The organism is Pseudomonas sp. PNPG3, assembly GCF_023093815.1.
Classification (GTDB): Bacteria; Pseudomonadota; Gammaproteobacteria; order Pseudomonadales; family Pseudomonadaceae; genus Aquipseudomonas; species Aquipseudomonas asiatica.
On sequence record NZ_JALLKV010000018.1, the window covers coordinates 55,323 to 110,021 of the forward strand.

49 protein-coding genes (1 of these 49 cut by a window edge) are annotated in these 54,699 nt (G+C 63.1%); 21 read left to right on the forward strand and 28 right to left on the reverse strand.

Features of this window, described 5'->3' with window-relative positions; genetic code table 11:
• Window positions 1–141, reverse strand: partial view of an ATP-binding protein gene (locus MJ643_RS14185; protein ID WP_003257889.1) — the start only. Its footprint begins 1,116 nt before the window's first position; the window shows 141 of its 1,257 coding nt (coding positions 1–141); its start codon is at window positions 139–141; its stop codon lies off the left edge, out of view.
• 202 nt (window positions 142–343) lie between these two features.
• Between MJ643_RS14185 and MJ643_RS14190 the strand changes: the two genes are divergently transcribed.
• From MJ643_RS14190 to MJ643_RS14250, 13 genes are all read left to right on the forward strand, one after another.
• Window positions 344–1,060, forward strand: a complete 717-nt coding sequence (locus MJ643_RS14190) for an SIMPL domain-containing protein (RefSeq protein ID WP_024086326.1) — start codon at window positions 344–346, stop codon at window positions 1,058–1,060.
• A gap of 469 nt (window positions 1,061–1,529) precedes the next feature.
• On the forward strand, window positions 1,530–3,155 hold the full coding sequence (locus MJ643_RS14195) for an ABC transporter substrate-binding protein (protein ID WP_024086325.1): 1,626 nt from the start codon (window positions 1,530–1,532) through the stop codon (window positions 3,153–3,155).
• Between the two features lie 146 nt (window positions 3,156–3,301).
• Window positions 3,302–4,894, forward strand: a complete 1,593-nt coding sequence (locus MJ643_RS14200; RefSeq protein ID WP_024086324.1) for an ABC transporter substrate-binding protein — start codon at window positions 3,302–3,304, stop codon at window positions 4,892–4,894.
• 233 nt (window positions 4,895–5,127) lie between these two features.
• On the forward strand, window positions 5,128–6,507 hold the full coding sequence (locus tag MJ643_RS14205) for an OprD family porin (RefSeq protein ID WP_024086323.1): 1,380 nt from the start codon (window positions 5,128–5,130) through the stop codon (window positions 6,505–6,507).
• Window positions 6,508–6,584: 77 nt separating this feature from the next.
• Window positions 6,585–8,195 (forward strand): ABC transporter substrate-binding protein, encoded by a 1,611-nt coding sequence (locus MJ643_RS14210; protein WP_208209340.1) that lies wholly within the window; start codon window positions 6,585–6,587, stop codon window positions 8,193–8,195.
• 91 nt (window positions 8,196–8,286) lie between these two features.
• Complete coding sequence (locus MJ643_RS14215) at window positions 8,287–9,297, forward strand: ABC transporter permease subunit (protein WP_012316108.1); 1,011 nt, start codon at window positions 8,287–8,289, stop codon at window positions 9,295–9,297.
• 10 nt (window positions 9,298–9,307) lie between these two features.
• Window positions 9,308–10,234: an ABC transporter permease subunit gene (locus MJ643_RS14220; protein ID WP_015269040.1), complete on the forward strand. Its 927-nt coding sequence runs from the start codon at window positions 9,308–9,310 to the stop codon at window positions 10,232–10,234.
• A 10-nt stretch (window positions 10,235–10,244) separates the two neighbouring features.
• Complete coding sequence (locus MJ643_RS14225; protein WP_003257886.1) at window positions 10,245–11,213, forward strand: ABC transporter ATP-binding protein; 969 nt, start codon at window positions 10,245–10,247, stop codon at window positions 11,211–11,213.
• Window positions 11,213–12,181 carry a peptide ABC transporter ATP-binding protein gene (locus MJ643_RS14230; protein ID WP_024086321.1) on the forward strand — a complete coding sequence of 323 codons (969 nt, stop codon included), beginning with the start codon at window positions 11,213–11,215 and terminating at the stop codon, window positions 12,179–12,181. Before MJ643_RS14225 ends, MJ643_RS14230 begins: the two co-directional genes overlap by 1 nt.
• Window positions 12,182–12,552: 371 nt before the next feature.
• Window positions 12,553–13,362: a nuclear transport factor 2 family protein gene (locus tag MJ643_RS14235; protein WP_024086320.1), complete on the forward strand. Its 810-nt coding sequence runs from the start codon at window positions 12,553–12,555 to the stop codon at window positions 13,360–13,362.
• A gap of 64 nt (window positions 13,363–13,426) precedes the next feature.
• Complete coding sequence (locus MJ643_RS14240) at window positions 13,427–14,833, forward strand: FAD-dependent oxidoreductase (RefSeq protein WP_208209341.1); 1,407 nt, start codon at window positions 13,427–13,429, stop codon at window positions 14,831–14,833.
• 34 nt (window positions 14,834–14,867) lie between these two features.
• Complete coding sequence (locus tag MJ643_RS14245) at window positions 14,868–15,209, forward strand: cupin domain-containing protein (protein WP_024086318.1); 342 nt, start codon at window positions 14,868–14,870, stop codon at window positions 15,207–15,209.
• Between the two features lie 52 nt (window positions 15,210–15,261).
• The gene (locus MJ643_RS14250; RefSeq protein WP_024086317.1) at window positions 15,262–16,341 is read left to right on the forward strand and encodes a polyamine ABC transporter substrate-binding protein; all 1,080 of its coding nucleotides are present in this window, start codon (window positions 15,262–15,264) and stop codon (window positions 16,339–16,341) included.
• Between the two features lie 137 nt (window positions 16,342–16,478).
• Here MJ643_RS14250 and MJ643_RS14255 read toward each other — a convergent pair whose 3' ends face one another.
• Complete coding sequence (locus MJ643_RS14255) at window positions 16,479–18,062, reverse strand: peptide chain release factor 3 (RefSeq protein WP_003257876.1); 1,584 nt, start codon at window positions 18,060–18,062, stop codon at window positions 16,479–16,481.
• 558 nt (window positions 18,063–18,620) lie between these two features.
• Here MJ643_RS14255 and MJ643_RS14260 point away from each other — a divergent pair.
• Genes MJ643_RS14260 through MJ643_RS14275 form a run of 4 tightly spaced genes read left to right on the forward strand, consistent with a single transcriptional unit; the run spans window position 18,621 to window position 22,066 of the window.
• Window positions 18,621–19,334, forward strand: coding sequence for an ABC transporter permease (locus MJ643_RS14260; RefSeq protein ID WP_024086316.1), 714 nt, complete (start codon window positions 18,621–18,623; stop codon window positions 19,332–19,334).
• Between the two features lie 13 nt (window positions 19,335–19,347).
• A complete protein-coding gene (locus tag MJ643_RS14265; protein WP_024086315.1) occupies window positions 19,348–20,262 on the forward strand; it encodes a glycine betaine ABC transporter substrate-binding protein in 915 nt (304 codons plus the stop codon).
• Window positions 20,259–20,912 (forward strand): ABC transporter permease, encoded by a 654-nt coding sequence (locus MJ643_RS14270; RefSeq protein ID WP_013971042.1) that lies wholly within the window; start codon window positions 20,259–20,261, stop codon window positions 20,910–20,912. Before MJ643_RS14265 ends, MJ643_RS14270 begins: the two co-directional genes overlap by 4 nt.
• Entirely contained in the window at window positions 20,909–22,066 is a 1,158-nt protein-coding gene (locus MJ643_RS14275; protein WP_024086314.1) for an ABC transporter ATP-binding protein, read from the forward strand. The genes MJ643_RS14270 and MJ643_RS14275 overlap by 4 nt, the downstream gene beginning before the upstream one ends.
• Before the next feature lie 171 nt (window positions 22,067–22,237).
• Here MJ643_RS14275 and MJ643_RS14280 read toward each other — a convergent pair whose 3' ends face one another.
• The 3 genes from MJ643_RS14280 to MJ643_RS14290 form a co-directional block, all read right to left on the reverse strand.
• Window positions 22,238–24,661, reverse strand: coding sequence for a TonB-dependent siderophore receptor (locus MJ643_RS14280; RefSeq protein WP_024086313.1), 2,424 nt, complete (start codon window positions 24,659–24,661; stop codon window positions 22,238–22,240).
• Window positions 24,662–24,769: 108 nt separating this feature from the next.
• Entirely contained in the window at window positions 24,770–25,732 is a 963-nt protein-coding gene (locus tag MJ643_RS14285; protein ID WP_024086312.1) for a FecR family protein, read from the reverse strand.
• A gap of 20 nt (window positions 25,733–25,752) precedes the next feature.
• On the reverse strand, window positions 25,753–26,184 hold the full coding sequence (locus MJ643_RS14290) for a sigma-70 family RNA polymerase sigma factor (RefSeq protein ID WP_024086311.1): 432 nt from the start codon (window positions 26,182–26,184) through the stop codon (window positions 25,753–25,755).
• Between the two features lie 494 nt (window positions 26,185–26,678).
• Between MJ643_RS14290 and MJ643_RS14295 the strand changes: the two genes are divergently transcribed.
• Window positions 26,679–27,842 (forward strand): type III PLP-dependent enzyme, encoded by a 1,164-nt coding sequence (locus tag MJ643_RS14295; protein ID WP_015269027.1) that lies wholly within the window; start codon window positions 26,679–26,681, stop codon window positions 27,840–27,842.
• Window positions 27,843–27,998: 156 nt separating this feature from the next.
• On the opposite strand, the gene MJ643_RS14300 is transcribed toward MJ643_RS14295, so the two are convergent.
• Window positions 27,999–28,748 carry a tetratricopeptide repeat protein gene (locus MJ643_RS14300; protein WP_024086310.1) on the reverse strand — a complete coding sequence of 250 codons (750 nt, stop codon included), beginning with the start codon at window positions 28,746–28,748 and terminating at the stop codon, window positions 27,999–28,001.
• A 3-nt stretch (window positions 28,749–28,751) separates the two neighbouring features.
• Complete coding sequence (locus MJ643_RS14305; protein WP_024086309.1) at window positions 28,752–29,432, reverse strand: Fe2+-dependent dioxygenase; 681 nt, start codon at window positions 29,430–29,432, stop codon at window positions 28,752–28,754.
• A gap of 221 nt (window positions 29,433–29,653) precedes the next feature.
• On the opposite strand from MJ643_RS14305, the gene MJ643_RS14310 reads away from it, so the two are divergent.
• Together MJ643_RS14310 and MJ643_RS14315 are read left to right on the forward strand one after the other, a co-directional pair.
• The gene (locus tag MJ643_RS14310; protein WP_024086308.1) at window positions 29,654–31,966 is read left to right on the forward strand and encodes a TonB-dependent siderophore receptor; all 2,313 of its coding nucleotides are present in this window, start codon (window positions 29,654–29,656) and stop codon (window positions 31,964–31,966) included.
• A gap of 262 nt (window positions 31,967–32,228) precedes the next feature.
• A complete protein-coding gene (locus MJ643_RS14315; protein WP_024086307.1) occupies window positions 32,229–34,784 on the forward strand; it encodes a sulfite reductase flavoprotein subunit alpha in 2,556 nt (851 codons plus the stop codon).
• A gap of 129 nt (window positions 34,785–34,913) precedes the next feature.
• On the opposite strand, the gene MJ643_RS14320 is transcribed toward MJ643_RS14315, so the two are convergent.
• The 21 genes from MJ643_RS14320 to trmJ form a co-directional block, all read right to left on the reverse strand.
• Window positions 34,914–35,705, reverse strand: coding sequence for an amidohydrolase (locus MJ643_RS14320; protein ID WP_024086306.1), 792 nt, complete (start codon window positions 35,703–35,705; stop codon window positions 34,914–34,916).
• Window positions 35,693–36,841 carry a pyridoxal phosphate-dependent aminotransferase gene (locus MJ643_RS14325; protein WP_024086305.1) on the reverse strand — a complete coding sequence of 383 codons (1,149 nt, stop codon included), beginning with the start codon at window positions 36,839–36,841 and terminating at the stop codon, window positions 35,693–35,695. Before MJ643_RS14325 ends, MJ643_RS14320 begins: the two co-directional genes overlap by 13 nt.
• A gap of 210 nt (window positions 36,842–37,051) precedes the next feature.
• Window positions 37,052–38,515, reverse strand: coding sequence for a ribosome biogenesis GTPase Der (gene der, locus MJ643_RS14330; protein ID WP_013971029.1), 1,464 nt, complete (start codon window positions 38,513–38,515; stop codon window positions 37,052–37,054).
• Between the two features lie 117 nt (window positions 38,516–38,632).
• Window positions 38,633–39,775, reverse strand: a complete 1,143-nt coding sequence (gene bamB, locus MJ643_RS14335; RefSeq protein ID WP_013971028.1) for an outer membrane protein assembly factor BamB — start codon at window positions 39,773–39,775, stop codon at window positions 38,633–38,635.
• Entirely contained in the window at window positions 39,776–40,414 is a 639-nt protein-coding gene (locus MJ643_RS14340; RefSeq protein WP_013971027.1) for a tetratricopeptide repeat protein, read from the reverse strand. It abuts the gene before it with no gap.
• 39 nt (window positions 40,415–40,453) lie between these two features.
• Entirely contained in the window at window positions 40,454–41,743 is a 1,290-nt protein-coding gene (hisS, locus tag MJ643_RS14345; RefSeq protein WP_024086304.1) for a histidine--tRNA ligase, read from the reverse strand.
• A gap of 25 nt (window positions 41,744–41,768) precedes the next feature.
• Entirely contained in the window at window positions 41,769–42,878 is a 1,110-nt protein-coding gene (gene ispG, locus MJ643_RS14350) for a flavodoxin-dependent (E)-4-hydroxy-3-methylbut-2-enyl-diphosphate synthase (protein ID WP_208209342.1), read from the reverse strand.
• A 2-nt stretch (window positions 42,879–42,880) separates the two neighbouring features.
• Window positions 42,881–43,921 (reverse strand): RodZ family helix-turn-helix domain-containing protein, encoded by a 1,041-nt coding sequence (locus MJ643_RS14355; protein ID WP_013971024.1) that lies wholly within the window; start codon window positions 43,919–43,921, stop codon window positions 42,881–42,883.
• Entirely contained in the window at window positions 43,918–44,679 is a 762-nt protein-coding gene (gene pilW, locus MJ643_RS14360; RefSeq protein ID WP_038408725.1) for a type IV pilus biogenesis/stability protein PilW, read from the reverse strand. Before pilW ends, MJ643_RS14355 begins: the two co-directional genes overlap by 4 nt.
• Before the next feature lie 14 nt (window positions 44,680–44,693).
• The gene (gene rlmN, locus MJ643_RS14365; protein ID WP_038408723.1) at window positions 44,694–45,839 is read right to left on the reverse strand and encodes a 23S rRNA (adenine(2503)-C(2))-methyltransferase RlmN; all 1,146 of its coding nucleotides are present in this window, start codon (window positions 45,837–45,839) and stop codon (window positions 44,694–44,696) included.
• A 24-nt stretch (window positions 45,840–45,863) separates the two neighbouring features.
• Entirely contained in the window at window positions 45,864–46,295 is a 432-nt protein-coding gene (gene ndk, locus MJ643_RS14370; protein WP_013971021.1) for a nucleoside-diphosphate kinase, read from the reverse strand.
• 89 nt (window positions 46,296–46,384) lie between these two features.
• Window positions 46,385–46,585 carry a Fe-S cluster assembly protein IscX gene (iscX, locus tag MJ643_RS14375; RefSeq protein ID WP_003257859.1) on the reverse strand — a complete coding sequence of 67 codons (201 nt, stop codon included), beginning with the start codon at window positions 46,583–46,585 and terminating at the stop codon, window positions 46,385–46,387.
• Between the two features lie 9 nt (window positions 46,586–46,594).
• Entirely contained in the window at window positions 46,595–46,936 is a 342-nt protein-coding gene (gene fdx, locus MJ643_RS14380) for an ISC system 2Fe-2S type ferredoxin (RefSeq protein WP_013971020.1), read from the reverse strand.
• A 3-nt stretch (window positions 46,937–46,939) separates the two neighbouring features.
• Window positions 46,940–48,802, reverse strand: coding sequence for a Fe-S protein assembly chaperone HscA (gene hscA, locus MJ643_RS14385; protein ID WP_208209343.1), 1,863 nt, complete (start codon window positions 48,800–48,802; stop codon window positions 46,940–46,942).
• Window positions 48,803–48,844: 42 nt separating this feature from the next.
• Window positions 48,845–49,366, reverse strand: a complete 522-nt coding sequence (gene hscB / locus MJ643_RS14390) for a co-chaperone HscB (RefSeq protein WP_015269012.1) — start codon at window positions 49,364–49,366, stop codon at window positions 48,845–48,847.
• Between the two features lie 8 nt (window positions 49,367–49,374).
• Window positions 49,375–49,698, reverse strand: coding sequence for an iron-sulfur cluster assembly protein IscA (gene iscA, locus MJ643_RS14395; RefSeq protein WP_003257854.1), 324 nt, complete (start codon window positions 49,696–49,698; stop codon window positions 49,375–49,377).
• A 28-nt stretch (window positions 49,699–49,726) separates the two neighbouring features.
• The gene (iscU, locus tag MJ643_RS14400) at window positions 49,727–50,113 is read right to left on the reverse strand and encodes a Fe-S cluster assembly scaffold IscU (protein ID WP_003248539.1); all 387 of its coding nucleotides are present in this window, start codon (window positions 50,111–50,113) and stop codon (window positions 49,727–49,729) included.
• 46 nt (window positions 50,114–50,159) lie between these two features.
• Window positions 50,160–51,374: an IscS subfamily cysteine desulfurase gene (locus MJ643_RS14405; protein WP_013971017.1), complete on the reverse strand. Its 1,215-nt coding sequence runs from the start codon at window positions 51,372–51,374 to the stop codon at window positions 50,160–50,162.
• 46 nt (window positions 51,375–51,420) lie between these two features.
• Window positions 51,421–51,912 (reverse strand): Fe-S cluster assembly transcriptional regulator IscR, encoded by a 492-nt coding sequence (gene iscR / locus MJ643_RS14410; protein ID WP_008092572.1) that lies wholly within the window; start codon window positions 51,910–51,912, stop codon window positions 51,421–51,423.
• Between the two features lie 179 nt (window positions 51,913–52,091).
• Window positions 52,092–52,877: a serine O-acetyltransferase gene (gene cysE, locus MJ643_RS14415; RefSeq protein ID WP_013971015.1), complete on the reverse strand. Its 786-nt coding sequence runs from the start codon at window positions 52,875–52,877 to the stop codon at window positions 52,092–52,094.
• A 3-nt stretch (window positions 52,878–52,880) separates the two neighbouring features.
• A complete protein-coding gene (gene trmJ / locus MJ643_RS14420) occupies window positions 52,881–53,636 on the reverse strand; it encodes a tRNA (cytosine(32)/uridine(32)-2'-O)-methyltransferase TrmJ (RefSeq protein WP_031325634.1) in 756 nt (251 codons plus the stop codon).
• A gap of 151 nt (window positions 53,637–53,787) precedes the next feature.
• Between trmJ and suhB the strand changes: the two genes are divergently transcribed.
• Entirely contained in the window at window positions 53,788–54,606 is an 819-nt protein-coding gene (gene suhB / locus MJ643_RS14425) for an inositol-phosphate phosphatase (protein ID WP_003257850.1), read from the forward strand.
• The last annotated feature ends 93 nt before the right edge of the window (window positions 54,607–54,699 follow it).

The window sequence follows — 54,699 nt, forward strand, 5'->3', positions numbered from 1 at the left end:
CAGCCAGGGCAAAGGCAGCAGTTCGGTCCAGTAGGCGACGCCCACGGAGCCGGCCTGGGCAGCCAGGACCAGGACCCGAATGACGGTCAGGCGCCAGAGGTTCTGGCGAGTAGCGGACAGCGGTTGTACGGCGGCGAGCATGAGCTCTCCTGATGAGTGCTCCAGAAAAATCGGCTGGAGTATACCGAAGCCAGGCGCCTCGCTGCAGCGATGCGGCAAAGCGCCACACTTTGTCACAGGTTCATGATGGCACTTTTGAACCCACTACACTGTTGCCGGTCTGATGGGCCATGCGTGGAATGGATGGCCACAACCCACGCCTTATATTGCCAAGGAGTACCACATGCAAATCCCACGTCGCGGCACCGCCCTGATCCTGTCCTGCGGCCTGCTCGCCAGCCTGCCGGCGCTGGCTGCCGATGAGCCGCGCTACAATCAGGTCTCGCTGCGTGCCGAGGTCAGCAAGGAAGTGGCGCGCGACCTGATGGTCGTTACCCTGTACAGCGAAGCGCAGAACACCGACCCGGGCAAGCTCGCCAAGCAGATCACCGAGACCATGAACAAGGCCGTACAGCAGTCGCGCCAGGTCAAGGACGTGAAGATCAGCCAGGGTAGCCGCAACAGCTACCCGGTATATGACAGCAAGGGCCAGAAGATCACCGGCTGGCGCGAGCGCGCCGAGTTGCGCCTGGAAAGCGCCAACTTCCCTGCCCTGTCGCAGCTGACCGCCGACCTACTGCAAGAGCTGAAGATGGGGGGCATGGACTTCTCCATCGCCCCGACCACGCGCAAGGCCAGCGAGGATGCACTGCTCAAGGATGCGGTGGATGCCTTCAAGGCACGCGCGCAACTGGCTACCGAGGCACTGGGTGGCAAGGGCTACAAGGTGGTCAGCCTGAACCTCAACAGCAGCGGTTACCCGCGCCCTTACCTGCGCAGTGCGCCGATGGCGATGAAGGCCATGGGGGCTGATGAGTCGGCACCGGCGCCGGATATCGAGGCAGGGACCAGTGAAGTGAGCATGAATGCCGATGGCCTGATCGAAGTGCAGATGCCTTAAATTCACGAAACACCTGTGGGAGCGGGCTTGCCCGCTCTCATGGAACTGCACATGACTCATTGAATTAGCAGGGACCTTGTGGGAGCGGCTTTAGCCGCGAACACCGGCGCAGCCGGTGCCATGCACCGCGTTGGATTCTTCGCGGCTAAAGCCGCTCCCACAGGGTACACGGATCGCTTGCGAATCCAGTTCTCTGCCAAATCAGCATTTTCAGACATTTCCTACGCACCAATAAGGTGCTTCCTACGCCAATCCCGCCTCGAAATATCCCGCAAAAAGCCATCATTTTGCCTACGCAAACGTTTAACTTCTTCGAAAGTTATATCAATGCGACATCCATGTACGCCCGTACCACTTTTCTGGCGCCAACTATCCCTCCGCATATTGCATTGGGAACACCCCTGCATAAGTATCCGCAGGTCGGCTCACGAGGCCACCTCAATCGAAAAATGACAACAATGAGGCCACCATGCTCAAACACGCAGTCATTCCGTTCCTGCTAGGCGCAGGCTTGCTCTCCGGCGCACCGTCGGCCCTCGCAGCGTCCAACCTGGTGTTCTGCTCCGAAGGCAGCCCGGCCGGCTTCGACCCGGGCCAATACACCACAGGGACTGACTTTGACGCCTCGGCCGAGACCGTGTTCAACCGCTTGACCCAGTTCGAACGTGGCGGCACGGCAGTCATCCCGGGTCTGGCAACCAAGTGGGAAGTCTCCGACGACGGAAAGACCTACACCTTCCACCTGCGCGAAGGGGTCAAGTTCCACACCACCGACTACTTCAAGCCCACCCGCAACTTCAACGCCGACGACGTGCTGTTCACCTTCAACCGCATGCTCGACAAGGACCACCCGTTCCGCAAGGCCTACCCCACCGAGTTCCCATACTTCACCGACATGGGCATGGACAAGAACATCGCCAAGCTGGAGAAGCTCGACGAACATACCGTCAGGTTCACCCTCAACGAAGTCGACGCCGCATTCATTCAGAACCTGGCCATGAGCTTCGCCTCGATCCAGTCCGCCGAATACGCCGACCAGTTGCTCAAGGACGGCAAGGCCGCTGACATCAACCAGAAGCCGATCGGCACTGGCCCGTTCGTGTTCAGCAAGTACCAGAAGGACGCGCAGATCCGCTTCAAGGGCAACAAGGACTACTGGCAACCTGATGACGTGAAGATCGACAACCTGATCTTCGCCATCACCACCGACGCCTCTGTGCGCATGCAGAAGCTGAAGAAGAACGAGTGCCAGGTCACCCTGTTCCCGCGCCCTGCCGACATCCAGCCGCTGAAACAGGACCCCAAGCTGCAGATGCCGCAGCAAGCCGGTTTCAACCTCGGCTACATCGCCTACAACGTGATGGACAAGGTCAAGGGCAGCAACGAGCCCAACCCGCTGGCCCAGCTGAAGGTCCGCGAGGCGCTGGACATGGCCGTGGACAAGAAAAAGATCATCGAGTCGGTCTACCAGGGCGCCGGCCAACTGGCGGTCAACGCCATGCCCCCGACCCAGTGGTCCTATGACGACAGCATCAAGGACGTGCCATTCGACCCTGAAAAAGCCAAGCAACTGCTCAAGGAAGCCGGCATCAAGGAAGGCACCGAAATCACCCTGTGGGCGATGCCCGTGCAACGCCCGTACAACCCCAATGCCAAGCTGATGGCCGAGATGCTGCAATCCGACTGGGCCAAGGTCGGCATCAAGGCCAAGATCGTCAGCTATGAATGGGGCGAGTACATCAAGCGCTCCAAAGGCGGCGAACAGGGCGCCATGCTGATCGGCTGGAGCGGTGACAACGGTGACCCGGACAACTGGCTGGGCACCCTGTACGGCTGCGACGCCATGAACGGCAACAACTTCTCCAAATGGTGCTACAAGCCCTACGACGACCTGATCAAGCAGGCCAAGGCCACTTCCGACCAGGCCAAGCGCACCGAGTTGTATCAGCAGGCACAGCACATCCTCAAGGAGCAGGTGCCGATCACCCCGATCGCCCACTCCACCGTGTACCAGCCCATGAGCGCCAAGGTGAAGGACTTCAAGATCAGCCCGTTCGCGCTGAACTCCTTCTACGGCGTCAGCGTGGACAAATAGGCTAGCCAAGGCACCCGCCGAGCGGCGGGTGCCCCGCCAACCTCGTCCCCCTCCATGTCGTCCCGCCGCCATCCGCAGCGGGGTCGGCGACCTGTTGCCGCCATTCGTACCCCGAGGCGGCGCAAACAGACGTAAAAGGACTTGCCATGCGCCATACCACCCGAGTTTCCGCCCTGCTGGCCCTGGGCCTGATCAGCCAATCGCCGGCGCTGCTGGCCAACAACCTGGTGTTCTGTTCCGAAGGCAGCCCCGCCGGCTTCGACACTGCCCAGTACACCAGCGCCACCGACAACGACGCCGCCGAACCGATCTACAACCGCCTGGTCGAGTTCGAACGCGGCGGCACTGCCGTGCACCCTGCCCTGGCGACCCGCTGGGAGGTGTCCGAAGATGGCCTGCGCTACACCTTCCACCTGCGCGAAGGGGTGAAGTTCCACAGCAACAAGGCCTTTGCACCGAGCCGCAACTTCAACGCCGACGACGTGCTGTTCACCTTCAACCGCATGCTCGACAAGAACCACCCGTTCCGCCAGGCCTACCCGACCGAGTTCCCCTATTTCATCAGCATGGGCCTGGACAAGAACATCGCCCGTGTCGAAAAGACCGGTCCACTGACCGTGGTGTTCACCCTGAACAAGGTCGATGCCGCGTTCATCCAGAACCTGGCCATGAGCTTCGCCTCGATCCTCTCTGCCGAATACGCCGAACAGTTGATGACCAGCGGGCGCCCCAGCGACATCAACCAGCAACCGATCGGCACCGGCCCGTTCGTGTTCCAGCGTTATCAGAAGGATTCGCAGATCCGCTACAAAGGCAACAAGGCCTATTGGTCACCGCAGGACGTGAAGATCGACAACCTGGTGTTCTCGATCAACATCGACCCTTCGGTGCGCATCCAGAAGCTGCGCCGCAACGAATGCCAGGTCACCCTCCACCCGCGCCCCGCAGATCTCCCGGCGCTCAAGGCCGACAGCAAACTGCAGGTGCTGCAACAGCCTGGCTTCAACCTCGGCTATATCGCCTACAACACTCAACACCCACCGTTCGACCGGTTGGAAGTGCGCCAGGCAATGGACATGGCAGTGAACAAGCAGGCGATCATCCAGGCTGTGTATCAGGATTCCGGCCAGCTGGCAGTCAACGCCATGCCGCCAACCCAGTGGTCCTATGACGACAGCATCAAGGACGCCCCCTTCGATCCGGAAAAGGCCAAACAGCTACTGCAGCAGGCCGGAGTCAAGCCGGGCACCGAGATCACCCTGTGGGCCATGCCGGTGCAGCGCCCGTACAACCCAAACGCCAAGCTGATGGCGGAAATGCTCCAGGCCGACTGGAGCAAGCTCGGCTTCAAGGTGCGCATTGTCAGCTATGAATGGGGCGAGTACCTCAAGCGCATGAAAAGCGGCGAGCACGATATCGCCCTGATCGGCTGGACCGGGGACAACGGCGACCCGGACAACTGGCTGGGCACCCTCTACAACTGCGATGCCATCGGCAGCAACAACTACTCGCTGTGGTGCGATCCGCAGTACGACAGCCTGGTCAAGCAGGCCAAGCAGGTCACCGACCGCGCGCAGCGCACCGCCCTGTACCAGCAGGCCCAGCAGCGGCTCAAGCAGCAGGTGCCGATTACCCCGGTGGCACATTCAACGGTCAACCAACCGCTGAGCATCAAGGTTTCCGAATTTAAGGTCAGCCCTTTCGGGCGCAACGACTTTTCCGGTGTGAGTGTTGATTGATCTTTGACCCTCAAGGGCCTCTTCGCGGGTAAACCCGCTCCCACAGATACGGCGCACATGCCGAAACCTGTGGTGCCCCTGTGGGAGCGGGTTTACCCGCGAAAGGGCCGGCACAGCCAACACAACGCCCCGATTCTGCCCGGTGACCCCGGGCAACCCTGGCAACACCGCAGCAAGAAGCCCGGCCCACAAGGCCAGGCAATAACTAGAAGAACAGAAAGGGAGCTTTAACCTTGAGACTATTCACCTTGACCGCACTGGCGTTATCCATCAGTGCCTTATCCACCGTGACCCAGGCCGACCCGCAAAGCCAGGAATACGTGCCCATCACACTAAAAGGCAGCAGCGAGCAGGAGCAGGCCAGCGGCTTCGTCGACGGCCAGAGCCTGTCCGGCAGCACCCGCAACTGGTATGCCCGCGAGCGCGCCGCACGCGCCCCGCTGTGGAAGTACTACAAGAGCGACGGCACCCGCCACGACACCCACAGCCGCGAGAACTGGGTGCAGGGCACCATCCTCAACTACAGCTCCGGCTTCACCCAGGGCACCGTCGGCTTCGCCGTCGAAGCCGCCGGTTACAATGCCATCGCCCTGCTGCAGAACCGCGAGGACGTCGCCGGCCCCAACAACCGCACCCTGACCCACAGCGACGGCGACCCGGTCGGCCAGTGGAGCAAGATGGGCCTGGCCAACGTCAAGGCGCGGGTGTCCAACACCACGCTCACCGTCGGCCGCCAATCGGTGGACACGCCGATGATCGCCTACATCGGCAACCGCGCCCTGCCCTCGAGCTTCCAGGGCGCGTTCCTGCACAGCGCCGAATTCGACAACCTGAGCTTCGACCTGGGCACCTTCGACCGCGTCTCGCCACGTACCGAACAGAGCCTCAGCAAGTTCCGCACCGAGTACAGCGCCACTGGCGTGGAGACCGACCGCGCCAGCACCGCCGGCATCAACTACCAGCCGCTCAAGAGCCTGAGCACCAGCCTGTACGCCACCAAGGTCGACGACTTCTGGAACCAGTACTACTTCGGCGCCAACCACGTGCTCGGCGACAGCGCAGTGCTAAGCCTGAGCACCGGCCTGAACTACTACAAGACCGTCGACGCCGGCAGCAAGAAGATGGGCGAGATCGACAACGACACCTACAGCCTGTCGTTCGGCCTGACCCACCAGGCCCACACCCTCAGCGCCTCCTGGCAGCAGGTCAACGGCAACGAGTACTTCGACTACCTGCACGAAACCAACGGCATCTACCTGGCCAACTCGCTGCTGTCGGACTTCAACGGCCCCAACGAGAAATCGCTGCAGATTTCCTACGTGCTGAACATGGCGCCGTACGGCGTGCCGGGCCTGAAGTTCAACCTGTACAACGCCCGCGGCTGGGGCATCGATGGTACTCATTACCGCGGTACCGCCTACGACGTGAACGGCCTGGATGGCGAAACCCACTACGAGTGGGGCTTCGGCACCAGCTACGCGGTACAGAGCGGGCCATTGAAAGACACCAGCATCCGTGCCACCTACACCGCGCACCGCGCCAGCAAGGCCCAGGGCGATGGCAGCCTGGATGAGTTCCGGGTGGTTACCACCATTCCATTCAACATTCTCTGACCGCCGGCGCCACGGCCTGCTTCGCTGCGGGCCGTGGCGGCTACGCTGGAATCAATGCAAGCAGGGAGTTTCAACCCATGCAGAGAGCTTTCATGAAATCGCGGCCACTGCGCCTGGCCCTGGCCGCACTGCTTCTGGGCGGTGCCACGCAACTGGCGGCCAAACCATTGGTGGTGTGCACCGAAGCCAGCCCGGAAGGGTTCGACATCGTCCAGTACACCACTGCGGTCACCGCCGATGCCTCGGCCGAGACGGTGTTCAATCGCCTGGTCGACTTCAAGCCCGGTACCACCGAAGTCCAGCCGGCCCTGGCCGAGCGTTGGGACATTTCAGCCGATGGCCTGACCTACACCTTCCATCTGCGCCAGGGCGTGAAGTTCCACACTACCGACTACTTCAAGCCCACCCGCGACTTCAACGCCGATGACGTCCTGTGGAGCCTCAATCGCCAGCTCGATCCGAACCATCCATGGCATGACAAGACCAGCGTCGGATACCCGTACTTCGAGAGCATGGGCTTCAAGGACCTGCTCAAGTCGGTCAGCAAGGCCGACGAGCACACCGTGGTAATTACCCTTACCCGACCGGAAGCGCCGTTCCTGCGCGACATGGCCATGGGCTTCACCTCGATCTACTCCGCCGAATACGGCGACCAGTTGCTCAAGGCTGGCAAGGCTGCCGAGTTGAACAGCAAGCCGATCGGCACCGGCCCGTTCATCTTCCAGCGTTACAACAAGGATGCCCAGGTTCGCTTCAAGCCCAACCCGGACTATTTCCGCGGCAAGCCGCCGGCCGATGCGCTGGTCTTCGCCATCGCTACCGACAGCAATGTGCGCCTGCAGAAACTGCGCGCCAACGAGTGCCAGGTAGCGCTCTATCCCAAGCCCGATGACGTGCCGTCGATCAAGCAGGACCCGAAACTCAAGGTCGAGGAGATCGAGGCCTTGGTCACCGGTTACATCTCGATGAACACCGAACACAAATACCTGAGCGACGTTCGCGTGCGCAAAGCCATCAACATGGCCTTCGACCGCCAGACCCAAGTCGACCAGTTGTTCGGCAAAGGCAACGCATTGGTCGGCGTGAACCCGTACCCGCCGACCATGATCGGCTACAACAACGAGAACAGAAACCCACCCCGCGACCTGGCCAAGGCGCGCGATCTGCTCAAGCAGGCGGGCGTGCCCGAAGGTACGGTAATCACCCTGTTCACGCGCAACGGCGGCGGCCCGACCAACCCCAACCCGCGCTTGTCTGCCGAGATGCTGCAGGCCGACCTCAAGCAGATCGGACTGAAGCTGGACATCCGTGTGATGGAGTGGGCCGAAATGCTGCGCCGGGCCAAGAAGGGCGAGGCCGACCTGGTGTCCACCGGCTGGGCCGGCGACAACGGCGACCCGGACAATTTCCTCAGCCCGCTGCTCAGTTGCGATGCCGCCAAAAGCGGCGAGAACTATGCACGCTGGTGCAACCCCAAGTTCCAGGAGCTGATCAGCCGCGCCCGCGAAGTGATCGACAACGACGAGCGTGCAAGGCTCTATAACGAGGCATTGAAAGTGTACGATGACGAACAACCCTGGATCAGCATGGCCCATCCGAAGATGTTCACCGCCATGCGTGACAACGTGGAGGGCTACGTGATCAACCCTCTGACCAACAACAACTTCGCCACCACCAAGGTGAAGTAGAACAACAACGACCGCCGGCAACCCACACGGGAACCGGCGGCACCACCGTAGCGGGCTGATCGCCCCACGGCCTGATGAGGTAACCCCGACAATGTTGAGCTTTATTGCCCGGCGCCTTGGCCTGCTGATACCGACCTTTTTCGGTATCACCTTGCTGACCTTCGCGCTCATACGCCTGATCCCCGGCGACCCGGTGGAAGTGATGATGGGCGAGCGCAGGGTCGACCCCGAAATGCATGCCCAGGCCATGGAGCGCCTGGGCCTGAACAAGCCGCTGCCGGTCCAGTACCTGGACTACGTCGGCAAGCTGGCCCAGGGTGACCTCGGTGAATCGCTGCGCACCCGCGAGAGCGTGTGGAGCGAGTTCCTCACCCTGTTCCCGGCCACACTCGAACTGGCCTTCGCCGCCCTGCTGTTCGCTGGCATCGTCGGCCTGCTGGCCGGGGTGATCGCCGCGCTCAAACGTGGTTCGCTGTTCGACCACGGGGTGATGGGCATTTCGCTGGCGGGTTATTCGATGCCGATCTTCTGGTGGGGCCTGATCCTGATCATGTTCTTCTCGGTAAGCCTGGGCTGGACCCCGGTGTCCGGGCGCATCGACCTGCTCTACGACATCGAGCCGAAGACCGGCTTCATGCTCATCGACACCCTGCTCAGCGACGAGGAAGGTGCGTTCAAGGACGCGGTGATGCACCTGATCCTGCCGGCCATCGTGCTCGGCACCATCCCGCTGGCGGTGATTGCCCGCATGACCCGCTCGTCGATGCTCGAAGTGCTGCGCGAGGACTACATCCGCACCGCCCGCGCCAAAGGCCTGTCGCCGGCACGCGTGGTGTTCGTGCACGGCCTGCGCAACGCGCTGATCCCGGTACTGACCGTATTCGGCCTGCAGGTCGGCACGTTGCTGGCCGGTGCGGTGCTGACCGAAACCATCTTTTCCTGGCCGGGCATCGGCAAGTGGCTGATCGAAGCCATCGGTGCCCGTGACTACCCCGTGGTCCAGAACGGCATCCTGTTGATCGCCTGCCTGGTGATCCTGGTCAACTTCGTCGTGGATATCCTCTACGGCCTGGCCAACCCACGCATCCGTCATCAGCGCTGAGGCCTTCGCCATGACTAGCCCGATTCCGAAATCCGTCACGCCGGCCAGCCCGGTGGACCAGAGCCTGCTCTACCCCTCGCCATACAAAGAATTCTGGCAAGCCTTCGCCCGCAACAAAGGCGCGGTGATGGGCCTGGCCTTCATGTGCCTGGTAGTGTTCTGCGCGCTGTTCGCGCCGTGGGTTGCCCCGCACGACCCGAGCGAGCAGTACCGCGAATTCCTGCTGACCCCACCGGTGTGGCTCGAAGGTGGCAGCTGGCAGTTCATCCTCGGCACAGACGAGCTGGGCCGCGACCTGCTTTCGCGGCTGATCCAGGGCGCGCGGCTGTCGCTGCTGATCGGCCTGTCGTCGGTGGTGATGTCGCTGATCCCTGGCATCCTGCTGGGCCTGCTGGCCGGTTTCTTCCCGCAACTGCTAGGCCCGTCGATCATGCGCCTGATGGACGTGATGCTGGCCCTGCCCTCGCTGCTGCTGGCAGTGGCCATCGTCGCCATCCTCGGCCCAGGCCTGATCAACACCGTGATCGCCATCGCCATCGTGTCGTTGCCATCCTACGTGCGCCTGACCCGCGCCGCCGTGATGGGTGAGCTGAACCGCGACTACGTCACCGCCGCGCGCCTGGCCGGTGCCGGGCTGCCACGGCTGATGTTCGTCACCGTGCTACCCAACTGCATGGCACCGCTGATCGTGCAGGCCACCCTCAGCTTCTCCTCGGCCATCCTCGACGCCGCCGCCCTGGGCTTCCTCGGCCTTGGCGTGCAGCCGCCGACACCGGAGTGGGGCACCATGCTGGCTTCGGCCCGCGACTACATCGAGCGCGCCTGGTGGGTGGTGAGCCTGCCCGGCCTGACCATTCTGCTCAGTGTGCTGGCAATCAACCTGATGGGCGACGGCCTGCGCGATGCGCTGGACCCGAAACTCAAGAACGCCGCCTGAGGAGAACGCCATGTCACTGTTGCAGATCAACAACCTGAACGTGCGCTTCGGCGACGCCAATGCGGTACCGGTGGTCGATGGCCTGGACCTGACGGTGGAGGCCGGCGAGATCCTGGCCATCGTCGGCGAATCCGGCTCGGGCAAGTCCGTGACCATGATGGCCCTGATGGGCCTGATCGACGCCCCCGGGCGCATCACCGCCGACTCGCTCACCTTCGACGGCACCGACATGCTCAAGCTCAGCGGTCGCCAGCGACGCAAGGTAGTGGGCAAGGACATCGCCATGGTTTTCCAGGACCCGATGACCGCGCTCAACCCCAGCTACACCGTGGGCTACCAGATCGAGGAAGTGCTGCGCCAGCACCTGGGCCTGAAGGGCAAGGCCGCGCGCCAGCGTGCCCTGGAGCTGCTGAAGAAGGTCGAGATCCCGGCTGCGGAAAGCCGCCTGGACGCCTACCCGCACCAGCTGTCCGGCGGCATGAGCCAGCGCGTGGCGATTGCCATGGCGATTGCCGGCGAGCCCAAGCTGCTGATTGCCGACGAACCCACCACTGCGCTGGACGTGACCATCCAGGCGCAGATCATGGAGCTGCTGGTCAACCTGCAGAAGGAGCGCAACATGGCGCTCATCCTGATCACCCACGACCTCGCCGTGGTCGCCGAAACGGCCAGGCGGGTGTGCGTGATGTACGCCGGCCAGGCCGTGGAAGTGGGCCAGGTGCCGGAGCTGTTCGACGTGCCCGCCCACCCCTACAGCGAAGCGTTGCTGGCGGCGATCCCCGAGCACAGCATCGGTGCCGAACGCCTGGCCACCCTGCCCGGCATCGTCCCAGGCCGCTACGACCGCCCCGTGGGTTGCCTGCTGTCACCGCGCTGCCCGTACGTGCAGGACAACTGCCGGCGCCAGCGCCCGCCCCTCGATCCCCAGGCCCATGGCCTGGTGCGTTGCTTCTACCCGCTGAACCAGGAGGTGGCGTGATGGCCGTCGTTCTATCCGCCCGGGAGCTGACCCGGCATTACGAAGTCTCCCGCGGGCTGTTCAAGGGCCACGCCCTGGTCCGCGCGCTGAATGGCGTGTCGTTCGAACTGGAGGCCGGCAAGACCCTGGCCGTGGTCGGCGAGTCCGGCTGCGGCAAGTCGACCCTGGCCCGCGCCCTGACCCTGATCGAAGAGCCGTCGTCCGGCTCGCTGCAAATTGCCGGCACCGAAGTGAAAGGCGCCAGCAAGAGCGAGCGCAAGCAACTGCGCCGCGATGTGCAGATGGTGTTCCAGAGCCCCTACGCCTCGCTCAACCCACGGCAGAAGATTGGTGACCAGCTGGCCGAGCCGCTGCTGATCAACACCTCGCTGAGCAAGGCCGAGCGGCGAGAAAAGGTGCAGAAGATGATGGAACAGGTCGGCCTGCGCCCCGAGCATTACCAGCGTTACCCGCACATGTTCTCCGGTGGCCAGCGCCAACGTATTGCCCTGGCCCGGGCAATGATGCTGCAGCCCAAGGTGCTGGTGGCGGACGAGCCGACCTCGGCGCTGGACGTGTCGATCCAGGCCCAGGTGCTGAACCTGTTCATGGATTTGCAGAAGGAGTTCAACACTGCCTACGTGTTCATCTCGCACAACCTGGCGGTGGTGCGGCATGTGGCCGATCAGGTGCTGGTGATGTACCTCGGCCGGCCGGCGGAGATGGGGCCGAAAGAAGATATCTACGAAAGGCCGTTGCACCCGTATACCCAGGCGCTGCTGTCGGCGACGCCGGCGATTCACCCGGACCCTTTGAAGCCGAAGATCCGCATTGCCGGGGAGTTGCCCAACCCGCTGAACCCGCCGGATGGGTGTGCGTTTCACAAGCGCTGCCCGTATGCGACCGAGCGTTGTGCCAAGGAGGTGCCGGCGCTCAGGCAGGTGAGTACCCGGCAGGTGGCTTGTCACTATGCCGAGCAGTTTCTCTAGCCTTTAGATAGCCGGGGCTGCTTTGCAGCCCTTTCTCGACACAAGGCCGCTCCTACAAGGGACCGCGATCTCCTGTAGGAGCGGCCTGGTGTCGCGATGGGCCGCAAAGCGGCCCCACAATTTCAATGCATGAAGAACCAGATCAGAATAATCACCGGAATCGGCACCCCAATCATCCAGAGCAGTATCGAGCGCATGGCCTTTCTCCTTGTTCGATGTTGAACAGACCGGTGCACTCGCCATGCCATCCCTGTCAAAAAATCAGTCTCAACCAAATCAACGGCTTACGCCCCATACCGCTTGGCAGAACCGTGCAATATGCCGGATCCACACCCTTGCAGCTGGGTGTTCTGCAATGCACTATCAGGCTCATGATCGCCCACACCCTCCCCGACGGCCCCGAGCAGACCCCGCTCACCGCCGACACCGTGCTGCGCTACCACCTGTGCTGGAAGCGCCGCGACCTCGACGGCGTCATGGAGCTCTACCACCCCGACATTCAGTACCACGACTTCTTCCAGAACCGCGTGCTCGGCTACCAGGAACTGCGCGACTACGTGCGCGCCTGCCTGCCCCATGAAGCCGGCGAAGATATCGTGCACAGCGACCGCATCCGCGTCGACGGCTGTACCGCGTTCATCCAGTACCAGGTCACGGTCCAGGGCGGCGATGGCCTGGTGGCGTTCCAGTCCAGCGAGGCGATTACCGTCAAGGACGGCCTGATCTGGCAGGTCAACGAATATGCCACGCTGGTACACCGCAACGGCAGCGGCCACGCCAGCAGTGGCCCACGCCCGGCCACCAGCCGCCTGGGCCTGTCGCCGAGGCAGTTGTCGACCATGGCCCAGGACCTGGAACACTACTTCCAGCGCCAGCGCCCCTACCTGGACCCGGAACTGGACCTGCAGCAGGTGGCCGACGCCAGCGGCTACAGCCGCAACCAGATCTCCTACCTGCTCAACCAGGTGCTCGGGCAAAGCTTCTACTGCTACGTCAACCAGGCCCGCCTGCAGCACCTGATGGCCAGCCTTGATAACGACAGCATCGAGGCCACGATCGACGAGCTGGCGTTCAATGCCGGTTTCAACTCGTTGTCGGCGTTCTACAAGTGTTTCCGCGAACACACCGGGCTTACGCCCAATGCGTACCTGAAGCAAATTTCCCTGCGTGCACGCACGTAGGACAGCCGCCCGCCGACACCACTAGGATCGCCCACAGACCTTGACGGATGTGGAGCCGAACCCGATGCAACCCCTGCGCACGCTCAGCCTGTGGATGGACCAGCTCGACGAGCCGTTGTGCGCCCGCCCGGCCCTGCGCGAGGACCTGGACGCGGATGTATGCATCATCGGCGCTGGCTACACCGGCCTGTGGACCGCCTACTACCTCAAGCGCCAGGCGCCACAGTTGAACATCGCGGTAATCGACGCCAACATCGCCGGCTTCGGCGCTTCGGGGCGCAACGGCGGCTGGCTGATGGGCAACCTGCTCGGCGAAGACCGCCTGCTGGCCACCCTGTCACCGCAACAGCGCCGCGCCAGCATCGACCTGCTGCATGGCATTCCCTATGAAGTACACCGCGTACTGCATCGCGAGAGCATCGACTGCGACTACCGCAAAGGCGGCGTGCTGTACTGCGCCGCGCGCTACCCGGAACAGGAGCGCAGCCTGCGCGCCTACCTAGACGACCTTTATCGCCAAGGCATGACCGAGGACGACTACCGCTGGCTGCGCCCCGAACAGCTTGACGCTCAGTTGCGGGTCAGCAACGCCTATGGCGCCATCTACAGCCCGCACACCGCAACCATCCAACCCGCCAAGCTGGCGCGTGGCCTGGCCCGGGCGGTAGAAGCGCTGGGCGTACCCATCTACGAAAACACCCCAGCCATCGACTGGCAGCCGGGTGAGGTGCGCACCCCGTTGGCGCGCATCCGTTGCCAATGGACGGTACCCGCCGTGGAGGGCTATGCCGTCAGCCTGCCGCCACTGGGCAAACATCAGCTGCCGGTACAGAGCCTGTTGGTGGCCACCGAACCACTGCCGGAGGCCACCTGGCAACAGATCGGCCTGAACCAGGGCGAGGCGTTCAGCGAAAGCAGCCGCCAGGTCACCTACGGCCAGCGCACCGCCGACGACCGCCTGGTATTCGGCGCCCGTGGCGGCTACCGCTTCGGTGGCCGCCTGCGCGAAAACTTCAACCTCGACGAACAGGAAATCGAGCTGCGCCGCTACCTGTTCAGCGAGTTGTTCCCACAGTTGAAGCACGCACGCATCACCCATTCCTGGGGCGGCAACCTGGGCATGGCGCGGCGCTTCCGCCCGCACATGCTCTGCGACCGTCAACGCGGCATCGCCCTGGCGGGCGGCTACGGCGGCGAAGGCGTCGGCGCCACCAACCTGGGCGGGCGCACCCTGGCGGCGCTGATCCTCAACCAGCACAACGAACTGACCGCGCAACCCTGGGTACTCGACAACCGCCCGCTTTCAAGCCTGGCCAGCTGGCCACCCGAGCCCTGCCGCTGGCTGGGCTACAACGCGATCATCCAGAGCTTCGTCCACGAGGACCGGACCCTCGCCAACCCCGCCAGTGCGCCCTGGAGGCGGCGCCTTGCCAGCAATCTTGCGGACTTCATGGAAGGCTTCATGCGCTGATTTTTCCCCCTCACTGACACAGGATTTACCGGTCATGAGCATCACCCATTTCAAGAACACCGACAGCGCCGTGCTCGACAGCTCCAACCCGGTCGCGGTGCCGCTTGGCGACCCCGTTGCATTGACTTCGGTCACCTGCGTGGAACGCAGCGACGGCGTCGAAACCGGCATCTGGGAGTGCACCCCCGGGCGCTGGCGTCGGCAGATCGTGCAGCAGGAGTTCTGCCATTTCATCAAGGGCCGCTGCACCTTCACCCCCGACGGTGGCGAGCCCCTGCTCATAGAAGCCGGAGACGCACTGATGCTACCGGCCAACAGCACTGGCACCTGGGACATCCAGGAGACCGTGCGCAAAACCTACGTTCTTGTCTTCTGATCCGCTGATCGCCTGCCTTCGATAACAACACACAAAGCAAGGTAACCCCGACATGCGCACGCTCCTTCTCGCCCCCCTGATGCTGGCCGCCAGCGTGGCCGGCGCCGCCGAAACGGTGAAGATCTACAACTGGTCCAGCTACGTTGCCCCCGACACACTGAAGAACTTCCAGCAAGCCAGCGGTATCGTGCCCACCTACGACGTTTACGACAGCAACGAAACCCTCGACGGCAAGCTGATGACCGGCAACTCCGGCTACAACGTGGTGTTTCCGTCCAACCATTTCATGGCCCGGCAAATCCAGGGCAAGGCCCTCAAGCGCCTGGACAAGTCGCAATTGCCCAACTGGCACAACCTCAACCCGGTGCTGCTCAAGGCGCTCGAAGTGAACGACCCGGGTAACCAGTACGGTTTCCCATATCTGTGGGGCAGCACCGGCATCGGCTACAACATCGACAAGGTCAAGGCAGTGCTGGGCGACGATGCCCCGGTGGACTCCTGGGACCTGATCTTCAAGCCCGAGTACATGAGCAAGCTGAAAAGCTGCGGCGTCGCGGTATTGGACAACGGCCCTGAACTGTTACCGATCGCCCTGCACTACCTGGGCCTGCCACACCACAGCCAGGACCCGGCGGACTACGACAAGGCCAAGGCGCTGCTGATGCAGGTGCGACCGTACATCAGCTACTTCCACTCCTCGAAGTACACCGGCGACCTGGCCAATGGCGATATCTGCGTGGTGGTGGGCTTCTCGGGGGATGTACTGCAAGCGAAGAACCGCGCCGAGGAGGCGAAGAACGGGGTGAAGGTGGGCTACTCGATCCCCAGGGAAGGCGCGCCGATGTGGTTCGACATGGTTGCCATGCCGGCCGATGCACCGGATGAGAAGGCCGGGTATGCCTACATGGACTACCTGCTACAGCCGGAGGTGATGGCCAACATCAGCAACCATGTGCAGTACGCCAACGGCAACCTCAAGGCGGACGGGCTGGTGGATCCGGCGATGAAGGGTAATACGATGATTTACCCGAGCGAGGAAGTAATGGGCAAGCTGTATGCGCTGGAGGCGATGCCGGCCAAGATCGACCGTATTCGCACGCGGATCTGGACCAGTATCAAGGCCGGGAATTGATTTCGGCCTTAACACGGTCCCTGTGGGAGCGGGTTCACCCGCGAATGCGATGTTGAGTTTACCGACGCATTCGCGGGTAAACTCGCTCCCACAAGGGTCAGGAGCAGGCCCTGAAAATCAGTAGCAAGCTCTCGAAATCAGTGGTGCTCGCGGGTAGCGCGGAACTTGATGTCCGGCCAGCGTTCTTCCATCAGCGACAGGTTGACCCGGGTCGGCGCCAGGTAGGTCAGGTGCCCGCCACCGTCGATGGCCAGGTTCTCCATGGCCTTGTTCTGGAATTCCTCGAGCTTCTTCTTGTCGTCACAGCCGATCCAGCGGGCCGACCACACGGTGATCGGCTCGTAGGCGCACTCGACCTTGTACTCTTCCTTCAGGCGGCTGGCGACCACGTCGAACTGCAGCACACCGACTGCACCGAGGATGATGTCGTTGCTGCGCTCAGGGAAGAACACCTGGGTAGCACCTTCTTCGGCCAGCTGTTGCAGGCCCTGGCGCAGCTGCTTGGATTTCAGCGGATCCTTCAGGCGCACGCGGCGGAACAACTCCGGTGCGAAGTGCGGGATACCGGTGAAGCCCAGTGCCTCGCCTTCGGTGAAGGTGTCGCCGATCTGGATGGTGCCGTGGTTGTGCAGGCCGATGATGTCGCCGGCATAGGCCTCTTCCAGCTGCTCACGCTCGGAGGAGAAGAAGGTCAGCGCGTCGCCGATGCGCAGGTCCTTGTTGATGCGCACGTGGCGCATCTTCATGCCCTTCTCGTACTTGCCCGAGCAGATGCGCATGAAGGCGATGCGGTCGCGGTGTTTCGGGTCCATGTTCGCCTGGATTTTGAACACGAAACCGGTGAACTTCTCTTCCACAGGCTCCACGGTGCGCTCGTGAGCCACACGGCCCAGCGGGCGCGGCGCCCAGTCGACGACGGCGTCAAGCACATGGTCGACACCGAAGTTGCCCAGCGCGGTACCGAAGAACACCGGGGTCAGCTGGCCGTTGATGAACTCTTCCTGGTTGAACTCGTGGCAGGCGCCCTGCACCAGCTCCAGCTGTTCGACGAACGAATCGTACTGGTCGCCCAGGTGGGCACGGGCTTCGTCCGAGTCCAGCTTCTGGATGATCTTGGCTTCGGTGCGCTCATGGCCGTGGCCCGGGGTGTACACCACGATGTAGTCACCGGTCAGGTGGTACACGCCCTTGAAGTCGCGGTAGCAACCGATCGGCCAGGTGATCGGCGCGGCCTTGATCTTCAGCACGGCTTCGATCTCGTCCAGCAGCTCGATCGGGTCGCGGATGTCACGGTCGAGTTTGTTGATGAAGCTGACGATCGGCGTGTCGCGCAGGCGGCACACGTCCATCAGGGCGATGGTACGTGGCTCTACACCTTTACCGCCGTCGAGCACCATCAGCGCCGAGTCCACCGCGGTCAGGGTGCGGTAGGTGTCTTCCGAGAAGTCTTCGTGGCCGGGGGTGTCGAGCAGGTTGATCATGTGCTCGCGGTACGGGAACTGCATCACCGAGGTGGTGATGGAGATGCCGCGCTGCTTCTCCATTTCCATCCAGTCGGAGGTGGCGTGGCGGTCGGACTTGCGCGACTTCACGGTACCGGCGACGGCAATGGCCTTGCCCATCAGCAGCAGCTTCTCGGTGATGGTGGTCTTACCGGCGTCGGGGTGGGAAATGATTGCGAAAGTGCGGCGCTTCGCGACTTCGGCGGCCTGGTTGGTCATGGGAAATCGCCTGACTGGGGGATTAAAAAGGGGCGATATCATACCTGAAGTTGGGCCGGGACCAAAATTTGCTGAACCGGCGGTGCCTGTTCCGGCCTCTTCGCGGGTAAACCCGCTCCCACAGGTATCACACCGCCTTTGAAACCTGTGCAGGACTTGTGGGAGCGGGTTTACCCGCGAAAGCGCCCGCCCAGAGGCCACAAATTCGCCAGGCAATCGCTTTATCACGACAAATGGCCCAAGAGCAGTTATTTCAACGCCTACAGAGCACTAACCCGCTGCTTTTTCTCGTCAATTTTCCAACCAACCAGTGATTAACGCTGGCCAAATGCCGCCCCAGGTGGGAACCTTTACGCCCACGGAGACGTCCACTCCCCTGCAACCCGCTTCGGTTGGGGAGCTGGTTTCATCAGCATTTTCGGGCCCGACGGGGTTCGGCTCATGGCCTGATCGCAGCCTTCGGCGTGCGTCACGCTGCTACTCGCGAACACACCACCCGCCGCCAGGACTGGCCGGCAACCAAGAAGTGTGCTCGCCGACTACACAAGGAGTCCGCCTGTGGCAAAACGCTACGGAAAAGGGCTGTTGGGATGGGCCTCCGTGCTCGTCATCCTGGCCCTGCTGGTCCACTGGATCGGCATCGACACGATCGCGCGATATCGCGACGATCTTGGGTTCTACCTGCAAGCGCACCTGCTACTGGTGCTGGCTTCGATGGCGGCGGCGCTGGCCGTGGGCATCCCCGCCGGCATTGCGTTAAGTCGACCGCACCGGGTCGACAAAGCCGAACGCTTCATGCAGTTCTTCAACGTTGGTAACACCATCCCTCCCCTGGCCGTTCTGGCCATCGCCCTGAGTATCCTGGGCATCGGCGCCGGGCCCGCGATCTTCGCGCTGTTCCTCGCCTCCCTCCTGCCCATCGTGCGCAATACCTACGAGGGCCTGAAAAACGTCCCCGCCTCGCTCAAGGAAGCCGCCACCGGCATCGGCATGACTCCGCGCCAGCAACTCTGGCAGGTGGAGCTGCCCAACGCCGTGCCGATCATCGTTGGTGGCGTGCGTGTGGCCCTGGCGCTGAACGTCGGCACCGCACCGCTGGCGTTCCTGATTGGCGCCAACAGCCTGGGCAGCCTGATCTTCCCCGGCATCGCCCTGAACAACCAGCCACAACTGCTGCTGGGGGCTGCCTGCACCGCACTGCTGGCGCTGGCGCTGGACGCAGCGGTGAGTTTCTCCAGCAAGCGCTGGCTGGAACGTGGCCTGGCTGGATAACGAGAGGGAACGTATGAACAAGAGAATCGCCTTGTTGTTGGGCGCGACCCTGCTGTTCGCAGGATTTGCCCAGGCAGCGGAAAAACCACTTGTCCGTATCGGCGCGCGGGTGTTCACCGAACAGACCGTACTTGCCGAAATCACCGCGCAATACCTGCGCGCCAACGGTTTTGATGTGCGCGTCACCAGCGGCCTTGGCAGCAACATCGCACGCCAGGCCCAGGAAACCGGCCAGCTCGACCTGATGTGGGAATACACCGGCGTGTCACTGGTGTCGTACAACCATATCGACGAGCGCATGCCCAGTGCCGAGGCCACCTACGCCAAGGTCAAGGCACTGGACGCGAAGAAGGACCTGATCTGGCTGACCCCGTCGAAGTTCAGCAACACCTATGCGCTGGGCCTGCCCAAGCAGGTCGCCGAGGCTTATCCGCAGATCAACTCCATCAGCGACCTCAACCAGGTACTGCGTGACGAAAGCCACCGCAACCACCTGGTGGCGCTGGACACCGAGTTCGCCAACCGCCCGGACGGCCTGGTAGGCCTGAAAGCGATGTACGACCTGCAAGTGGGCCGCGCCAACATCCGCCAGATGGATGCCGGCCTGGTCTACACCGCCATGCACAACAACCAGGTGTTCGCCGGCCTTGTGTACACCACCGATGGTCGCCTGAACGCGTTCAACCTCAAGCTGCTGGAAGACGACAAGCACTACTTCCCCGACTACACCGCCGCCCCGGTGGTGCGCAAACAGGTGCTCGACGCCAACCCACAACTGGCCGGCCTGCTCAAGCCTCTGGCCGAGCAACTGGATGACGAAACCATGCGCCAGCTCAATGCCAAGGTCGACGTCGAACACCAGAACCCGACCACGGTGGCCGCCGCCTTCCTGCGTGACCACGCAATGCCTGCCGAGGTACAACCATGAGCCTGCTCGACACGTTCGCCCACCTCGACTGGGCCCAGGTACTGCAGCTGACCTGGCAACACATCATGCTGGTCGGCGTCGCCGTGGGCCTGGCGATCATCGTCGGCGTACCGCTGGGCATCCTGATGACCCGCTTCCCGGCCGTCGCCGGCCCATTGCAGGCCAGCGCCACGGTGCTGCTGACCATCCCCTCGATCGCCCTGTTCGGCCTGCTGCTGCCGTTCTACTCCAGGTTCGGCCAGGGCCTGGGGCCGCTGCCGGCGATCACTGCGGTGTTCCTCTACTCACTGCTGCCGATCATGCGCAACACCTACCTGGCTTTGACCAACGTCGAACCCGGCATCCGTGAAGCCGCGCGTGGCATCGGCATGACCTTCGGCCAGCGCCTGCGCATGGTCGAACTGCCCATCGCCGTGCCGGTGATCCTCGCCGGCGTGCGCACCGCCGTGGTGATGAACATCGGCGTGATGACCATCGCCGCCACCATCGGCGCCGGCGGCCTTGGTGTACTCATCCTTACCTCCATCAGCCGCAGCGACATGTCGATGCTGCTGGTCGGCGCCGTGCTGGTCAGCCTGCTGGCGATCATCGCCGACCTGCTGCTGCAAACCCTGCAACGTGCCCTGACTCCAGAAGGACTGCGCTCATGATCGAACTGAAGAACCTCAGCAAAACCTTCAACGTCAACGGCAAGGACGTCAAAGCCGTCGACTCGGTAAGCCTCACCGTCAACGAAGGGGAAATCTGCGTGTTCCTCGGCCCCTCGGGCTGCGGCAAGAGCACTACCCTGAAAATGATCAACCGCCTGATCACGCCCACTTCCGGCCAGGTGTTCATCAATGGCGAAGACACCACCGGGCTGGACGAGGTCACCCTGCGCCGGCACATCGGCTATGTCATCCAGCAGATCGGCCTGTTCCCCAACATGACCATCGAAGAAAACATCACCGTGGTGCCGCGCCTGCTCGGCTGGGGCAAACAGAAGTGCCATGAACGCGCCCGCGAGCTGATGCACATGATCAAGCTGGAGCCCAAGCAGTACCTGCAGCGCTACCCGCGCGAGCTGTCCGGCGGCCAGCAGCAGCGTATCGGCGTGATCCGCGCCTTGGCGGCGGAAGCGCCAGTGCTGCTGATGGACGAGCCGTTCGGCGCGGTCGACCCGATCAACCGCGAGATGATCCAGAACGAGTTCTTCGAGATGCAGCGGGCGTTGAACAAGACCGTGATCATGGTCAGCCACGACATCGACGAAGCGATCAAGCTGGGCGACAAGATCGCCATCTTCCGCGCCGGCAAGCTGTTGCAGCTGGACCACCCGGACACCCTGCTGGCGCACCCGGCGGATGATTTCGTCAGCAACTTCGTCGGCCAGGACAGCACCCTCAAGCGCCTGCTGCTGGTACGTGCGGAGGATGCGGCGGACAACGCGCCATCGGTGAGCCCGCAGACGCCGGTGAGCGATGCGCTGGAGCTGCTGGACGAGCACGACCGCCGCTACGTGGTGGTGACCGATGCGCAGAACAAGGCACTGGGCTACGTGCGCCGGCGTGACATGCATCGCCAGCAAGGGACTTGTGGCGACTTCCTGCGGCCGTTCAATGCCACGGCGTCGCATGATGAGCATTTGCGCATCCTGTTGTCGCGGATGTACGAGTTCAACCGGGCGTGGCTGCCGGTGCTGGATGCCGAGCAGGTGTTCTTGGGCGAGGTGACGCAGGAGTCGATTGCGGCGTACCTGAGTTCGGGGCGCTCGCGGGGGGCCAAGACCAGCATTGTCTCGCCGGCTGAGGCGGTGGTTTCGTAATAGCCGGGGGGCCGCAAAGCGGCCCCGGCAATCTCGGCTCAAAACCCAAGTAATGGATTGCCTGTGCCGGCCTCTTCGCGGGTAAACCCGCTCCCACAGGGTCGGTGCAAGGCTAAAGACCTGCGCGGTACCTGTGGGAGCGGGTTCACCCGCGAAGCAGGCGACGCGATGTCAGAACCCTACACTGGCCTGCACGTAAAAGGTCCGCGGCTCACCCACATAGATGCCGGCATTGTTGTCGCTGGAGCGAGTGAAGTACTGCTTGTCGAACAAGTTCTTCACCCCCGCCGCCAGCTTCAGGTTGGACATCTGGGGCCCGAACTCATACCCGCCACGGGCATGCCAGGTCACATAACCCGGAATATCGCCAAACTGCCCGTCCGCACTCGGCTCGGTGATGTAGTCGCCGTTGAAGCTGCCATCGGCATTGATCCCGGTACCCGGCGCGCGCTGCTTGGATTGGGCGTAGGCATCCAGGTTCCAGGTCCAGTGATTGACCGCGTAACGCACGCCGGCAGTGGCCACCTGGCGTGAATAGAACGGCAGGTCACGGCCCTCGAAGCCAGGAATGTCCCCTTCATAAGTAGCGCGGGTATAGGTATAGCCACCGCTCACCGACAGGCCTTCCAGGCGCGGGTCCAGCCCGTCCAGGTCATAGCGCACCGAGGCCTCGATACCCTGGTGCTTGGTCGCACCGAGGTTGGTCCAGCCCACATCGTTGCTGATGTACTGCAGTTCGTCATCGAAGTCGATGTAGAACGCCGTCAGCTCACCGGCAAAGCCGCCATTGTCATAGCGGGTACCGATTTCGTAGGTCTTGGCCTTTTCCGGCTCCAGGCCATTGGCCGTGCTGTTGCCAGTACCACCCTGGCCCAGCTGGAAGTACTGCAGGCTACCGAACGAGGTCTCGTAGTTGGCGAACACCTTCCACGCATCGGAGATGTGGTACATCACGCTCAGCGCCGGCAGCGGCTCGTTGCTGGTGATGCTGCGTTTCTTCTCCGGCACCGGCTGGCCGTTGGCACCGAGCACCGGGCGATCGCGCCAGTCGGTGTTGATATGCTCGAAGCGGATACCTGGGGTGATGGTCCAGTTACCCACGTCGATCTTGTCGTCGATGTAGTAGGCACTGGCCTCGGTACCACCGCTGCGGTCCTGGAACACATGGCCGTCGGAGCCCGGGGCGGGCGTCGGCACGTTGTCGATCAGCGCCAGGCGGGTCGACTGCTCACGCATCGCTTCCTTCAGGTAGCGGTAGCCCACGCTGACTTCCTGGGTGGTCGGGCCGGCGAAGAAGATCCGCGACAGCCGTGGTTCGATGGCAAAGGTGTGGTAGTTGCGCGGGTACGACGACAGGGTCTTCATGTCGCGCGAGGCAATGGAGCTGCCGCGGAAGCTGTCGGTGTAGTAGGTCAGCACTTCGAACTGGGTGGCGTCGTCGAGCTGCCGCTGCCACTTGAACGACACGTCCTTGCGCCGGCCGGCGAAGTAGTCGTAGTCGCGCAGCGACTGGTACGGGTTGCTGTCGTACTGCGCCTGGGTCAGGCCACCAGGCATGTCGGCACGGCCGTCGTAGTAGTGGAAGTTGAGCCAGAACTCGTCAACGTCGGTCGGTGCCCAGTGGGTCTTGAGGATGACATCGTCGATGTCGTTGCCATTGTTGCTTTCACGGTAGCCGTTGCCATTCACCCCGGTGTACAGCAGCGCCACGCCCATGCCGTTGTCCGCCGTACCGCCGACGAAGGCCGACTCGGTGTGCTTCCAGCCGCCATGCTGGGAGGTTTCCAGGGTGGTGGACAGCTCGGCCGAGGGCTTCTCGGGGATTGCCCGGGTAACGAAGTTGATCACCCCACCGACGTTCTGCGGGCCATAACGCACGGAACCGGCGCCACGCACCACGTCGATGCTGTCGAGGTTGCCCGAGGAAATCGGCGCCATCGACAGTTGCGGCTGGCCATAGGGGGCGAAGGCCGCCGGAATGCCGTCGATCAGCACCGTGGAGCGTGGCGACAGGCGCGAAGTCAGGCCGCGAACGCCCACGTTCAGCGACAGGTCGCTGCCGCCGGTACCGTTGGAGTCCTGCACCTGAACGCCCGGAATGCCGCGCAGCACGTCACGCACGTTCATTGCGCCCTTTTCCAGCATCGCCTCGCGGCGTACCACGGTACGCGCGCCGGGGTGGTTCTGCACCACGCTCTGCTGGGCATCGCCCAGCCAGTCACCCACCACCTTGACGTCGGTGGGTGCCAGCTCCAGGCTACCGGTGGTGAGGGTGCCATCGGCCTGGGCCGGCTTGACCACCACGGTGCCCTGGGACATCTCGTAGGTCAGGCCGCTGCCTTGCAACAACTGCTGCAGCGCCTGCTCGGGCGCCAGCTGGCCGGACACCGCCGGGGCCTGCTTGCCGGCCACCAGTTCGGGGTTGAAGAACAGCTGCAGGTTGGTCTGCTGGCCCAGTTGGTTCAGCGCCGATGCCAAGGATTGGGCCTGAATCTGAATAGTGGCGTCTGCGGCCTGGCTGTTGACGGCCACGGCGCTGACCGCAAGGGCCAGCGCCAGGGCGCGGAAGCGTGGGAAGGGATTGTTGTTGTTCACGTCGTCGAAACTTCCTGGAATACGGAATAAACGCCAACCGCATGCAAATGGAAATGCTTGGCAGTTGCAGCTGGCGGGGAAGACGAACGAGCGGAAAAAAACCTGAATCTATTTCGCGATTATTTCGCGCGAGCCATCTTCATGGGCCTTGATGGCCACTGGCAGGATGCTCGGCAAGGCACGCAGCAGTGCGTCGGTGTCATCGGTGCTGAAGGTGCTGGACAGCCGCAGCTGCGCGACTTTGCCGGGGGCGACCCGCAGCGGCTGGCTGCGGTAACGCGAGGCTTCGGCCACCACCTCGGCCAGGGTGGCGTTATCGAACACCAGCCTGCCTTGGCGCCAGGCAGTCAGGGCGCCGGTATTCACCGCATAGGGCGCGGCCACCTGGCCTTGTGCATCTATATGCGAGCCCTGGCCCGCCGTGAGCTGCGCCAGCGAGGCGCCTTTGCCCTGCACACGCACCGAGCCCTGCTCCACCGCCACGCGGGTGCTGGCCGGGTCCAGGCGGACGTCGAAACGGGTACCGGTGACAGTCACGCTGCCCTGGGCGGTGTCGACCACGAACGGCCTGCCACTGTCGTGGGCGACGGTGAACATCACCTCACCCGCCATCAGCCGGACATGCCGCTGGCCGGCGCTGAAAGCGACCTGCACTTGCGTGCTGCCGTTGAGCTCAAGGTGCGATCCATCCGGCAGTTCGACCTGGCGGCGTTCGTTGAAGGCGGTCTGCAAGCTGCCCTGGTGATTCAGTTGCTGGTAGTGCCAGCCGCCCCAGCCCAAGCCCAACGCCAGTGCGGCCACGCTGGCGGCCAAGGCCTGGCGCACGAAGCGCCGACGTGGCAACTGGCGTACCGGTGCCGGCTGGCACAGCGCTTCCAGGCGCTGGCGCGGGATGAACTCGGCGGCCTGCCACAGGCGGGCGAGCTGCTGGTACTCTTCACGGTGTCGCGCATCGCCTTCCAGCCAGGCGTGCAGCTGCGCCTGCAGCCCGGCATCGCGAGGTGCATCCTGCACCCGGGCGAACCACGCGGCCGCCTGCTCGCGGACGGTATCGGTACCGTGCTGTTTCATCGAAAAGGTCTCCTGACTCATCATGCCGACACATCCAGGTGCTCGCGCAGATGCCGGAGCGTGCGGATCATATACTTTTCGACCATGTTCTTGCTCAAACCCATGCGCTCGGCGATCTCGGCCTGGGTCAGGCCTTCGAGCTTCTGCCAGATGAACACCTGCCGGCAATTGAGCGGCAGTTCGGCCAACGCCCGCTCGACACTGTCGGCCAGCTCCAGTGCATGGCGGCGGTCCTCGCGACGGAAGCCATCCACGGCAATATTGCGTGCGGTCTGGTGCAGGTAGGCGCGTGGCTGCTCGACCTGCTCGCGCGGGTTTTCCAGTACCCGGACAAAGGCATCGTGGGTGAGGTCCTCGGCCTGCTGTCGACTGCGCAACTTGCGCGTCCAGGTGCCGATCAGCTCATGGTAGTGGTCGAGGAAGCCTTTGGGTCCGGACACGGTCGGGGTCATCAGGGAGGCAGACAAGGGTGCGAATAGTAATGTTTCTCATCAAGGACGGCAATTCCGCCAGTCGGTAACAAAAAATTTATCGTCTTTTTCATGCACGGCAGTGCCAGGGAAATGTGGCCATAAATATGAACACCTGAGGCCCCTTCACGGGCACGCCCGCTCCCATAGGAACCGCGAGATGCCTGTGGGAGCGGGCGTGCCCGCGAAGGAGCCAACGCGTTCCATTCCACTATTTTTTACGCTTGAAACACTCCGGGGAACATCAGCCGGTCACATGGGTCGGTTATTCAAATGGCAGGTCGTCGATCCGCGTCGATCACGCCCGGATTGCCTGTTGATTCTGCATTCTTCACGCCCTAAAGTGCGCGCCGAACGTCCATGCTGGAAACGATCCATCCGGCTCAAGTACTGAGTAGGCGAACCAAAGTGGGGATACGGAGGACGTTCAGTTTGCAGCCACTTAAATTTTCAGTTTGCCCATGGAGTCCCTGAGCATGTCGATCCAGGTCGAAGACTATTTCGCGCGTGACACCTTCCAGAAAATGAAGGCGTTTGCCGACAAGCAGGAAACCCCTTTCGTACTCATCGATACCCAGATGATCAGCCAGGCCTACGACGACCTGCGCGCTGGTTTCGAATTCGCCAAGGTGTACTACGCGGTCAAGGCCAACCCAGCCGTGGAAATCATCGACCTGCTCAAAGAGAAAGGTTCGAGCTTCGACATCGCCTCGATCTACGAGCTGGACAAGGTGCTGGGCCGCGGCGTCAGCGCCGACCGTATCAGCTACGGCAACACCATCAAGAAGTCCAAGGACATCCGCTACTTCTACGAGAAGGGCGTGCGCCTGTATGCCACCGACTCGGAAGCCGACCTGCGCAACATCGCCAAGGCCGCACCGGGTTCGAAGGTGTACGTGCGTATTCTCACCGAAGGCTCGACCACTGCCGACTGGCCGCTGTCGCGTAAATTCGGCTGCCAGACCGACATGGCCATGGACCTGCTGATTCTCGCCCGCGACCTGGGTCTGGTGCCTTACGGCATTTCCTTCCATGTCGGCTCGCAACAGCGCGACATCAGCGTGTGGGACGCCGCCATCGCCAAGGTCAAGGTGATCTTCGAGCGCCTGAAGGAAGAAGACGGCATCGAGCTGAAGCTGATCAACATGGGTGGCGGCTTCCCGGCCAACTACATCACCCGGACCAACAGCCTGGAAACCTACGCCGAAGAGATCATCCGCTTCCTGAAGGAAGACTTCGGTGACGACCTGCCGGAAATCATCCTCGAGCCGGGCCGTTCGCTGATTGCCAACGCCGGTATCCTGGTCAGCGAAGTGGTACTGGTTGCACGCAAGTCGCGCACTGCCGTCGAGCGCTGGATCTACACCGACGTGGGCAAGTTCTCCGGCCTGATCGAAACCATGGACGAGTCCATCAAGTTCCCGATCTGGACCGAGAAGAAAGGCGAGACCGAAGAAGTGGTCATCGCCGGCCCGACCTGCGACAGCGCCGACATCATGTACGAGCACTACAAGTACGGCCTGCCGCTGAACCTGGCCATCGGTGACCGCCTGTACTGGCTGTCGACCGGCGCCTACACCACCAGCTACAGCGCAGTGGAATTCAACGGCTTCCCGCCGCTGAAGGCTTACTACCTGTAATGCGAAACGGGGCCGAAAGGCCCCGTTTTCATTTGTGTACTCCTGTGCTGGCCTCTTCGCGGGCAAGCCCGCTCCTACAGGGACGGCGCTACATTGAAAACTGGCGCTGTACCTGTGGGGGCGGGCTTGCCCGCGAAGGGGCCGGCCCAGTCAACATCAGGCTTCGCGCCGCTCAAGCTCCTGGGCATAGCTCCCGGCAAAGGCCATCAACGCCGGCCCCGCCCCCTGCAGGGTCACCAAGGCACTGCGCAGGAAATTCATGTTCCCCTCGACCCGCGCCCGCTCCAGCCAGGGCCCGGCTTCCGCCACCTGTCCCCGCTCGACAAGCACCAGCGCCAGGCTGAACATGCCACGAAAGTCCCCCGCCTCGGCCGAGCGCCGATACCAGCGCACCGCCCGTGTCGGATTGGGCGCCGTGGCGATGCCTTGTTCCAGGTAACGCCCGTACAGGTTCATCGACTTGGCATGCCCCATGTGCGCGGCCTTCTCGTAGCACATCAGCGCCTGTGCCTGGTTGGCCGGTATGCCGCGCCCGGTGGCCAGCAAGTTGCCCAGGTTGTACAGCCCCCAGTCCAGCCCGGCATCGGCCGCACGCGCATAGTGAATGGCCGCCTGCGTCTGGCTTGGCTCACCGCCCCAGCCATGCTCCAGGCAACGGCCCAGCATGTTGTGCGCCATGGCACTGCCACCCTGCGCGGCGATGCCGAACCAGCGCCTGGCGACGGCTGCATCCGCCTGAATGCCGCGCCCGTCGAGCAGGATCTGCCCTAGCAGCAACTGTGCCTCGACCGCGCCCTGCCCTGCCGCCGCCAGGATCGCCTGGGCGGCCTTGCCAGGGCTTTCTTCCAGCATGGCCCGCAAACCGGCCACATCCACCACTTCCTCACGCCGCAACTGATAGGACACGGCTCAGACCTCGGCCCAGCGGCGCAGCAGATTGTGGTAGGTGCCGGTCAACTGCAGCAGTGACGGATGGTCCGGCACATCGGCAGTCAGTTGCTGGATGGCATTGTCCATCTCGAAGAGCAACGCCCGCTGGCTGTCCTCGCGCACCAGGCTCTGGGTCCAGAAGAACGCGGCATAACGCTGGCCACGGGTAACCGGGTTGACCTTGTGCAGGCTGGTGCCGGGGTACAGCACCAGGTCACCGGCGGGCAGCTTGACCTGCTGCACGCCATAGGTGTCCTGAATCACCAGCTCGCCGCCGCCGTAGCTGTCCGGATCGCTGAGGAACAGCGTGGAAGACAGGTCGGTACGCACCCGCTCCGGGTTGCCCTTGGGCTGGCGCAGGGCGTTGTCGATGTGGAAGCCGAAACTGCCGCCTTCGCGATAGCAGTTGATCAGCGGCGGGAACACCTTGTGCGGCAAGGCTGCAGACATGAAGCGCGGGTTCTGCCACAGGCGGTCGATCAGCGCGCTGCCAATTTCCTTGGCCAGCGGGTGGCCTTCCGGCAGTTGCAGGTTGTGCTTGGCCTTGGCCGACTGGTAGCCGGCCGTGATCTTGCCGTCGGCCCAGTCGGCCTGCTCCAGCGCCTCGCGGATACGGGCCAGTTCATCGGCGTGAAACAGGCCAGGGATGTGAAGCAGCATGGCGACAGCACCGTCGGAAAATGTAATGCGCCAATGATATTGATTCCCTTTTGCGCTTCACAAGCCCCAATTGCCGCTTAAGACGTTTCAGCTTGATGAAACCGTAAAGGCAAATTGTAAAGATTGTAAATTATTCACGAATGGTAACGAATCTCAATTGTGAGTCACAATTGCTTACATTAAGATCCGCGGCCTTACCACCTTGGGGAAGGTCCTTAGCAATGCGCCAGTACGTACCATCTGCAGTGAGTTCACCACGCCTGATCGTGTCTGCCATCGGCGTAGCCCTCAGCGCTTCGTCGGCCTACGCCGCCGACCCGGTCGCCAGCAGTGCTATCACCCTCGACGCCACCAGCGTCAACGGCAAGGCTGAACAGGCCAGCACCGATTACAAGGTCGACCAGGCATCCTCGCAGAAGTACACCGCGCCGCTGGTGGATACCCCCCGCTCGATAACCGTGATCCCGCAGCAAGTGATCAAGGACACCAACGCCCTGACGCTGCAGGATGCACTGCGCACTGTACCGGGCATCACCTTTGGTGCCGGCGAAGGCGGCAACCCGCAAGGCGACCGCCCGTTCATCCGCGGCTTCGACGCCCAGGGCGACACCTACCTGGACGGCGTGCGCGACACTGGTGCGCAAACCCGCGAAATCTTCGCCATCGAATCGGTAGAGGTAGCCAAGGGCCCGAACTCGGCCATCGGCGGCCGAGGCGCCGCCGGCGGCAGCATCAACCTGGTGAGCAAGCGCGCCCACCTGGGCAACTCGCTTGACGGCGCCTGGACCTGGGGCAGCGACCAGACCCAGCGCTATACCTTCGATGGTAACTACCAGTTCAGCGACTCCGTTGCCGGGCGCCTGAACCTGATGACCCACGAAAGCAACGTCGCCGGCCGCGACAAGGTCAACTACGACCGTTGGGGCATCGCCCCATCGCTGGCTTTCGGCCTGGGTACTCCGACCCGCGTGAACCTCGACTACTACCATCTGGAAAGCGACGACCTGCCGGATTCGGGCATTCCGTACACCATCCCGACCGCTGGTAGTACTGCCCGCACCTCGGCACACCCGAGCAAGCCGTACGACGGCGGCGACAGCGACAACTTCTATGGCCTGACCGGTCGTGACTTCCGCAAAAGCCGCGTGGATATTGCCACCTTTGCCATCGAGCACGACTTGACCGACTCGCTGACCATCAAGAACACCCTGCGCCATGGCAACAGCATGCAGGACTACATCCTGACCCAGCCTGACGACAGCAAGGGTAACGTCAACAACGGCAGCGTCTGGCGCCGCGCCAATACCCGTGTGGGCAACACTGCCACCACCACCAACCAGACCGACCTGTTCGGTGAGTTCTACCTGGGTGGCATGAAGAACAGTTTCTCGACCGGTATCGAGCTGAGCCGAGAAGAGAGCAAGCGCTCGAGCTATACCGTCGATACTGACACCGTCCCGGGCGGCACCGCCAACACCAACTGCACCCCAGGCATGATCGGCGCCACCAGCGGTTACAACTGCACCTCACTGAGCAACCCGAACCCGGACGATCCGTGGAACGGCAGCATCGCACGCAACTACGCGGGCACCGATACCAAGAGCAACACCCGCGCAATTTATGTTTTTGACACACTCGAACTGACGCCCGAGTGGCTGTTGAACATGGGCCTGCGCTACGACCACTTCGACACCCAGTACCGCACCTACGACGCCACAGGCGCCACCGTGGTGAACAGCAAGGGCGTTGTCTCCAAAGGCAAGGATACAAGCGAGTTCGTTACCGGCCAGCTGGGCCTTGTATGGAAGCCGGCCGAGAATGGCAGTATCTACGTTTCCTACGCCACCTCCGCAACGCCACCCGGAGCAATGCTGGGCGAAGGTACTGAAGGCAACCCGCTGGGCAACACCACCGACCGCGCCGGCAACTTGCTGAGCAGCGATCTGGAGCCGGAGGAAACCACCAACTACGAAATCGGCACCAAGTGGGACCTGCTCGACCAGCGCCTGTCCCTGGCCGCAGCGCTGTTCCGCACCGAGAAGGAAAACGCCCGCGTCCAGGTTGACACCACTACCTACGAGAACGTCGGCGAAACTCGCGTACAGGGCATCGAACTGTCTGCCAGCGGCAAGATCACCGAAAAATGGCAGGTATTTGCCGGCTACACCTACATGGAAGCTCGCCAGATAGACGGTGGTGCCGTGAACAAGGCCAACGACGGCAACCAGCTGCCGAACACGCCGAACAACAGCGCCAGCTTGTGGACCACCTACTCCATTACACCGAAGCTGACCGTGGGTGGCGGTGCCTTCTACGTGGATGACGTGTATGGCAGCGTGGCCAACACCACCATGGTCGACAGCTATGTACGCTACGACGCCATGGCCGCCTACAAGCTGACCAAGAACATCGACCTGCAGCTGAACGTGCAGAACCTGACCAACGAGGTGTACTACGACAAGGCCTTCTCTACCCACTTCGCCAACCAGGCGGCGGGGCGGACGGCTCTGTTGACCACCAGCGTCCACTTCTGATGCCGGGATCGGGTTGATCTGTTGAATGGGCTGCGCCTGTGCCGGCCCTTTCGCGGGTGAACCCGCTCCCACAGGTACTCCACTGGCCTCAGGTCCAGTGATATCTCTGTGGGAGCGGGTTCACCCGCGAAGAGGCCGGTACAGACAACACAAGCCTGACTGACTCGCCCACCCTGCCCCGTTCATTCCCGTGAGCGGGGCTTTTGCGTATCAAGGCATAATGCACGCCGCGCAGTGTGCGGCAGAAACACAAGGTGATCATGTGGTGAAGAAGACGCTGTTCCAATTGCACTGGTTCTTTGGCATCACCGCTGGCCTGGTGCTGGCCTTGATGGGTATCACCGGGGCTTTGTACTCGTTTCAGGACGAACTGCTGCGCGCGCTGAATGCCGATGTCCTGAAGGTCCAGGTGCGCCCGGAGGGCGTGCTGCCCCCGGCCGAACTGGTCCAGCGGGTCGAGGCCCAGCAGCACGACAAGGTGGCGATGCTGTGGGTCGATGTACGCGAAGGCAACGCCGCACGCGTCTTCTTTACCCCACCGCCAGGCGAGCGCCGTGGCCAGTTGCGCTACGCCGACCCGTACACCGGCGAACTCAAGGGAGAAGTGGCCGGGCAAGGCTTCTTCAACCTCATGCTCAACCTGCACCGCTTCCTGGCCATGGGCGACAGCGGCCGGCAGATCACCGGTGCCTGCACCCTGATGCTGGTGTTCTTCTGCCTCTCCGGCCTGTACCTGCGCTGGCCGCGCAAGGCGCTGGACTGGCGCACCTGGCTGACCTTCGACTGGGCCAAGAAAGGCCGCGCCTTCAACTGGGACCTGCACGCGGTGGCTGGCACCTGGTGCCTGCTGTTCTACCTGCTGTTCGCCCTGACCGGGCTGTTCTGGTCCTACGAGTGGTACCGCGACGGCCTGAACAAGCTGCTGGCCGACACGCCGGCCGCCGGCCAGCAGCAAAAGCGCGGCGAAGGCCGGGGCCGCCACGGGCCGCAGAAAATCGACAAGAACGCCCCGCCGCTGGTGGTCGACTACGACGCGATCTGGGCCAACCTCAAGGACGCTGCCGGCCCGGGCCTGGCCATGTACAACCTGCGCCTGCCACCGGTAGGCGGCCAGCCGGCCAACCTGTTCTACCTGCTGGATAACGCCGACCACCCACGTGCCTTCAACACCCTGGTACTGGACCCGGCCAGCGGCCAGGTGAAAAGACATGACCGCTACACCGACAAGTCCTTCAAGGCCCAGCTGCTCCAGAGCGTCTACGCCCTGCACGTGGGCGAATACTTCGGCCTGCCGGGGCGCATCATCGTCACCATCGCCAGCCTGACCATGCCGCTGTTCTTCGTCACCGGCTGGCTGCTGTACCTCGACCGCCGTCGCAAGAAGCGCCAGGTACGTGCCGCCCGTGGCAACGTCACCAGCAACACTGCCAGCGGCGACAGCTGGCTGATCGGCTTTGCCAGCCAGAGCGGGCTTGCCGAACAACTGGCCTGGCAGAGCGCCGGGCAGCTTCAGGCTGCCGGCCTGCCAGTGCAGGTACGCGCCCTGGCAGAACTGGGTGAAAGCGACCTGCGCCAGGCCCGACGTGCGCTGTTCGTGGTCAGCACCTTCGGCGACGGCGAAGCCCCCGACAGCGCCCGCGCCTTCGAGCGCAAGGTGCTCGGCCAGCCTTGGGCGCTGGACAACCTCAGCTACGCCCTGCTCGCCCTCGGTGACCGCCAGTATCCGCACTTTTGCGGCTTCGCCCGCCGCCTGCAGGCATGGCTGGGTGAGCGCGGGGCCAGCAGCGCATTCAGCCCGGTGGAAGTGGACAACGCCGACCAGGCCGCGCTGCAGCAGTGGCAGCAGGAACTGGCGCAACTGACCGGCGCCCAGCCAGTGGCCGCCTGGCAGCCGCCGAGTTTCGGCAACTGGTCGCTGGTGCGCCGCGAACTGCTCAACCCGGGCAGCCAGGGCCAGCCGGTGTACCTGCTGGGCCTGCGACCGGAGCAGCCCGCCAGCTGGGAAGCCGGCGACCTGGTGGAGATCCTGCCGCTCAACGGCCAGCCGAGGATCGACGCCTTCCTCGATGGCATGGCGCTGGACGGCGGGGCCAAGGTGCAAGTGAATGGCTTGGCCGAAACCCTCGCCCAGGCCCTGTCCGGTCGCCAGTTGCCGACCCGTCGCGATCACTTGGTCGGTTTGCAGCCGCAGGCGCTGGTCGACGCACTGGTGCCGATCGGCAGCCGCGAATACTCGATTGCCTCGATCGCCAGCGATGGTGTGCTGGAGCTGATAGTGCGCCAGGAACGCCATGCCGATGGCAACCTGGGCCTGGGTTCCGGCTGGCTGACCGAGTACCTGCCGCTTGGGGGTATGTTGAGCCTGCGTTTGCGACGCAACAGCAGCTTCCACCTGCCGGAAACGACTGCACCGCTGGTATTGATCGGCAATGGCACCGGCCTGGCCGGCCTGCGCAGCCTGCTCCGCGCGCGGGTGAATGCTGGCGAGCAGCGCAACTGGCTGCTGTTCGGCGAACGTAACCGGGCGCATGACCTGCTGTGCGGCAACGAGCTGCAAGGCTGGCTGGACAACGGCGACCTGGCACGCCTGGACCTGGCATTTTCGCGGGATCAGGCCGACAAGGTGTATGTGCAGGATGTGTTGCTGCAGCAGGCTGAAACGCTCAAGCGCTGGGTCGCGGATGGTGCCTGTGTGTATGTCTGCGGCAGCCTGCAAGGCATGGCTGCCGGGGTGGATGCAGCGCTCAACGGCATCCTCGGGGAAGCGGTTGTGCAACAGCTGATCGAGGATGGGCGGTATCGGCGGGATGTGTACTGATCGGAAACTGATGTAACCAGCACAGGCCTCTTCGCGGGTAAACCCGCTCCTACAGGTACTGCACAGAATTCAAACACTGTGGGGGACCTGTGGGAGCGGGTTTACCCGCGAAGAGGCCGGTACAAGCTGTCAGTGAAGCTCGAAGGTATCGGCATCCAGGTTGGCCGGGAACTTGGTCCGGTAGGCCGCCAGCTCTGCCGCGCTCAACACAGCGGTGAAAACACCGTCGGCCTCGCCGGCACTGAGCAGGCTCTCGCCCTGGAAATCCAGCACCTGGCTGTCGCCGGAATAGGCAAAGCCCTTGCCGTCGGTGCCCACCCGGTTCACCGCCGCCACATAGCACAGGTTCTCGATACCCCGCGCCGGCAACAGGCGGTTCCAGTGCTGGCGGCGCGCAGCCGGCCAGTTGGCGGTGTACAGCAACAGGTCGGTGTCCTGGGCATCGCGGCTCCACACCGGGAAACGCAGGTCGTAGCAGATCAGCGGGCGAATCCGCCAGCCCTTGAGCTCGAACTGCACCTGGCGCTCACCCGGGGTGTAATGCTTGTGCTCACCGGCCATGCGGAACAGGTGACGCTTGTCGTAGTGCAGGATCTCGCCATCCGGTCGGGCCCACAGCAGACGGTTGCGGTGGCTGCCATCGGCGGCCTGGATGATCACGCTGCCGGTAATCACCGTGTTGTACTTCTTCGCCTGGGCCTTCAGCCATTTGTAGGTCGGGCCGTTTTCCGGCTCGCACAGGCTTTCCGATTGCATGGAAAAACCGGTAGTGAACATTTCCGGCAGGATCACCAGGTCCACTTCGCCCACCTGCTCCAGCAGCTCTTCGAAGTGCGCATAGTTGGCCTCACGGTCGTGCCAGGCCAGGGTGGTCTGCACCAGGGCGACTTTCAGATTCGGCAGTGTACTCAGATCGCGCATAGTTTTTCCGCTGCCTGACGCAGCGTCTCCTCTCGTTTGGCAAAGCACAGGCGGACCAGGCGTTGCTCGGGGATGGGTTGCTGGTAGAACACCGACACCGGGATGGTCGCCACGCCGTGCTCACGGGTCAGCCACAGCGACATGTCGACATCGTTCAGGTCCGGGCGGATCTGCGAATAGTCCACCAGCTGGAAATAGGTGCCCGCCGTGCGGGTGAAGCGGAACCGCGAGCCCTCCAGCAAACCGCAGAACAAGTCTCGCTTGGCCTGGTAGAAGGCCGGCAGTTCATCGATATGCTCGGGGTGCTCGGCCATGAAATCGGCCAGGGCGCACTGCAGCGGGGTCACCCCGCAGAAGTTGACGTACTGGTGTACCTTGCGCAACTCGGCACTCAGCGCCGGCGGGGCGATCACGTAGCCGGTCTTCCAGCCGGTGACGTGATAAGTCTTGCCGAACGAGCTGACCACGAAGGCGCGCTGGTACAGTTGCTCGTGGGCCAACACGCTGGCATGGCGTACACCGTCATAGACCAAGTGCTCGTAGACCTCGTCGCTGACCAGGTAGATATCGCGGTCAGCGATAAGCCGCGCCAGTTGGTCCAGGTCTTCACGGGTAATCAGCGCACCGCTGGGGTTGTGCGGCGAATTGAGAATGACCATGCGCGTGCGCGGGCTGAGGGCATCGCTGAACTTCTGCCAGTCGATGCGGAAATCGCCATCGCTCAGCTGTACATGCACGCAGCGCCCACCAGCCAGTTCCACGGACGGCTCGTAGCTGTCGTAGCAAGGGTCGAAGACGATTACCTCGTCACCGGCATGCACCACAGCCTGGATGGCGCAGAAGATCGCCTCGGTGGCGCCAGGGGTGATGGTCACTTCCCGGTCGGCATCCACCTGCGCGCCATACAGCCGCGCGACCTTGGCCGCCACCTGCTGGCGCAGGGCCGGCAGGCCGGTCATCGGAGAATACTGGTTATGCCCTGCGGCCACATGCCGGCCGACTGCATCGAGCAGCGCCTGCGGGCCATTGAAGTCGGGGAAGCCTTGCGACAGGTTGAGCGCGCCCGTCTGCACGGCGAGCTGGGACATGGTGGTGAAGATGGTCGTGCCGACATTCGGCAGTTTGCTGCGGATCATGGAGCCCTCTTTCCTGGGGTGTATCCGGCACGGGGTGGAGTCCGAGCATAGCGGATCGAGCGGTCAGGAAAAAGGTTGAAACAATAGGGGGATTTGCGCTGGATCAAAGGGCCTCTTCGCGGGTAAACCCGCTCCCACAGGTCCTGCACAGATTTCGAAAACTGTGGGTCCTGTAGGAGCGGGTTTACCCGCGAAGAAGTCGACGCGGAATCAGCGCTTGTCGCGGCGCTTCTTCTCGGCCTTCTTGTGGTGCGACATCAGGCGGCGCTTCTTGTTGACCTGGCGGTCGGTGAGGGTGTTCTTCTTGCCCTCGTACGGGTTCTCACCGCCCTTGTACTCGATGCGGATCGGCGTACCGACCAGTTTCAGCACACGGCGGTAGGTGTTTTCCAGGTAACGCGAGTACGACTTCGGAATCTTGTCGGTCTGGTTGCCGTGGATCACGATCAGCGGTGGGTTGGCACCACCAAGGTGGGCATAGCGCAGCTTGATGCGGCGGCCGTTGACCAGCGGCGGCTGGTGCTCGCTCACGGCATCTTCGAGGATCTGCGTCAGGCGGCTGGTCGGCCAACGGGTTACCGCCGACTTGAACGCGGCCTGCACCGACTTGTACAGGTGGCCCACGCCGGTGCCGTGCAGGGCGGAGATGAAGTGGATGTCGGCGAAATCGACGAAGAACAGCCGGCGCTCCAGCTCGGTCTTCACGTAGTCACGCTCGCCCGGCTCCATGCCGTCCCACTTGTTCAGGGCGATGACGATGGCGCGGCCAGCTTCCAGGGCGAAGCCCAGCAGGTTCAGGTCGTGATCCACCACGCCTTCGCGGGCGTCCATGACGAAAATCACCACGTTGGCGTCCTTGATCGCCTGCAGCGTCTTCACCACCGAGAACTTCTCGACTTCCTCGTGGATCTTGCCGCGCTTGCGCACGCCGGCGGTGTCGATGAAGGTGTACTTCTCGTCATCGCGCTCGAACGGGATGTAGATACTGTCGCGGGTGGTGCCCGGCTGGTCGTAAACCACCACGCGCTCTTCGCCGAGCATGCGGTTGACCAGCGTCGACTTGCCGACGTTGGGGCGGCCGATGATGGCGATCTTGATGCCATCCTTCTCGCTCGGGCCCGGGATGCGCACCGCTTCCTCGCCTTCGGCGACTTCGGCGTCCAGCGCTTCCTCGACCTGGTCGCGTGGCAGGTGGCCGAGCACGGCCTCCATCAGCGCATTGATGCCGCGGCCCTGGGAGCCGGCTACCGGGATCGCGTTGCCCATGCCCAGCGGCGAGAACTCGGCGCGTGCCACATCGGCATCGATGTTGTCGATCTTGTTGGCAACCAGGATCGCTTCCTTGTTCCGCTTGCGTAGGTGCTCGGCGATCATCTGGTCGGCAGCGGTCATGCCGGCACGGGCATCGACCAGGAACAGCACATAGTCAGCTTCTTCGATGGCCATGAGCGACTGCTCGGCCATTTTCTCGTCCATGCCCACTTCGTCACCGGTGATACCGCCGGTGTCGATCAGGATGAAGGAACGACCCTGCCAGGTGGCATCACCGTACTGGCGGTCACGGGTCAGGCCCGACAGGTCACCAACGATGGCATCGCGGGTCTTGGTCAGGCGGTTGAACATGGTGGATTTGCCGACGTTTGGGCGGCCCACCAGGGCGATTACGGGAACCATTCGGCTCTCCACTCTTGAATTCTTGAAAATGCAAAGGCCGCTGCAAGGCAGCGGCCGGAGTTCGGGCGGCGTGTCCTACGCCGCGGCTTGAAGCCCGCCAAGGCTTCAAGCATAGCTTCAGCGGATGGTCAGTGCCTCGAGCTTGCCGCTGTTGCCGAAGACGTAGATGGTGTCGCCGACCACAAGTGGGCGGGCACGCAGGCCATCACTGTCGATACGCTCACGGCCGACGAAGCGGCCATCGACCTGGCTCAGCAGGTGCAGGTAACCCTCGAAGTCGCCCACCGCCACGTAGCTGGAGAACACTTCAGGCGCGGTCAGCTGGCGGCGAGCCATGGTGTCGTTGGTCCACAGGGCGCTGGACGAGCGCTCGTCGACGCTTTCGACAGTACCGGAAGCTTCGCTGACATAGACGTTACCGTAGCCTTGGGCGACACCCACGTAGCTGGAGGCATCACGCTGCCACAGCACGCGGCCGCTTTCCAGGTCCAGGCCCGCGACGCGGCCCTGGTAGGTGCTGACGTACAGGGTACCACCCGACAGCAGCAGGCCGCCGTCGATATCGACCACGCGGTCCAGCTCGGAACGGCCCTGCGGGATTGCCACACGGCTTTCCCACACCGGTACGCCGTTGTTGATGTCCACCGCCACCACCTTGCCGGTGGACAGGCCGGCGACGGCCAGGCGGTTGGTGGCGATCGGCGCGCCGGTGCCACGCAGGGTCAGCACGGCCGGGGTGTTTTCGTAGATCCAGCGGCGGTCGCCAGTGGCAGCATCCAGGCCGATCAGGCGATCGTCTTGGGTCTGCACCACCACCACATCACCGTTGTTGGCAGGCGGGGCCAGCACTTCGCTGGTCACGCGGGAGCGCCAGCGCTCCTCACCGGTGCTGGAGTCCAGGGCGATGACTTCACCCTTGAGGGTACCGATCATGACCAGGCCGTAGCCCACGCCGACAGCGCCGGAAACCGGCAGCTCGAGGTCCTTCTTCCATACCACGTCGCCGGTGATGCGGTCGAGGGCGAAGACTTCGCCGTTGACGTCGGAGGCGTAGATACGGTCGTTCTCGATGGCAGGTACGAGGGTGTTGTAGGTCTCGCCCTGGCCGTCACCGATCGAACGGCTCCACTGCTTTTTCAGCACCACTTCCTCGGTGAACTTGGTCAGCTCGGCCGGAGGCAGTTCCTTCTTGCTGTTGCTGCTGCAACCTGCGGCCAGTACGGCCAGGGTCAGCACTGCTGCATGTTTCCAACCGATCACTTACGCGTCCCCTTTGGCCAAGTCATCCAGCTTCAATTGCAGGCCACCGACCGCCGCCTCATCGGACAACGCAGCCTTGGCTTTCTCGTAAGCGCTGTGCGCGTCGTCGGCGCGACCCAGTTGCACCAGCAGGTCACCTTTCAACTCTTCGCGGCTGGCCAGGAAGGCTTTGTCGGCGTCGCCGTCGAGCAGCTTGAGGGCATCCTCGGCCTTGTTCTGGGCGGCCAGCACACGAGCCAGGCGCTGACGCGAAATCTCGCCCAGAGTGGCATCGGCCGGCTTGTCCAGCACGCTCTTCAACTCGGCAGCAGCGTCGTCGAGCTTGCCGCTCTCGACCGCGACCTTGGCAACGAACAGGCTGCCGTACTGGGCGTAGGCGGTACCACCGAACTCGCTCTTGAGCTTGCCGGCCAGTTCCGCGACCTTGGTCGCGTCAGGCTGGCCAGTCGGCGTCAGGCTGGTCTCCAGCAAGGCCTGGTACAGCTGCGAGGCACCTTGCGACTGATTGTTCTGGTACTTGTGCCAGGTATTCCAGCCCAACACCACTACGCCAGCCAACAGGGCACCGGTCAGCAGCGGCTTGCCGTTGCGGTTCCACCAGTCCTTGACCCCTGCCAGTTCATCATCGGTACTCGACACCCCAATACTCCTTTTCGCCTATTTGCTTGTTGAACCGCGTTACGCCTGCGCGATCGCGGTTTCCAGGTGCTCAGCCAGAGCATCCCAGGCAATGTTCTGTTGTTCGCCCTGACCACGCAGGGGCTTGAAGCCGATCTCTTGCTGGGCCAGCTCGTCGTCGCCGAGGATCAGGGCGAACAGCGCGCCACTCTTGTCGGCTTTCTTGAACTGGCTCTTGAAGCTGCCACCGCCGGCGTTGACTGCCAGGCGCAGGCCCGGCAAGCGGTCACGCAGGCTTTCGGACAGGCGCAGGCCGGCCAGCTCCGCCTGTTCGCCAAAGGCGCACAGGTAGACGTCGATCTGGCGGCTGATGGACTCGGGCACCTTGCCCAGGGTTTCCAGCAGCAGGATCAGGCGCTCGATGCCCATGGCGAAACCGACGCCCGAGGTCGGCTTGCCGCCCATCTGTTCGACCAGGCCGTCATAACGGCCGCCGGCGCAGACAGTGCCCTGGGCGCCGAGCTTGTCGGTGACCCACTCGAACACAGTCTTGCTGTAGTAGTCCAGGCCACGCACCAGCTTGGTGTTGATCACGAACGGGATGCCGGCAGCGTCCAGGCGGGCCTTGAGGCCCTCGAAGTGCACGCGCGACTCTTCGTCCAGGTAGTCTTCCAGCTTCGGCGCGCCGACCAGCACCGCCTGGGTGTTCTGGTCCTTGCTGTCGAGGATGCGCAGCGGGTTGCTCTTCAGGCGGCGCTGGCTGTCTTCGTCCAGTTGCTCCAGGCGCGCCGAGAGGAACTCGACCAGCGCATCACGGTAGCGTGCACGGGCTTCGCTGGTGCCCAGGCTGTTGAGCTCCAGCTTGACCGCGTCCTGGATACCCAGCAGGCCCCACAGGCGCCAGGTCAACATGATCAGCTCGGCGTCGATGTCCGGGCCATCCAGGTTGAACACTTCCACGCCAATCTGGTGGAACTGGCGGTAGCGGCCCTTCTGCGGGCGCTCGTGGCGGAACATCTGGCCGATGTACCACAGTTTCTGCACCTGGCCGTTGCCGGTGATGCCATGCTCGAGTACGGCACGCACGCAGGCGGCAGTACCTTCGGGGCGCAGGGTCAGCGAGTCGCCGTTGCGGTCCTCGAAGGTGTACATCTCTTTTTCGACGATGTCGGTCACTTCACCGATGGAGCGCTTGAAAAGCTCGGTGAACTCGACGATCGGCGTGCGGATCTGGCTGTACCCGTAGGTATCCAGCAGGCCGGCCACGGTGCCCTCGAAGTAGCGCCACAGTGGCGACTGTTCTGGCAGGATGTCGTTCATGCCACGGATGGCTTGTAGCGATTTGCTCACGAAAAGTCCTTACGAATTCTGTGTGTCAGCCACGGACGATCAGCGCCGCGTCGGCTTCGGCCTTTTCGGCCGCTTTCTGGCGGATGAGCTTTTCCAGTTCATCGACCAGGTTGTCGTTGGTCAGCTTCTGCGCCGGCTTGCCGTCGATGTAGACCAGGTTCGGCGTGCCACCGGTCAGCCCCACATGGGACTCCTTGGCTTCGCCCGGGCCGTTGACCACGCAACCGATCACCGCCACGTCCAGCGGCACCAGCAGGTCTTCCAGGCGCCCTTCCAGCTCGTTCATGGTCTTGACCACATCGAAGTTCTGCCGCGAGCAGCTCGGGCAGGCGATGAAGTTGATGCCACGCGAGCGCAGGTGCAGCGACTTGAGGATGTCGTAGCCGACTTTCACTTCTTCGACCGGGTCGGCCGCCAGCGAGATACGGATGGTATCGCCAATGCCTTCGGCCAGCAGCATACCGAGGCCGACAGCGGATTTCACCGTCCCCGAACGCAGGCCACCGGCTTCGGTGATGCCCAGATGCAGCGGCTGCACGATCTGCTTGGCCAGCAGGCGGTAGGCTTCGACGGCCATGAACACATCGGATGCCTTGACGCTGACCTTGAAGTCCTGGAAGTCCAGGCGGTCGAGGTGCTCGACATGGCGCAGGGCCGACTCGACCAGCGCCGCCGGGGTCGGTTCGCCATACTTCTTCTGCAGGTCCTTTTCCAGGGAGCCGGCGTTGACGCCGATACGGATCGGGATGCCCCGGTCGCGGGCGGCATCGACTACCGCGCGCACACGGTCTTCACGGCCGATGTTGCCCGGGTTGATGCGCAGGCAGTCGACGCCCAGTTCGGCCACGCGCAGGGCGATTTTGTAGTCGAAGTGGATGTCGGCAACCAGCGGCACGCTGACCTGCTGCTTGATGCGGCCGAACGCCTCGGCGGCGTCCATGTCCGGCACCGAGACGCGCACGATGTCCACGCTGGCATCGACCAGGCGCTGGATTTGCGCCACGGTGGCGGCCACATCGTTGGTGTCGGTGTTGGTCATGCTCTGCACCGCGATGGGGGCATCACCACCCACCGGTACATTGCCGACCCAGATTTTGCGGGATTCGCGACGTTTGATCGGAGATTCGCCGTGCATGATTACTGTCCCAACTTCAGGCGAGCGGTCTCGCCACTGGTGAACGGGGCAACATCGACGGCCTGGCCGTTGTAGCTGACCTGGGCGCCACGGGCAAAGCCCAGGCGTACCGAGAACGGCGGCTTGCCGGTCAGCTCGAGGTTGTCCCCCTTGCGCTTGATGGCGCTGAACAGCACCTTGCCGTTGCCGTCGGTGACCTGGGTCCAGCAATCGGCGACGAACTGGATGGCAACCTTGGCGCTGCCAGCTGGCACTGCGGCAGGGGCGGCAGCGGCCACGGCCGCTACCGGCGTAGCAGGTGCAACAGCCGCCGGGGCCGGGGCAACCGGTGCTACCGGCGCAGGCGCGGCAGCAGGTGCGCTGGCGATCGCTGGCACAGGCGCCTGCTGGGCCGGTGTCGGTACTACGGCAGCGGTATCGGCAGGTGCCGGGCTTGCCGGTGCCGGTACGGCGGTGGCAGGCTGCTCGGCTGCGCCCTGCTCAAGCGGCAGCGGCGCACTCTCAGGCTGCTGGCCAGCGGAAACAGCCTGGTCTTCAGGCTCATCGAGCGGGTGAATCTGGGTGGTGCCGTCGGCGCTTTCGACTTCGACGTGCTCCAGGGCAATCTTGGCCAGCTCCTTGCCACGCAGGCTGCCCTGGTCCTGCCACCAGACGAAGCCGCCGCCGACCACTGCCACCAGCAGCAGCAGGCTGACGCCACGCAGAATGTTGTGCGACAGGCGCACGGGCTCTTCGATACGGCCCAGCGAGTGCACGTCGCTGCCTTTGGCGTGGGTGCCGGTGTAACGGTCGAAGGCGTCCACCAGGGCAGCCTGGTCCAGGTCCATCAGCTTGGCATAGGCGCGGATATAACCACGGGCGAAGGTATGCCCCGGCAGCTTGTCGAAGGCGCCGGTTTCCACGTGGTTCAACGAACTGACAGTGAGGTTGAGCTTGCGGGCCACCTCGGCTTGTGACCAGTCCCGGTTCTCACGGGCCTGACGCAAAAGCTCACCGGGGTTCTGGCCAGGCGCTACTGCTACTTCGGGATGCGCGGCTTTCATCGTTGCTCCGACAGGTATTGCTGATATTCCGGCGTACCGGGATAAAGTCGTTGTAATTGCTGGCCCAGCTCGGCCAGTGTGCCTTGCTCGTCGAATACCCTGGCAAGGCGGCTGCCCAGCAGCAGGCTACGGGCATCGTGGTCGCTCAACTGGCTGAAACGATCGTAGTAGTCCCGGGCCGGCACATAATGCCTGTTTTCGTAGGACAACTCAGCCATTTCCAGCAACGCTTTCGGCTGCCGCTGGTTGAGTTGCAGAGCTTTCAGCAGATACGCATGCGCCTGGTCGCGGCGCTCGAGTTTCAGGGCGGTCAGGCCCAGGTTCTCGTAAACGCGTGAGCGCTCAGGATACAGGGTATCGGCGCTGGCAAGGCGAAACATCTGCTCGGCCTCGGCAAATCGGCCCTGAGCATAAAGGAAACTGCCGTAATTGTTGCGAATTCGCGTGTCGCCGGTACGTGCCTTCAGCGCCTTGCGGAAGTGCGTTTCGGCCAGCGCAGGCTCGCCTTCGGCCTGAAAGACCAGCGCCAGGGCGGCGTGCGCATCGGCATCACCAGCATCCAGGGCCAGGGCCTTGCCAAGCGGCGCCTTGGCCTGCTCGGTCAAACCCTGTTGCAAATAACCCAGCCCAAGCTGCACATAGGCCCGCCCCGCCTCTGCCCTGCCCTGGCGGCTGGCCAGGGGGTCGCCCGCGCCGCCCGACACGCAGCCGGCCAGCAGCGAAAGCGCAAGGATCGACAGCGCGGCGCGCAGGCTCATGGGCAAGGTCCCGGTCAGTGGCTGACGGGGCTGTCTTGCAGCTCGGCGTCCGCGGACAGCTGGCGCACAGCGATGTAGCGCTCGCTGCGGCGGGTGCGGTCGTTGACCTGGCCGACCAGCTGACCACAGGCAGCGTCGATGTCATCACCACGGGTGGTGCGGGTGGTGACGTTGAAGCCACCATGGTGCAACAGATCCTGGAAGCGGCGAATGGCGTTGTTGCTCGGCCGCTCGTAGCCCGAGTGCGGGAACGGGTTGAACGGGATCAGGTTGATCTTGCAGGGTACGTCGCGCAGCAGCTCGATCATTTGCGCAGCATGCTCAGGCTGGTCGTTGACGTCCTTGAGCAGGGTGTACTCGATGGTCAGCACGCGCTTGCCACCCAGGGTGGACATGTAGCCCATGCACGATTCCAGCAGCATCTTCAGCGGGTACTTCTTGTTGATCGGTACCAACTTGTTGCGCAGTTCGTCGTTCGGTGCGTGCAGCGACAGGGCCAGCGACACGTCGATGTGCTTGGCCAGCTCGTCGATCATCGGCACCACGCCCGAGGTGGACAGGGTGACGCGACGCTTGGAAATGCCATAGCCCAGATCTTCCATCATGATCTTCATGGCGGCGATGACATTGTCGAAATTCAGCAGGGGTTCGCCCATGCCCATCATGACCACGTTGGTAATGGCGCGGTCGATCTTGGCCGGAACGGTCCCGAAGGATTTGTTGGCAAGCCACACCTGGCCGATCACTTCGGCGGCGGTGAGGTTGCTGTTGAAGCCTTGCTTGCCGGTGGAGCAGAAGCTGCAGTCCAGGGCACAGCCGGCTTGCGACGACACGCACAGGGTGCCGCGATCGTCGGTGGGGATGTAGACGGTCTCGACGCAGCTGCCGGAGGCAACGCGGACCACCCACTTGCGGGTACCGTCGGCGGAAATGTCTTCACTGACCACTTCCGGGCCCCGAATCTCGGCAACGGCCTCGAGCTTTTCGCGCAAGGCCTTGCCGACATTGGTCATGGCGGCGAAATCGTCGACGCCATAGTGGTGAATCCATTTCATGACCTGACCGGCACGAAAACGCTTCTCTCCGATCGACTCGAAGAATTTTTCCATTTCCTGCAGGGTCAGGCCCAACAGGTTGATCTTGCCAGTCATGTCACTCATGGAATCACCCAAGACCTGCTTCGCTTAGCGAATGCGGTCGCACAGCTCGGTAGCGGAGAAGAAGTAAGCGATTTCGCGGGCAGCCGAAGCTTCCGAGTCGGAACCGTGAACAGCGTTTTCGTCGATGGAAACGGCGAAGTCAGCACGGATGGTGCCGGCAGCAGCTTCTTTCGGGTTGGTGGCGCCCATCAGCTCGCGGTTGGCCAGAACGGCGTTTTCGCCTTCCAGAACCTGAACGATGACCGGGCCGGAAGTCATGAAGGCAACCAGATCACCGAAGAAGCCGCGCTCTTTGTGTTCGGCGTAGAAGCCTTCGGCTTCGGCCTTGGACAGCTGCTTCATTTTCGAAGCGACGACGCGCAGGCCGGCTTTCTCGAAACGAGTGGTGATCTCGCCGATGACGTTCTTGGCAACGGCGTCAGGCTTGATGATGGAGAAAGTACGTTGAACAGCCATGGAAAACTCCAGAAAAATGAGTGTTGCGAAAAATTAAACCCGCGAATTATACGCGGGTTCCAGGGGATTGCCTAACCTGCAGGACGCGTTCAGTCGGCTTCTTCGATCCAGGCCGCCTGGATGGCCTCGAGCACTTTCTCACCGCCACGTGACGGATCGTCGCTGAATTCTGGCAAGGCCAGCACCCAGCGGTGCAGATCGACGAAATTCACATAACGAGGATCGACTTCCGGCTTGCTTTCTGCAAGCTGGATGGCGATCTCAAGTACATCAATCCATTTCAGGCTCATGGGTAAACCTCAGTGCGGCGCTTCGGCGGCGTGGTTGAGCGAATACTTGGGGATCTCGATGACCAGGTCCTGGTCAGCGACAACCACCTGGCAGCCGAGGCGCGATTGAGCCTCCAGGCCCCAGGCCTTGTCCAGCATGTCCTCTTCCAGTTCGTCGGCTTCTTCGAGCGAGTCGAAGCCCTTGCGCACGATGCAGTGGCAAGTGGTGCAGGCCTTGACGCCGCCGCAGGCGCTTTCCATCTCGATGTGATGGTCGTGGGCCAGTTCCAGGATGTTGGTCCCGGTCTCGACTTCCACGGTCAGCCCTTCGGGGCAGAACTTCTCGTGCGGCAGGAATGTCACCAGCGGCATCGGTTACTCCTCGATCTCATTCAGGTTGCGCCCGGCCAGTGCGGCTTTGACCGTCGAATCAAGGCGACGGGCGGCAAATGCGTCGGTCACCTGCGACAGACGCTTGGTCTGTTGCTCGATGGCTGAGCCATCGGTGCCGGCCAGCAAATCACGTAGTTCTTGCATCTGGAATTCGATGGCGTCGCGCTCGTCACTGCTGAGCAGGCGCTCGCCGTCGGCGTCCAGGGCGCCCTGTACTGCTTCGAGCAGGCGCTCGCCGTCAACCTGGTGCTCACGCAGCTGGCGGGCCTGCTTGTCGGAACCTGCGTGTTCGAAGGAGTCCTTGAGCATGCGGGCGATTTCGCCGTCGGTCAGGCCGTAGGACGGCTTGACCTGGATGCTGGCTTCCACGCCCGAGCCCAGCTCGCGGGCGGCGACGCTGAGCAGGCCATCGGCGTCGACCTGGAAGGTGACGCGGATTTTTGCCGCACCGGCGACCATGGCCGGAATGCCACGCAGCTCGAAGCGCGCCAGCGAGCGGCAGTCGCTGATCAACTCGCGCTCGCCCTGCAGTACATGGATCATCATGGCCGACTGGCCATCTTTATAGGTGGTGAACTCCTGGGCACGCGCCACCGGGATGGTGGTGTTGCGCGGGATCACCTTCTCCATCAGCCCGCCCATGGTCTCAAGGCCAAGCGACAGCGGGATGACATCCAACAGCAGCAGTTCGCCACCTTCGCGGCGGTTGCCGGCCAAGGTATCGGCCTGGATGGCGGCACCGATGGCCACCACCTGGTCGGGGTCGATCGAGGTCAGCGGGGTGCGACCGAACAGTGCTCCGACGGCTTCACGCACACGCGGTACGCGGGTCGAACCACCGACCATGACCACGGCACTGACTTCTTCCAGCTCGATACCGCTGTCACGCACGGCGCGACGGCAGGCCTTGAGGCTGCGGGCGACCATGGGCTCGATCATGGCTTCGAAGCCAGCGCGGCTCAGCTCGCCCTGCCAGGTGCCATGGCTGACGCTGACCACGTCGGCGTCGGTCAGGGCTTCCTTCGCGGCGCAGGCGGTCTGCAACAGTGCGCGCTGGGTGGCCGGGTCCAGGTCGGATGACAGCCCGGCCTGCTCGATGATCCAGCCAGCGATGGCGTGGTCGAAGTCGTCACCGCCCAAGGCAGTATCGCCACCGGTGGCCAGCACTTCGAATACGCCGGCAGTCAGGCGCAAAATGGAAATGTCGAAGGTACCGCCGCCCAAGTCATAGATGGCCACCACGCCTTCGGCGTTCTGGTCCAGGCCATAGGCCACGGCAGCGGCGGTCGGCTCGTTGAGCAGGCGCAGCACGTTCAGGCCGGCCAGGCGCGCAGCGTCCTTGGTGGCCTGGCGCTGGGCATCGTCGAAATAGGCCGGCACGGTGATAACCGCGCCCACCAGCTCACCACCAAGGGTGGCTTCGGCACGCTCGCGCAGCACCTTGAGAATATCGGCGGACACTTCCACCGGGCTTTTCGGCCCCTGCACAGTGTCGATGAACGGCATGTGCGACTCACCGCCAACGAAGCGGTACGGCAGCTGCTCGCCCAGTTGCTTGACGTCGGCCAGGCCGCGCCCCATCAAGCGCTTGACCGACAGCACGGTGTTCAGCGGGTCGCTGGAAGCGGCATCGCGTGCAGCCTGCCCCACTTCGTTGCGCCCTTCGAGGTAGCGCACCGCGGACGGCAGAATGACATTGCCCTGCGCGTCGGGCAGGGGCTCGCTACGGCCGCTGCGCAGTGCGGCGACCAGGGAGTTGGTGGTACCCAGGTCGATCCCCACCGCCAGGCGGCGCTGATGCGGCTGAGGGCTTTGACCGGGTTCGGCAATCTGCAGTAGGGCCATGCTTATCTGAATACCTTAGGTGCTATCACGGGCAGCACCGGGTTAATCGTCGAGGCGCTCTTCCAGTTGGCGCACTTCTTGGGCGAGCTTGTCGAGGAACTGCATGCGGCGCATCAGGCGTTCGGCCTTGTCGCGCTCGCCTGGGGCGTCCCAGCAGGCGGCAAAGTCCTCGTTCAGCGTGTCCTGGGCGACCTTCAGGCGCTTCTTGAACACGGCCACGCCATCGAGGTCGGCTTCGTCCTGCAATTCTTCGAGCTCTTCACGCCACTGCATCTGCTGCAACAGGAAGTCAGGGTCGTGGACCGTGACCTCCTGAGGCACTTCGTGGCCGCCGATGGCCAGCAGGTAGCGGGCGCGACGCGGCGCACTGCGCAGTGTCTGGTAGGCGTCGTTGAGTGCCGCGGACTTTTCCAGCGCCACGCGCTGCTCGCGCTCGGAGGCGTCGGCAAAGCGGTCGGGATGGACTTCGCGGGCCAGCTCGCGATAGCGAGTGGCCAGCTTGTCGAGATCCAGGCGGAAGCTTGGCTGGAGGTCAAACAATGCGAAATGACAAGGAGTGCCCACAGCCAGCCTCAAACGTTGAAGCTTTCGCCGCAGCCACACTCACCGCGCACGTTGGGGTTGTTGAACTTGAAGCCTTCGTTCAACCCTTCCTTGACGAAGTCCAGTTCGGTGCCATCGAGGTAGACCAGGCTCTTGGGATCGATGATCACCTTGACGCCATGGTTCTCGAACACCTGGTCCTCGTCCGCCAGCTCGTCGACGAACTCCAGCACGTAGGCCAGGCCCGAGCAACCGGTGGTGCGCACGCCCAGGCGAATGCCTTCGCCCTTGCCGCGCCCTTCCAGGGAACGCCGCACGTGGTTGGCGGCGGCTTCTGTCATGCTGATAGCCATCAGGACTCCTTACCTCGCAACAGGCGACTTAGATCAAGCCTTTCTTCTGCTTGTAATCGCGAACGGCTGCCTTGATGGCATCTTCGGCGAGTACCGAGCAGTGGATCTTGACCGGCGGCAACGCCAGTTCTTCGGCCAGCTGGGTGTTCTTGATGGTTTCGGCTTCGTCCAGGGTCTTGCCCTTCATCCACTCGGTGGCGAGGGAGCTGGAAGCGATGGCCGAACCGCAGCCGTAGGTCTTGAACTTGGCGTCTTCGATCACGCCCTGCTCGTTGACCTTGATCTGCAGGCGCATCACGTCACCGCAGGCCGGGGCGCCGACCATGCCGGTACCGACGTCCGGGTCTTCGGCGTTCATCTTGCCGACGTTGCGCGGGTTTTCGTAGTGGTCGATGACCTTTTCACTGTATGCCATGGTGCAATTCCTTCCTCATCAGGGAGCCGCTCTTGCCGGCGACTGCTTAGTGGGCGGCCCACTCGATCTTGGAGATGTCAACGCCGTCTTTGTACATGTCCCACAGCGGCGACAGCTCACGCAGTTTGTTCACGGCCTCGCAGACTTTCTGCGCGGCGTAGTCGACTTCTTCTTCGGTGGTGAAGCGGCCGAAGGAGAAGCGGATCGAGCTGTGCGCCAGCTCGTCATTGCGGCCCAGGGCGCGCAATACGTAGGACGGCTCGAGCGACGCGGAGGTGCAGGCCGAACCGGACGATACGGCGATATCCTTCAGCGACATCAGCAGCGATTCGCCTTCGACGTAGTTGAAGCTCAGGTTCAGGTTGTGCGGTACGCGGGCAGTCTTGCTGCCGTTGACGTACAGCTCTTCGAGGTCCGAGACCTGCTTGAAGAAGCGGTCGCTCAGGGCCTTGATGCGTACGTTTTCCGCGGCCATTTCCTGTTTGGCGATGGCGAAGGCTTCGCCCATGCCGACGATCTGGTGGGTCGGCAGGGTGCCCGAACGCATGCCGCGCTCATGACCACCGCCGTGAATGATGGCTTCCAGGCGTACACGAGGCTTGCGGCTGACGTACAGCGCGCCGATGCCTTTCGGGCCGTAGACCTTGTGCGCCGAGAACGACATCAGGTCGACCTTCAGCTTTTGCAGGTCAATTTCGACCTTGCCGGCCGATTGCGCGGCGTCAACGTGGAACAGCACGCCGCGCGAGCGGGTCAGTTCACCGATGGCGGCGATATCGTTGATCGAGCCGACTTCGTTGTTCACGTGCATCAGCGAAACCAGGATGGTGTCGTCGCGCAGCGCCGCCTCGACCATGGCCGGGGTGACGATGCCGTCTTCGCCTGGCTCGAGGTAGGTGACTTCGAAACCTTCACGCTCCAGCTGGCGAGCGGTATCCAGGACCGCCTTGTGCTCGATCTTGGAGGTGATGATGTGCTTGCCCTTGGTCTGATAGAAGTGCGCGACGCCCTTGAGTGCGAGGTTGTCGGACTCTGTGGCACCGCTGGTCCAGACGATTTCGCGCGGATCGGCGTTGATCAGTTCGGCAACCTGGCGGCGACCGTTCTCGACCGCTTCCTCGGCTTTCCAGCCAAAGACGTGGGAGCGCGAAGCCGGGTTACCGAAGTTCCCGTCGACCAGCAGGCAGTCGGCCATCTTCTGGGCCACGCGTGGGTCGACCGGGGTGGTCGCGGAGTAATCGAGGTAGATCGGCAACTTCATTTGTCTCTCCTATCAGGCGGTGGCGTCGCTCGTCGTCCCGGAGGGATCAATCGACGGCGGACGTCTCAATCTTGTCCAGCTGGGCGGTTCGGCCTGCGACACGACGCAGGTCCTGGCGCTGGGCGACTTCCTGCACCTCACGGCGCATGACGAGGTCGGCCAGGCTTATACCGCTGAGGAATTCATGGATCTGCTGGCTGAGGTCGCACCACAGGTGGTGGGTCAGGCAGGTATCACCGGCATGGCAGTCCCCGAGGCCCTGACAACGGGTGGCATCGACCGATTCGTTGACCGCATCGATGACCTGGGCCACCTGGATGGTTTCCATGCCCCGCGACAGCTGGTAGCCACCGCCTGGACCACGCACGCTGGAGACCAGGCTGCTGCGGCGCAGCTTGGCGAACAGCTGTTCCAGATAAGAGAGGGAAATGCCCTGGCGCTCGGAAATGTCGGCCAAAGACACCGGCCCATGCTGCGCGTGCAACGCCAGGTCGAGCATGGCGGTCACGGCGTATCGGCCTTTGGTAGTCAGTCGCATGGCTATTGGGTACCACGGGAGTTACAGGATGTGAGCGAGTATGCGATTCCCGAGCATTTAAGTCAACTATTAGACCTAGTGCTTTAGTCGGGTTTGCATCGGGGAGGCGGGCGCGATTGTAGCAGACAGGGGGCGTGAGCACACGCCCCGTATGTCACCATGATTTCAGCGCGGCGCAATCAATGTGACTGAGTGTCGCGCTGAGCCACCTGGGCAACTTCCTTGAAGTCATCTTCCGGCAGGGCTGGCAGTTCCTTGGCGCAGTAATCACTACCCATCTTGGTCAGGGCGCCGCACATGCCCTCCAGCCGTTCGTCAACTGCCTGCAGGTGGTCGAGCATCTGGCCGATGGCACGGGCCACCGGGTCGGGCATGTCGCCACTGACGCCATAGGCATCGAAGCCGATCTTCTCAGCCATGGCCTTACGCTTGGCCTCGACCTCGTTGTCTTCGCTCTTGACGATGATTCGCCCGGGGATACCAACCGCCGTAGCCCCGGCCGGCACGGCTTTGGTCACCACCGCATTGGAACCGATCTTGGCCCCGGCGCCGACGGTGAACGGGCCCAGCACCTTGGCCCCCGCCCCTACCACCACACCGTTTTCCAGGGTGGGGTGTCGCTTGCCTTTGTTCCAGCTGGTGCCGCCCAGGGTCACGCCCTGATAAAGGGTGACATCGTCGCCGATCTCGGCGGTTTCGCCGATGACGATGCCCATGCCGTGGTCAATGAAGAAGCGCCGTCCGATGGTGGCGCCGGGGTGGATCTCGATGCCGGTCAGCCAGCGGCCGAAGTTCGATACCAGGCGGGCCAGCCACTTGAAATCACGCTTCCACAGGGCATTGCCCAGGCGGTGCAGCCAGATGGCGTGCATGCCTGGGTAGCAGGTCAGCACCTCAAAGGCGTTGCGCGCAGCCGGGTCACGGTGGAATACGCTTTGAATATCTTCACGCAGGCGTTCGAACATCTGTCAGTCCTTCCGTTTATGCGGCTCGCCCCGGACCACTTTCTGGGTCTCGGTGAGGATGCCGCGCAAAATGCTCATTTCCGAACGCTCGACCGCCACCCGCCCATACAGCCGGCGCAGGCGCGGCATCAGGTGCTTGGGCTTTTCGGGGTCGAGAAAGCCGATACCGACCAGGGTCTTCTCCAGGTGGTCGTAGAACAGCTCCATTTCGTCCATCGTCGCCAGCTCGCTGGCGTCAACCTTCTCGACTTTGCCCGGCGCTGCACCGGCGGCCAGCCAGGCCATGCGCACCTCGTAGGAGAGCACCTGGACAGCGGCAGCCAAGTTCAGCGAGCTGAAGTCGGGGTTGGAGGGAATGTGCACGTGGAAGTGACATCGCTGCAGCTCTTCGTTGGTCAGGCCGGCGTGTTCACGCCCGAACACCAGGGCGATTTCCTCGCCACCGTTGGCATGCTCCACCGCCTTGGCCCCGCACTCGCGCGGGCCGATCAACGGCCAGGGGATGCTCCGCTCGCGGGCACTGGTGCCCATTACCAGGTTGCAGCCGACCAACGCCTGTTCGAGGCTGTCGACCACTTGGGCATTGTCCAGCACATCGTCGGCACCCGAGGCTCGGGCACTGGCATCCACGGCGGGGAACTCTTTCGGCTGCACCAGCACCAGACGCGACAAGCCCATGTTTTTCATGGCACGTGCAGCGCCGCCGATGTTGCCGGGGTGGCTGGTATTGACCAGAACAACACGAATATTTTGCAGCAAGGTGTTGTGCTCACAGATGCAGGAATCAGGGCCTTCGATCTTACAGAACCGACAGACGTAACGCCATGAAAGCAAATGTGACACTTCTGCCGCCAAAGTTTTCTGCTAGAATGATCGGCTTTCTTCTTTAACATCTCCAGGTGACCCGCCCATGCAGCCTATGCTGAATATCGCCCTGCGCGCCGCTCGCAGCGCCAGTGAACTGATTTTCCGCTCCATCGAACGCCTGGATAGCATCAAGGTCGATGAGAAAGAGGCCAAGGACTACGTCTCCGAAGTCGATCGCGCCGCCGAGCAGAGCATCGTCAACGCCCTGCGCAAGGCCTACCCGAACCACTCCATCCAGGGCGAGGAAACCGGCCTGCACGCGGGTAGCGGCGAAGAAGGCAAGGATTACCTGTGGATCATCGACCCGCTGGACGGCACCACCAACTTCCTGCGTGGCATCCCGCACTTCGCCGTCAGCATCGCCTGCAAATACCGTGGCCGCCTTGAGCACGCCGTGATCGTCGACCCGGTTCGCCAGGAAGAATTCACTGCCAGCCGCGGCCGTGGCGCCCAGCTCAATGGTCGCCGCCTGCGTGTCAGCTCGCGCACCAGCCTGGAAGGCGCCCTGCTGGGTACCGGCTTCCCGTTCCGTGACAGCCAGATGGCCGACCTGGACAACTACCTGGGCATGTTCCGCGCCCTGACTGGCCAGACCGCCGGTATCCGCCGCGCCGGCTCCGCCAGCCTGGACCTGGCCTACGTGGCCGCCGGCCGTTTCGACGCTTTCTGGGAGTCGGGCCTGTCCGAATGGGACATGGCGGCCGGCGTGCTGCTGATCCAGGAAGCGGGCGGCCTGGTGAGCGACTTCAACGGCGGCCATGACTTCCTCGAGAAGGGCCATATCGTTGCGGGCAACATCAAGTGCTTCAAGGCCGTGCTGACTGCCATCCAGCCGCACCTGCCAGAGAACATGAAGCGCTAAGCGCGGATTGCCGGCAAACAAAAAAGCACCCCTCGGGGTAATGCCAGTCAGTTAAGCTGACTGGCATTTTCATTTTCGGGTCGGATATTTTGC

Bases quoted from the DNA above. Each gene is read 5' to 3' on its own strand.
- MJ643_RS14190 (WP_024086326.1), top strand. From the start codon at position 344: ATGCAAATCCCACGTCGCGGCACCGCCCTGATCCTGTCCTGCGGCCTG.
- MJ643_RS14195 (WP_024086325.1), top strand. From the start codon at position 1,530: ATGCTCAAACACGCAGTCATTCCGTTCCTGCTAGGCGCAGGCTTGCTC.
- MJ643_RS14200 (WP_024086324.1), top strand. From the start codon at position 3,302: ATGCGCCATACCACCCGAGTTTCCGCCCTGCTGGCCCTGGGCCTGATC.
- MJ643_RS14210 (WP_208209340.1), top strand. From the start codon at position 6,585: ATGCAGAGAGCTTTCATGAAATCGCGGCCACTGCGCCTGGCCCTGGCC.
- MJ643_RS14215 (WP_012316108.1), top strand. From the start codon at position 8,287: ATGTTGAGCTTTATTGCCCGGCGCCTTGGCCTGCTGATACCGACCTTT.
- MJ643_RS14220 (WP_015269040.1), top strand. From the start codon at position 9,308: ATGACTAGCCCGATTCCGAAATCCGTCACGCCGGCCAGCCCGGTGGAC.
- MJ643_RS14225 (WP_003257886.1), top strand. From the start codon at position 10,245: ATGTCACTGTTGCAGATCAACAACCTGAACGTGCGCTTCGGCGACGCC.
- MJ643_RS14230 (WP_024086321.1), top strand. From the start codon at position 11,213: ATGGCCGTCGTTCTATCCGCCCGGGAGCTGACCCGGCATTACGAAGTC.
- MJ643_RS14235 (WP_024086320.1), top strand. From the start codon at position 12,553: ATGATCGCCCACACCCTCCCCGACGGCCCCGAGCAGACCCCGCTCACC.
- MJ643_RS14240 (WP_208209341.1), top strand. From the start codon at position 13,427: ATGCAACCCCTGCGCACGCTCAGCCTGTGGATGGACCAGCTCGACGAG.
- MJ643_RS14245 (WP_024086318.1), top strand. From the start codon at position 14,868: ATGAGCATCACCCATTTCAAGAACACCGACAGCGCCGTGCTCGACAGC.
- MJ643_RS14250 (WP_024086317.1), top strand. From the start codon at position 15,262: ATGCGCACGCTCCTTCTCGCCCCCCTGATGCTGGCCGCCAGCGTGGCC.
- MJ643_RS14255 (WP_003257876.1), bottom strand. From the start codon at position 18,062: ATGACCAACCAGGCCGCCGAAGTCGCGAAGCGCCGCACTTTCGCAATC.
- MJ643_RS14265 (WP_024086315.1), top strand. From the start codon at position 19,348: ATGAACAAGAGAATCGCCTTGTTGTTGGGCGCGACCCTGCTGTTCGCA.
- MJ643_RS14270 (WP_013971042.1), top strand. From the start codon at position 20,259: ATGAGCCTGCTCGACACGTTCGCCCACCTCGACTGGGCCCAGGTACTG.
- MJ643_RS14275 (WP_024086314.1), top strand. From the start codon at position 20,909: ATGATCGAACTGAAGAACCTCAGCAAAACCTTCAACGTCAACGGCAAG.
- MJ643_RS14285 (WP_024086312.1), bottom strand. From the start codon at position 25,732: ATGAAACAGCACGGTACCGATACCGTCCGCGAGCAGGCGGCCGCGTGG.
- MJ643_RS14290 (WP_024086311.1), bottom strand. From the start codon at position 26,184: ATGACCCCGACCGTGTCCGGACCCAAAGGCTTCCTCGACCACTACCAT.
- MJ643_RS14295 (WP_015269027.1), top strand. From the start codon at position 26,679: ATGTCGATCCAGGTCGAAGACTATTTCGCGCGTGACACCTTCCAGAAA.
- MJ643_RS14305 (WP_024086309.1), bottom strand. From the start codon at position 29,432: ATGCTGCTTCACATCCCTGGCCTGTTTCACGCCGATGAACTGGCCCGT.
- MJ643_RS14310 (WP_024086308.1), top strand. From the start codon at position 29,654: ATGCGCCAGTACGTACCATCTGCAGTGAGTTCACCACGCCTGATCGTG.
- MJ643_RS14320 (WP_024086306.1), bottom strand. From the start codon at position 35,705: ATGCGCGATCTGAGTACACTGCCGAATCTGAAAGTCGCCCTGGTGCAG.
- MJ643_RS14325 (WP_024086305.1), bottom strand. From the start codon at position 36,841: ATGATCCGCAGCAAACTGCCGAATGTCGGCACGACCATCTTCACCACC.
- der (WP_013971029.1), bottom strand. From the start codon at position 38,515: ATGGTTCCCGTAATCGCCCTGGTGGGCCGCCCAAACGTCGGCAAATCC.
- ispG (WP_208209342.1), bottom strand. From the start codon at position 42,878: ATGCACGGCGAATCTCCGATCAAACGTCGCGAATCCCGCAAAATCTGG.
- MJ643_RS14355 (WP_013971024.1), bottom strand. From the start codon at position 43,921: ATGAAAGCCGCGCATCCCGAAGTAGCAGTAGCGCCTGGCCAGAACCCC.
- pilW (WP_038408725.1), bottom strand. From the start codon at position 44,679: ATGAGCCTGCGCGCCGCGCTGTCGATCCTTGCGCTTTCGCTGCTGGCC.
- rlmN (WP_038408723.1), bottom strand. From the start codon at position 45,839: ATGAGTGACATGACTGGCAAGATCAACCTGTTGGGCCTGACCCTGCAG.
- ndk (WP_013971021.1), bottom strand. From the start codon at position 46,295: ATGGCTGTTCAACGTACTTTCTCCATCATCAAGCCTGACGCCGTTGCC.
- iscX (WP_003257859.1), bottom strand. From the start codon at position 46,585: ATGAGCCTGAAATGGATTGATGTACTTGAGATCGCCATCCAGCTTGCA.
- fdx (WP_013971020.1), bottom strand. From the start codon at position 46,936: ATGCCGCTGGTGACATTCCTGCCGCACGAGAAGTTCTGCCCCGAAGGG.
- hscA (WP_208209343.1), bottom strand. From the start codon at position 48,802: ATGGCCCTACTGCAGATTGCCGAACCCGGTCAAAGCCCTCAGCCGCAT.
- iscA (WP_003257854.1), bottom strand. From the start codon at position 49,698: ATGGCTATCAGCATGACAGAAGCCGCCGCCAACCACGTGCGGCGTTCC.
- iscU (WP_003248539.1), bottom strand. From the start codon at position 50,113: ATGGCATACAGTGAAAAGGTCATCGACCACTACGAAAACCCGCGCAAC.
- MJ643_RS14405 (WP_013971017.1), bottom strand. From the start codon at position 51,374: ATGAAGTTGCCGATCTACCTCGATTACTCCGCGACCACCCCGGTCGAC.
- iscR (WP_008092572.1), bottom strand. From the start codon at position 51,912: ATGCGACTGACTACCAAAGGCCGATACGCCGTGACCGCCATGCTCGAC.
- cysE (WP_013971015.1), bottom strand. From the start codon at position 52,877: ATGTTCGAACGCCTGCGTGAAGATATTCAAAGCGTATTCCACCGTGAC.
- suhB (WP_003257850.1), top strand. From the start codon at position 53,788: ATGCAGCCTATGCTGAATATCGCCCTGCGCGCCGCTCGCAGCGCCAGT.